Below are 57,671 nucleotides of genomic sequence, written 5' to 3'. Positions count from 1 at the left end.
ATTGAAAGCAAATCAGAAAAATAGTTAGATTATAATAATTAGCAGTTTGTTATTGTACTATTATGATCTTATTAAATATAATGTATTTTTAATACGATCTAAGGAAATTTATATTTTGAAGTAGGTGGTACTTGAAATATATTTGCTACAAGTAATTAGAATAAGGTTTTAATCTATTTTTCTAAAATATGTTGACATGTTTATTCTAATTTTACAGATACTATTTAATTAAGTATTAATTGGTGAAATATTGTTTTTAAGCTATTGCCCAAACAACTGTGTATGAAAAGAACTTTACGCATTCTATTACTTACGCCACCTTCTTTTACTTCAACATTTAATCGCTATTTTCTTTAACCGTATGTATGTTTCGAAAATATTTCGTGGTTTAATGGCTGGAGTTCTTTATGCTTCCTTCATTATTTTTACTAATACTAGTTGCACCCGCGCACCTATTGCACAAAGTGAGTTAGTACCCGCTAAAGAAGTTTTTTACCAATCGCTGGAAAGCTTACAGGGTAAAATGATGCAGGGCCAAACAATCTACCCCGAAGGCAAATATGTCCCTTTTGTAGGGCAGGAAATTGCGATGGCAGTAAGTAGTTGCACTAAAAATGAAATGCGCATTCCGATTTACATTGGAGGTAAAATATACCGTACTTTAATTCTAGAGCGTACACCCGCCGGATTTCTGCTGAAGCATGAAAATAAAAAAGAAGATGGCCGTTCTAACGAAATTAATTTGTACGGTGGGCATACGCAAGACAACGGAACAGCTTTTATGCAGTTTTTCCCAGCCGATACCTATACCAAAAATTTAATGAGTTTAACTTCACCCAGTGTCTGGACCTTAGCTTTTAGCAGCGACCGCTCTACCTTTAGTTACCTGGTAGAAAGTGACGGTAAATTGCAGATGCAAATTGATTTTAACTTAAACGACTACCTGGCTACTACAACCGGTAAAGGCGAACAGCGAAGCAGAAGGTAAGAAATCAACATTTGAGATTTATATTTTCCATTAAAGCAGCTTAGGATACATAACTTAAGCTGCTTTTTTATTTACCGGAATGTAATAACCGCGCCCCTTTATTATTTCCCATAATAATTACTTTACTGTTCGGCGAAAAGGCAATTTCTTTATTTGCTTTCTTTTACTTCTATTATTTTATTCCATCGGAGTTTGTTTATTAAAAATAAGCTTTGAATAGTTACCAGATTTATAAATGAATTTAAGGAAGCAGTAAAGAACTATCGCCGTAACTTAAAAACCGGTATTGTTTCTTTAGCGCGTGCTCGTACACGGTTCGCCATTGGTTTCCGATCAGAGCCGAAACTAATAACAAAAGAGTACTTTCCGGTTGGTGAAAATTAGTAATCAATCCGGCACAAATTTTAAAAGAATAACCCGGTGCAATTAAGAGTTGCGTAGTAGCCCGCAAATAATCGTGTTGGTTTTTTGTTAAATAATCTGCTAAAGCTTGTAAAGCTAGAGTAGGAGTGGGGAGAGCCGCGCTAGCTTCGTAGGGAAGCCATTGTGGCACGTGTAAATTACTAATTTTAGGGTTTTGCGAAACCAGCACACCTAACCAGTATAAACTTTCGAGGGTACGTAGGGAGGTAGTACCTACCGGAATAACGGGCTTGGACAGATGTGCTTGTATCTGGCGAATTGTTTCTAAGGAAACGTAAATTTCTTCGGCGTGCATTTGGTGGTCGGCCATAGAGGGAGCTTTAACCGGTTTAAATGTTCCTGCACCTACGTGTAAAGTTACTTTTGCCTGGGAAATCAAGCGTTGACTAAGTTCTGCTAAAACTTTTTCCGTGAAATGCAATCCAGCCGTAGGAGCAGCTACTGCGCCGGCAGCGGCTGCGTAAACAGTCTGATACCGGCTGATATCGGTTTCATCGGCAGCCCGGTTTAAGTAAGGAGGTAAAGGTATTCTTCCGGCTTTTTCTAAAACTTCGGCAAAAGTTAATTCTTGCGGCTGCCAACTAAATTTAATTAAATACGCATCAGCTACCCTTTCTTGTAACTCTGCCTCCAACTTAAGTTGGGGTAAAACAAGCTGCAATGTGCCTGACTTCCAGCGTTTGGCGTTACCCACCAGACATTGCCAGGTACAAGAGCCCGTTTGCTGCATGGCTTGCTGCATTTCGGTGTGCGGTGCTACCGGTTCCAGACAGAAGATTTCAATAGTGCCACCGGTTGGTTTGGTGAATAAAAGCCGGGCCTGTACTACTTTGGTATCATTAAAAACTAACAAAGAACCAGAAGGCAGCAAGTCCGGAATTACCCGGAAAGTATGATCAGATACAGTGCCTTGCTGGTAAAATAACAACTTGGATTCGTCGCGGTTAGCTAAGGGATACTGGGCAACAGCTGCGTCGGGTAGAGAATACCGGAAGTCCTGAATGGTTAAGTCTTTTGGGTTTTCCGTCATGGATATAAGCACATAGGAAATAGTAAATTCGGGCGCAAAACTAAATAAACTCTTCCAGGAATCTAGTTCTGCAAGTATTTTAGTAAATGATTGATTTAGCTAAGATTAGTTTTACTATTTAGACGCTACGTTTGTAAAAGTTTTATGCTGGATGCTAGTAATAAAGCAACAAAACTCTAAAAGGAACAAGAGTTGATTCTTATTCCCTTTAGAGTTTCTTAGTTTTCTGGTAGAAAGCACTGCTGCAAAGTTTACTTTTTAGCTGACCTGTAACCAACCTAAAGTACCATCTTCGGTTTTAATGAGCAGATATTGGCTGTAATTGGCCAAAACAGTTACATCGCTATTTGCTTTAATTTGATCAATGGGAGTGCCGTTAGCAAGAGGTTCTTCTAAAACTTCCGTGTTAGCTGAAATTTTTAAATTCCTCAATGGTTTTTGCAGTGATTCGATAAAGTTAGCTTGAATGTATCCCTCTAAGCCGGTAGGCAATTGAACCCGATACCAATTAGCCGTGCCACCTACAATTTGTAAAGCAGTATTCTGATCTAGAGTAGTAACTAATACGGCCTTTTTATCGGGCGATAACCGCATATTCACTTCTTTTTTACTGGTGCGGGCCCATTTGCCAAGCTGAGTGGTATTTACCTGTAAGGGTACCGCTTTTTGAGTAGGCGTATACACAAAAGGGTAAGGGTCTACTGCCCCGTGCCCGAACCGGTATATTCCAAAGTGTAAATGGGGCGAAGTGGTACGGGCATTTCCGGTATTGCCTACTAAACCCAAAACCTGTCCGGGTACTACCTGTTGTCCCGCCTGAACCAATTGCGTATCTAAGTGCGCGTAATATATATGTTGGTTGGCTGCATCATCAGATAACCATACTACTTTGCCCCCAATAGGAGTTTCATCTACCCGGGTAATGGTACCTTTAGTAGCCGCAATGGCGGGGGTGCCACGAGAAGCAAAAATATCAATTCCTTCGTGGCGGCGAGCTCCGTTATCGCGCACCTGGCCCCACACACTTTGAATGGCACTGTTGCCTTTGCCTTGCACCGGAAAACCTAAAGAAGGTTGGCTGCTAATAGAAATGGTGTAGCTGCCGCTGCGTAAGAGTTCGGGTTGTAAGCGCACCAGGTAAGTTAAATCTTCTTTTACCCGGAAATTTATTTGTAAAGAAGTAGTATCCGCCGATTCCAGGTGTCTTACTTTGCGCGGATAACCGTTTTCTACTTCAAATAAATCCAGAAATAATTTTACTTCTTCGCGGGATTTGGTTTGCGCCGCAATCCGGATAGATTCCCCTTGCCGGGCTTTAAAATTATAACTAAAAGCAGTAGGCTTTTCTGCCCGGAAATAACCGGTCTCTTCAAAAGGTATGGGCAGTAACAAGGAATCTTGTAAAACTCTAGTACCCGCCTCTAACCAATCCATACCTAAACCCGACTGATGCAGTTTCGCTAGCCGTAAGGATTGCACGTATTTCTCGTAAGGGGTTTGCTTGCCTAACAAGGCTTTGATGGTAGGCTTGCCGCCGCACGAAACGGCCATACCCGTCAATAAAGTAAAGCTGAGAATATAACATACTCTCGTTATAGTTATTTGATTCTTCATTGCTGTTTAAAAAATACATTTCCTATAACGGTAAAGTACACAAAAAAGTGCGGGTAAATTTGGGTTACCAGGTAGCTTCGAAACGGTAATAATGGCGGTGGAGCAAGCTAATATTCAAACCCATACTTAAAACAGCGAGTAACCAAAGGGGTACAGAAAACAAAATCATAAACAGTAAGCTAATAAACAAAAAGAAAATTTGCCGGTAGTATTTATCCTGGGTTATTGGCCGGTATAGAAATGTGTGCAGCAGCAGTAAAAAGCTACAACCAAAAATGTAAAAAGTAAATATTCCCCATATCGGAAAGTGAACTTGAAGGTAGGAAAGTAAAAATAGTAACTCGGGCAAGAGAGTAAAGCCATACGCAAGTAACAGAAGTAAAATACGTTGCTGGGTATGCAAGGGTAATTGGCGCAAAAGTAAGAGGCGTTCTTCTTCGAATACATGCGTACGGAAGACGAGTAAACAATGACCCAGCAAGCCCATTAAAAAGCCAAAAGCAGCGGGTCGAAGGCCATATTCGGCAGGCGGATATACCTTCAAAAAAGCCCAGATAGCGGTTAGCAAAAATACTTTCGAAAGCAGGAATAAACCCTTGGCTTCGTGCCAGATATATTTACTAAAAATAAAACTGTAATGGTTGTATGCTGGAAATAACCTAAAAGGGAACCCAAACTTATACGATTTGTCCGTTTTTAATTGACGGTGGAAAAAAGTAAAATAAGCGGCAAAAAAGATGGCTAGTAACAAGCTAAAACCGGGTAAACCAAAGCTGATAAAATTAATACTCAATTTTAAAGCCGACCTGGTTAATAAGCTTAAATAAAACAATGCCGGCGCATACAAACTACCAAAAACCAGCAACCAGCTTAACCCAACTTTTTGGGGAGGTAATAACGAAACAATAAACAAAAAATCGTGCTCGGGCAGAGCGAGTTTAGCCCGAACGTACTGGTAACATTTAAAAAAATATAACAACAGCGCTGCCAGAATAACGAGTAAATCCACAGGAGTTTGAATAACCGACGATAAAAATGGATCAGTAAATAAACGGTTACTCGGATTTTGAAATACAACCAGTAGCATTACCCAGAAAAAGAAAAAGCCGGTATTGACCTGAAAAAAAGGGTTGATAATTACTTTTCGCCAAATTGCCAGCAAAGGTCGCATAGCTAGCATGAACTTTAATTAAAGAAGCGACAACTTTTTATTTTCTAACAATAGGGTAGCGGTTACGGGTAAATCGTGGGTGATAAAATTTTGATGCGAAGAAAGTAAAAAGCTGATTTCTTGGTTTTGATAATATTCCAGAATAAGTTGATTAACCGTAGTAATAGCCGCGGCATCTAACGTAATCAGGGGTTCATCCAGAATGATAAGTGTTGGTTTACCCAAAAAAGCCAATAGAACCGATAATTTCTTGAGCATACCCGACGAGTACGAGCCAATGGGTTGCGATAAAAAACTGCCCAACTGCAACCGTTCTACTAATTCAGTTACTTGATTTAGAGTAGTTTTTTTGCTGCCGCTACCAAGTTTAATAATTCCTGTCCGGTTAAAAAAGTGGGGAACAAGGGTTCAGCTTCGCTCCGCAGGTAAATTTGTCCCTGGTAAGGTAGTAAGCCCGCCAAAACCTTAAAAAGAGTAGTTTTACCTGCGCCATTCGCGCCTTTAATCCAGTAAATACCCACATTCAATTGCAAATCCGGAATATCCAGAATAACGGTATCACCGTATTTTTTTAACAGATTCCGGATTTGCAGCATGCGTTCCTTTTCGTAGTAAATTAAATATTTACTACGAAAAAATTAAGCTTTTAAATTAGCGGACAGGATGATAAGTTTTTTGCTCGACTTCCAGATTTTCCAGATCGCTTAGTTCTAACCTTAACGCATTTACGGATATTTGAATTTCCCGGAAAGATAAAGCCAGTGAAGCCAGTAACAATACCAGGCTAATGCCAAATAAGTACTTACCGGCAGCCTGATTTTTAGAAAACAATACAAACATGCACAATACACATAAAAACATACTGGCAATACCTAGTGCCTGCATATTCCGGATTAAAAATAAACGCTCCCGTAAATTGCTGATCTGACCGACTAATAGAGAGTTATGCGTTCGGGTATATTGCTCCTTCAAATTCCGGATGAGCGAGGCCAGGGCAATAAACCGGTTAGTGTACGCCAAAAGCAACATAGATATAGCCGGAAACAGCAGGGCAGGGGTAGTAAGCGTAATTTCCATAAGCAGCGGAATAAAGCCTAAAGGTAGTAAGTCTAGTAATTTAGGAGCAGCTAATTTATTTAAATTTTACTAAACGTAAGCAGCTTTAAAAAGCAACTCCTTGTATCCTTTGTTTTGGGTTTGATATAAATAAGTCAGATAGTAAGAAGCAGTTGCTATAGTAGACTTTGATGTTGTTCTTTGGAGTCTTTCCAAGGCTCTAGGCTGCGGTGCTATTTAGTTTGCTACTTTCAAGATTGCCTCCTGGCCGGCGGGCCTCGTTTGGCTACTGAGGGCCTTCTAAGGTTCTGGTGTGGCGTAAAGCCACATTCCGTAGACACAGTCGAGAAAAGGAGAAAATAGGGATAGCTACATCTCCTCCCCTGTTTTTAGCTTCTCCCAGGGGGAGGGGTTTACGAGGCCTACCGGCAACGAGGCAAAACTTGAAATATCCAACAAGTTAGCAGCAGCAGCTGGAGGCTTGAAAAGGATCCAAAGAATAGAGGCAAACGGGCATGTATATATATCAAAATACTTTAAACCAACACCTTCACAGATTTTATACTAATTCACGTCTATATAATTTAGTATAGGAAACCCATTTAAATAAGAAAAGCAGAAAATAAAAAAGCCACACGTAAGTGTGGCTTTTCTTTTAAAAATATTGGTTAAGATTACTTGATATCGCCGCGTTCAGCCGCTTTCTTTAATTTTTCGTTAGCAAAAATTGCTACTTCTACCCGGCGGTTGGCTTGTTTACCAGCTGCAGTTGTATTATCGGCAACTGGTTGGCTAGAACCATAACCTTCGGCAGTTAAACGGCTCGGTTCTACTCCTAACGAAGAAATATAATCCTGAACGGCTTTAGCCCGACTTTCCGATAATGGTTGGTTAATTGCATCAGAACCTGTATTATCGGTATGGCCTTGAATAAGCACGTTGGTATCACCGTATTTCTTAAGAGTAGCCGCTAATTTCTCGATATCGGTTTTAGAAGTGGGCTGTAATTCAGCAGAGTTGGTGGCAAATAAAATTCCGGAGTTAAAAGTAATTTTAATACCCTCGCCTACCCGCTCAATTTTAGCGTTCTCCATATCGCGGCGTAATTCCTCAGCCTGTTTATCCATACGACGACCAATAACGGCTCCGGTAGAACCACCCACTGCTGCCCCAATAATGGCACCTGCTGCCGTATTTCCGGTTAATTTACCTATAACTCCGCCTAATACAGCACCGGCGCCAGCACCAATAATACCTCCTTTAGCTGTTTTATTCATTTTCTTGTTCGATCCGGCTGCCCGGCTAGGACCACCACTGTCCGGAGATCCTGAATCCCGCCCGGTTTGGGAGGTTTTACAAGAAGAAAAAAGTATTAAAACAGATAAGAAAACAGATAAAAATAACTTTGAGATTTTCATAGAATTAAATTTTTGAATTTGCACTTTTAATACGTCGGTACGCTTTTATTACTCGTTTTACGTAAAATGGTTTTAAAAATATATAAAGTTTTATATATTTTATTAGTTGCAAAAGTCAGGCCAACCTGCCATAGTTGTGTAAAAATACAAGCGTAAAAACGTAAGGCTATTAAGAATTGAAAAGCAAAGTAGCAGGTTATCAGTAAGTTTTTTCAGAACTTAATTTTACTTGATCTACTATTTCTTCTCCGTTTACTTTTGATGTTTCTCTTGTTTCTTCCGGAGCAGTATCAGTTTTTTCTGGGCGAAGCAGCAGCAGCAAATCCGCTATCCTTTGTTTCAGCTCTTTCCGGTGCACAATAAAATCGAGGAAGCCATGATCCAGTACAAACTCGGCCCGTTGAAAATCTTTTGGTAAATCTTTGCCAATTGTTTCTTTAATAACGCGTGGGCCGGCAAAACCAATAAGGGCACCGGGTTCGGCTATGTTAAAATCGCCGAGCATGGCAAAAGAAGCCGTAACGCCACCCGTGGTAGGATCGGTTAACAGCGATATATAAGGGATTTTAGCCTCGGAGAGTAAAGCTAACTTAGCCGAAGTTTTGGCCATCTGCATTAATGAATAACCTGCTTCCATCATCCGGGCCCCGCCCGATTTAGATATCATAAGAAATGGAATCCGGTTTTGGCGGGCATAATCAATAGCCCGGGCAATTTTTTCGCCTACTACCGAGCCCATCGACCCACCCACAAAACTAAAATCCATACAAGCTACTACCAGGTCCAGGCCATTCAGTTTACCATGCGCCGTCCGGACAGCATCTTTCAAATGGGTCTTTTTTTGGGAGGCGGCAATACGGTTAGGATAAGGTTGGGTATCCACAAATTCCAGCGGATCGGAAGAAGTTAAATTAGGATCGAGCTCTTCGAATTTGCCTTCATCAAATAATATTTCAAAATACTCCGCCGAGTTAATGCGGTCGTGGTAACCACAGTTGTTACACGTATATAAATTAGCCTTATGCTCGGTAGTATTTATAACTTTCTTACACTCCGGACATTTATACCAAAGACCGTCAGGAGTTTCCTTCTTTTCTTCGGTAGGAGTTACAATTCCTTTTTCTACTCTTCTAAACCAAGTCATATTTTTAGATTAACAGCACTTACGTGCTTTTTTACGTATGCAATCTCTTTTGTTTGTACCGAAGGCTGCAAAATAGTATAAGTTCTAGTTTTACGTTAGAACTTAAATTAGCAACTAAGCAGACCAGAAAATAGTGTGCAAATATAGTAGTTAATTTTTCCGGTTAAAAAACATTCCTGAATTGTTGTAACAGATAGGATGGAAGAACATACTACGTAATTAGTAGAAGTATTTTTATACTTCAATCTGAAGTTTATCTTACTAACAGATTACCCTCGATAAGAAATAAAATAGTTGCAAGTAAAATGTTACTAATTTAAGTTGGTAGTAGTTGTTTGTGTATGGCTGGAATGAATAAATTCTGGTAAAAGGCAATTTTAATTATTCCCGTTGAACGACTTTTACTTTTTTGCCGTAGCGGAAAATATTTATTGTTAGAGGGACAAATTTAATTGCTTGCCTAATTTTACTTTTAGTTGGATGTTTAAATATTTTTAGTCTGTAAAAGATCTCATTAACCATTATTAATCATAAAAACGGCAAGAGTAGCTAAGTAAGCATCTCTTGCCGTTTTAAGATTATCTTAAGATAAGTTAAGTACTTCGACGAAATTAGTTGAGACTATTGTTTATAGTAAGTTGTTGCTCAGTAAAAATTTACTAAACTTAAGAACGAACAACCAACAACTACTTAAAAAGAATTATGCTAGAGCCTGCTCTAAATCAGCAAGTAAATCTTCAATATCTTCAATACCCACGCTTAGTCGAATAAGGGAATCGCTCAGCCCACCTTTTAAACGTTCTTCGCGCGGAATACTAGCGTGCGTCATGCTGGCCGGATGCCCACACAAAGATTCTACCCCTCCTAATGATTCGGCCAAAGCAAAATAATGAAATTTCTCTAAGGTTTGGATAGCGTCCTGCATGTTATCGCCTTTTAGTACGAACGAGATCATGCCGCCAAAGTCGCGCATTTGCTGCCGGGCTACATTGTGATTATTATGATCTTCGAACCCTGGCCAATAAACTTTTTCAACTTTAGGATGATTTTTTAAATATTCTGCCACGGCCCGTCCGTTTTCGCAATGGCGTTGCATGCGTACGTGCAAGGTTTTTAATCCGCGCAATAATAAAAAGCAATCTTGCGGACCGGGTGTGCCACCAGACGCATTTTGAATAAAGGTGAGACGTTGCGCCAGATCGTCGTCGTTTACAATTAAAGCGCCCATTACTACATCTGAGTGCCCCCCCATGTACTTGGTAAGCGAGTGCATTACTAAATCAGCTCCCAAATCCAGAGGTGTTTGCAGGTAAGGAGTAGCAAAGGTATTATCCACGCCCAGTAAAATGTTGTGTTTCTTGGCAATTTGAGCCGCCGCCTTAATATCAATAATATTTAATAGCGGATTGGTTGGGGTTTCTACCCAGATTAACCTGGTTTTTTCGTTTATGTACTTTTCAATATTGCCGGCCTCACTCATGGAAATAAAATGAAACTTGATGCCGTAATTCTGAAATATCTTGGTAAATATGCGGTAGCTGCCGCCGTACAAATCGTTGGTAGCAATTACTTCGTCGCCGGGACTAAATAATTTAATCAGAGCATCAATGGCGGCCATACCAGAAGCAAAACACAAACCATGTTTACCATTTTCCAGAGCCGCTAATGCATTTTGTAACTGCGTACGGGTAGGGTTGTGGGTACGCGAATATTCATAACCTTTATGGTCGCCAGGCGATCTTTGTACGTAGGTAGAGGTTTGATAAATGGGCGTCATGATGGCGCCGGTACTTGGATCGGGGAATACCCCTGCATGTATCGTTTTTGTGCCGAATTTCATAAGTAAGTTGCAAGTTACAGGTTGCAAGTTACAGGTTTTGCTTATTAAAAGTTGCAAGAAGTTACAAGTTACCCAATTCAGGAATCAAGTTATAGTCGAAAGTGCCAATGTAAGTACCCCATTTTTGGGACAGTTTGAATGAGACCATTCTCATTATTATTACTATTACTAGGAAGTGGTAATGTGGTAAACTTGGTGGGCTGATTTTGAGTTCAGGGATAAGTTTTCCATATTTCCACTTCTTTTTTCAAGAGCCATTCCCTTGGGGTCAGATTTCCTAAAGCTTCATGCGGCCTACGGGTATTATATTCTTCTAGCCAATTTTCTGTCAGTTGCCGGACTTCCGCCAGTTCAAAAAACAGATAAGCATCTAATATTTCCCGGCGATAACTGCCGTTAAAGCGTTCGATAAAGCCATTCTGCATGGGTTTACCCGGCTGAATATAATGGATGTTAATTTCTTTTTCTTTACACCAGTTCGTAAAATCAACACTAGTAAACTCCGGGCCATTATCTACCCGGATGGCCGTTGGCTTACCGCGCCAGTCAATCAGCTGCTCCAGAGTGCGAATCACTCTTTTGGCGGCAATTGAAGTTGCTATCTCAATGACCAGTGCTTCCCGGTTACAATCATCTAGCACATTCAAGGTCCGAAACTTATTACCTGATGCTAAGCTATCACTCATAAAATCCATGCTCCAGCTACTGTTAATCTCTACCGGCTGCAGCAATGGTTGCTTTACTCGGGTTGGTAGCCTACGTTTTCCTTTTCTCTTTTTGTTGAACTTTAACAGTTTATAGATCCGGTATACCCGTTTGTGATTCCACGGCTGACCGGCTCTTTTCAGATAAGCTAACAGCTTCCGAAAACCATAAGCTGGATGAGCAGCAGCTAACTCCTGCAAGGCGGTAATCACTTCGGAATCATCTTTACAGCTCTTGTAATAAAATTGAGAACGGGTCAGACCAGTTAAGTGGCAGGCCCTGACAACGGGTAAGTCGTAGTCCGAGATGATTTCTGCAGTCAACTGCTTTTGCTGCCAGAGCCCCAACCTTTTTTTGTGATGACCTCCTTCAGGATAGAGTGATCCAAGCTTAAATCAGCATACATTTTCTTTAATCGGGCATTCTCCTCTTCTAACTCTTTGAGCCGCTTTACATCCGAAGCTTCCATGCCGCCGTATTGGCTCTTCCACCGGTAAAAGGTAGACCGGCTAACTTCTAATTCCCGGCAAATGTCTTCTGTCTTCCGACCCGACTCATTTTCCTGCAGTGCTTTGATAATCTGACTCTCGGTAATCCTTGTCTTTTTCATCTTTTCAGTTTTAAAGTATCCATTTTCTGTCTCCTTTCAAACTGTCCGATTTTTTGGGGTACTTACAGTACGTTTCTTAGCCTACTTTCTTTATCATCTTCAAGAGATAGTTATTCTAAGTTAATTTAAAAACACAAGGGCAAGTTTTGTCCCTCAATGAAACATTATTTACGCGTAACCTGTAACTTGCAACCTGCAACCTGCAACTTTTTAATGATAAAGCAACTTTTTCAAAAAAACCTGGGAACCTTGGTTGTCATGGCTTTATTAGCTGTTGGCCCTGTTTTAATTAGCTCCACCGTAGCTGTATTGCTCTACCAATACCAAGCTGTTTTGCAGCAATTAACTTTCGGTCAAATGGTGCTGTATTTTATGGTGGTATCGTTTACAATGGCTTTTGCCTTAACGCCTACTACGTTTGTAGCCTTGGTAACCGGTTTTTATTTAGGCTGGAATGGTTTTCCGGGAGTAGTTATTTCGTACGGGGTAGCTTCCTTAATTGGGTACGGCCTGGCTCAGATTATCGATCATGGTAAACTCATTCGGTTTATTAGCCATTTTGATAAAGCAGCTGCGGTAATGGAGGAATTGAAACATCAAAGCTGGAGTTTAATTATTTTAACCCGCATTTCTCCCGTACTTCCTTTTGCTTTGATGACGTTTGTGCTGGCAATGATGAAAGTAGAAAAGAAAAAGTTCTTCCTGGCTAGTATTGTGGGGATGTTGCCCCGCACTTTATTCTTTTTTTGGTTAGGTACGCAGGCGCAAGATATTATTGCCTTATTGCAAAACCCCGACACAGGTAAAGGTGGTCAGATTCTGATAATTACCTTAGTTTTGGTTTCCTTGTTTGGCCTCTACGTTCTGTTTAACCGGGCACTTAAAAAAGCGCTTAGCAAAAGAGTAGATGCAAAAATTTAATAAAAATTTGGCAGATAGCTTGCGTTTGAATAAATGGTTTATGTATCTTTGCCCACTCAAAACGAGAAAATGGTCACGTAGCTCAACTGGATAGAGCATCTGACTACGAATCAGAAGGTTTGGGGTTCGACTCCCTACGCGACCACTCGAAAGCCTCTTAGCTGATTGCTAAGAGGCTTTTTTGATTTCATCGGAAACATTTCGGACGCTAAATTAAAATATGTTAAATTCTTTTTTCATGGATTATTTAGTTCATACTGCATAGTTAATGCTTTAAAAAAATTAACATTTTCTTCAGTACACGTTATATCATCCTATAAAATAGGTAAGAGGCAGTCAATTTAACATATTACTGGTTATAGGGTTAACTAAATCATACCTGAATTACTTGGTGGCCCAACTTGTATGAATTTGCTCCCTTGTTGTTTAAGTAAGGTTATTACCCAAATTAGTATTAGTAAAACTTAATCCGGACAATACTATAATCATCGTCAGTATTTTTCTGGAAACGCAACATACCGACCTTTGGGTTTTTAATGGCAAAGCTGCTAATACTTCCGCTACTGGTGCTTTTCATCAAAATATATTTATTTTATTTCCTAGAAAGGAGTATGCTTAGAATAGCTTACGTTACCTTTAAAGGAATAAAAGAATGCTGTCACATAAGGAGAGGATAGTAGTTTTTTTTAATTAATCATGTACTCATGACATATAATATAAAAATTAACCGGGCCCACACCATGGAAGAGGTTTCGGAATATTGGAAAGACGAGGATTTTGTTCAATTACTTCTAAAGTTTAACTTCCCAGATGCCGAAAATGTGGGTAAGGAAACCTTAGGAGAGTTGCTGCTAATGGCCATCACTGATTATGAACCCAATGAAGCCGCCGCCATAATCTTAGAGTATAAACTGGCCGATAAGCTCAGCACCGGCCAAATTCAGCAAATTTCGAATGATATGCTATTAGATAAAATATCAGAGGAGTATCCTGATATAAGCCTGCATGGCACCTTATTCCACATCAATCAGCTTTTATATAAAGCGTTCAATGGTATATTCCCTAATACCAAAGCCACTCTGATTGGCTTTTCAGTAGAATCAGAGAATAAAGAAGAGATTGATTTTACTAAGGAAGCCATCCTGCGGTTATTAGATAAAGGTTTATCTAACAGTAACCTAATTAAAAGGCTTTATAGTGAACAGATGGCGGGAAGCAAACCTTTTCTCGAAGCAGAACATATCTTATGGGAGTTAAAGGATAAAGGAGATCAGAACTTTGAAATCTTGACCTCAGAATATTGGTTGAGCAAGAACGATCTGGTGGCAAGTGAATTCGACGGCCACTATGAACAACAAACAGGGGCAGCGGAAAACAAGTAAGCTTAAAATATAGAGGTTAGCAAACTTACCTGCTGACTTCTAAAATCTATTATATCTTTCTATTTCCCGATTCAGGAAAGTATAATTCCTTCCTTTGTTGGCGACCTTTTAAGTGACGCAGAGATAATAATTGATTGTTTGTCTGACTTCTTCTTCGGTTCTACAAGTGCCAGATTCTCGCATGTCTGGGGTATTATTATACATATAAATGCGCCACTCCCAAATTTCTTGAAAAGGCCAGTAACTGGCAATTAATACTTGCTCTGATTTTTCTGATTGAAAATCTGCTGATCCAAATAAATTGTGTTGCTGTGGATCATTCTTATCTACTTCCCAATATTTATTTATAGCGTTCATGTTTAGCTGCTTTTGTAAGTATCTGTCGTCCTTCAATGTGTTCAATAAGCCAAGTGATTCTTTCCAATGTTGATTTAATTCGTTTATAAATACTCCTTTGTTAATTTTAGAATGGAGTAGATGTGGTCGAAACAAGGCACTTATAACCAAGCAATGCCTATGCAATTAGCCCACCCCGAAAACCCAGCCTCCGGTATCTTTCTTTTAATTTTTATTAAACCATATAAGTACGGGGATAAAATCAAATAAATACCTATATAGGTATTTATTTGATTTTATCCCCGTATAACTACAATAGTAGATTAAGTAAAACTACTGTATAAACCTTAGAAATCATGTTATACAATTATTACTTCAGAAAATTAGCAGGAATAGGCTTCGCTATTCTTTTGTTAATAGGGTCTAGTCAAGTGAAAGCGCAAAATAGCAATCCAGGACCTAAATTTGGTGTAAAAGCAGGACTAAACTTTTCCCAACTCTACGTTGATCAGGCTAATGCCCAAGACGAAAATATAAAAGCGGGTTATCACTTCGGGGTGTTCGGGAAAGTTCCGATTAATGACTTTCTGGCAATTCAACCAGAAGTACTCTATTCCAATGTAGGTTCTAAAATAACGTACGGCGGATCCGATGTGGCGGATGTTCTGGGTATTGAGCCAGGAGAGGTTCGCTTTAATCTAAACTACGTGCAAGTACCTATTGCCTTAGCGGTTAATATTGGGCCGCTTAATGTTCACGCGGGTCCTTATTTTTCTTACCTGGTGTCCGCCAACGTGAAAGACCTAAAATCATCGGACTTTAACTCTTCGGATATTACCGACTTAAAAACCGACAACTTCAACCGATTTGATTATGGTGTGATGGGTGGTATTGGTTTTGATGTAAAAGGGGTAACCGTGGGAGCCCGCTATAACTATGGCCTACGTGAAGTAGGGAACAGTGGTCTGGCCGGTAACTTAACCGATAATTCCAAGAACTCCGTCGCGCAGATTTATCTCGGATTTGGTCTGTAGAACTTAATTTACACTTGCCATTAATTTTTCCTTATTTCACCGAAGGTCCCAGAAAATCCCTTTTAAATTTAAATAAAATGACTAGCCTAAACCGCAATATAGTTTTGCAAGCCCTCATTAAACACGAGACACTCCTTTTTAGTGATATTGCGAAAGAAGAAAATCTGGGTATGATACCCAACGAAATCCATTTGCAATTCTTGCTGGATGAGTTAGTGGAAAGTGATTATATCCATATACTTAGTGGGGTTAGCCCCAGAACTTATACCATCACGGTGAAGGGTATAAACGAAGGCAAAAGGCTTGCCCGGGAAGGTGGAAATGTAAATACCAGCAGCTACCAGTAATCTTAACGGGGAATACTGCCCGACTCCGGTTCAAGTGGGTTCTTATTTCTCTTTTCTGGTATCTGCCATAGTAAGTAAAAGTTCTTCAATCGTCTGACTGAAACTTTTCGGAAATAAAAGGATTATTTACCTCTAAACCTTGCTTCCATTCAGGGAGCAAGGTTTTTTGCCTCATAAAAAGTAATAATATCTTAAATGCAAGCTAATGAAACCTAATTTATATATCTTCCTACTTCTCCCCTTAATCCTAAGCCTGCCGGTTCTGGCCCAGTACAAAACGGTAATCTTTAATTATGAGCGCGCTTATTTCGATGATGGCCAACCACTACCCGCCGAAAATAGATTTATTATTTCAGGAGGAGTTAGTGCCAACATTGATATAGTAGAAGTAAAAATATACCATTCTTCTAACACCGAGAAAGCTCCTTTCTATCAAAATACCTGGGAGAAAAGGCCTACGAGCCCGCCTGCTACGTTTGCCTTGCCGATAAACCAACCTTTACGCGGAAACGAAGAATATACCTTCGTTCTGAATTATTATGCTAAGGTTTCCATTGAGCAGCAACAACAACTTATTAGTCAGATTAATGCTGCCTTAGGGGCCTACATCGACCAGTCGTATCAGGTAGAGCGATCCAGCATTACCGTGTTGGAGCACCCCAGAATCATACGAAGTGATTTGAACGCTATTGTTCGCCAAGGCCTTTCGCTGCACCGAAACCAAATAAACTATTCTTTTGAAGGGTTTTCTGACTTGGTGTATCAAAAGTTAAAGCAATTAGGGGAGTTGAACCTGCAGAAAGCCCGCTTTAATATTTTTGCTAAACAAGATGAAAATACTAAAACGGTTAAGTTACGCTATGCCCAAGAGCAGATTGCTGCCTTAAAATTGATGATAAACCAGGAGGTAGCGCAATATGCAGGAGTGCAATTATTTGGTCTTACGGATAGTAAAAGAATTACCGATTACATGACCGAAAAAACTAAAAATGCCCTGGCCCTTAACGTAGGTTATGGCGGCGCCTATTACTCGGGTACCTTCGATAACTTAGCTTACGATGCGGCACCGTACGCGGGAATCTCCCTTCCATTTGGTAAGGCACCCTTCGCATCTCCTTTCTGGGCAAAAACCAGTATTTCTACAGGGGTATTTTTACAAAATTTAAAATTCGGACCCGGTAATGTGGCCACCGGACCTTTAGTGCATCGTCCGGTATATGTTGCCCTTGGCTACCGGGTACTGCCTTTTATCCGCCTGAACGCGGGGGCAACGGTATTACAAAACAAACTTACCAGTAGTACCAGCACCGATTTAAACTTAGATAAGGTATACATCCGACCTTTTCTAGGTTTAAGTATGGAGATCAATTTGTGGCTGAACTTAAACCGATAATCATGAAATTGTTTTTATTTATATTATTATCCTGTTTTAGCTGCCTGGATGCTGTAGCGCAGCACAACTTGTACAAATGGCAACTAAAAGGTTATACAGGTGTTGCTAATTACTACAACCCGGATAAGAAAACCATTAATTACTTTAAACTGGAGGATAATTTATGGCATCGCCTCGAAATTGGTCGGAGTTTAGGCAAAACTTTTGGCCTTGCGGCTAGTGCTTCATTTGGTAAAGTAAGGGGTTTAGCACCGCAGAGCCGCAGCTTTCTTACAGATGTTCGTATGACTTCGGTACGGTTTTATTTTTATACCGACAATGGCTGGCTTTTTAAATCATCTTCTTTCATTTCACCTTTCTTTTTCGGTGGATATGGCTTAAGTACTTTTGACCAAGGTAATAATGGTGTTTCTACCGAAAGTAAATACAGGCAGGTACTTCCGTTTGGTTTAGGGCTCAAGTTTCGGTTAACTGACAGGTGGCAATTCGATTTGCAAACCGAAGCAGTATATAATACCAACTCTTCCTTAAATGAAATAGCAACCGAGCAGAATAAGTACAATAATGGTTTTCTGCACACGGGGCTGGCGCTTGCCTATAATTTTGGCTTTAAGCCTTCCTCTTTTAAAGCTTCCCGGTTTTATGCAAGCTTCCAAGACCCATTGGCCCAAGTTGACTCTACTCTTACGACAACTTCCCCTAACCTCTCAAAATTAACTGCACGTTCCACTTTGCTGACCCCGCCGCCGGATCGCCTGGTAAATCCACGATTAATTATGATTAGAGATACTGTGTTAATATCAGAAAAGGTCAAACCACAGAATAACGGTACTCTAGGACACCAAAAGAAAATTACGCAAGAGCGAGATACTATGTATTCGGCGAATAGAAGCCGTATTTTTACCCAGAAAAGCCTTATAAAGGAAGATACCTTGCGTAGCGCAGTAAACGAAAAAGCTCTAAGTGACAGGGAAACTGCAATGGCTGATTATGAACTCCAAAATAGAAGAGCGGCATCTTTTAGGCAGGTAGAAACAGCACGGGTACAAGAATCATTAAGAACGACTATACCCTATCGGACAGCACCTAGTACCACTACTCGTGTATACCAACCTGGGTATGGGCTCAATAATAATAGCCGCCCCTCTTTATATCCGGCTGGCCAAAGTTCATTAATGTTACTTCAAAAAGATAAAAGCGAGTTGGCAGAAGCTAACCGGAGAAACAGTGAATTACGTTACGCCTACGATTCCTTATATACTGCTTTGACTAAAGACACGGCAATAATGACGCAATTAAGACAGCATAATTCCTCTTTTAAAGCCTTGGACAATAGAGTTCTGGATTATATGCAGGATCAGGCTGCTTTAAATGAGAGCATGAAGCAAAGGCTGGGATCTTATGAAAACGAATTAGCTCGTTTGCCTCAAACCGACAATTCAACTTCCATCGTTATACCGGAGGTAATAAGCGGCTTTGATACCAATGTATTTTTCAGAATAAATAGTTATGGTATACCTTCCCAAAGTTTTAACAGTTTGCTTACCTGTGCGGCTCTGTTAAACGCAAATCCAGGAAAGAAACTTCAACTAACCGGCTATACCGATAAGACGGGTAAACCTAGCTATAACTTATTATTGAGTCGAAAAAGAGTGGAAGCTGTTTCTGATTTTTTCCAAGATCAAGGTATTGGGAAAGAGCGTATATTGATGCAGTATTTTGGTGAGGCAGAATCAGATGATCGGTCAAATTCACTTGGCAGAAAAGTAATGTTACATATTCTTGATTAGGCAAAACTTCGAAAAACACTTTTGTTTTGTCTGTCTAGTCTGAACTAGACCATTGCAATAGTTGATTCAAAAAAGGATCGTTTTCCTGAGGATATACTAAACCGTTTAACATAAACTTACTTATAGGGCAATGATAGTTATTTTGCTAAGAAAAGATTCAATTGTCATGGCTTAGTAAATATTTTATTTGGAGTAGCCCAGAAGCAAACAAGTATACAGACTTTAGAAATATTCTATCTAAAGTCTGTATACACGAGTGAATCCCACCTTCCTGCAACAACACTATTTTACTTAACTTGCTACCTGCTTCAAGAAGGTAACTCTGTTTCTCCTAACTTCTTAATTTGGTCTCCCATTCTCTCTAACAAGCAAGGTCGAACTCACATTTATTATAAATTATTAGTATAGAAATTCCTCTCGTCAGGAACTTCTGCCTTTAAACGCCTGGTGTAGTTAGTCCGAAAAAACCTGTTTAAAGTCCCAACCGGTGCCTACTACTTTGCCATTCGCGTTATTAGCCCAACTAAAACTACCATCGAATCTGCCTTCGTGTCGGTACCAGAGTAACTGGTTCTGGTCATTAATCGCATATATAACCCCATACCCCCCCGGAAAAACCTGTTTAAAGTTCCAGCCCGAGCCCACTAATCGGCCACTACCGGTAGCCCAACTAAAACTGCCGTCAAATCTGCCTACGTGGCGGAACCAGCGCAGTTGATTGGTTTGCGAAATGGTATAGATAACTCCATCTCCGCCATAGAACACCTGTTTAAAGTTCCAACCCGTACCTACTACTTTGGCAACACCGCCGTTCGTCCAATTAACACTGCCGTCATATCTACCCTCGTGCCGGTACCATAAGAGTTGATTCTGGTCATTGATGGCATAGATTACACCGTCCCCGCCAGAAAAAACCTGTTTAAAGTTCCAGCCCGAGCCCACTACTTTTGGCTCGGTGGCCCATCTAAAACTACCATCGAATCGGCCCTCATGCCGGAGCCAGAGTAATTGATTCTGGTCATTGATGGCATAAATAACATCATCTCCGCCGTAGAACACGTGTTTATAATTCCAACCGGAGCCCACTAAGCGGCTACTATCCGTTGCCCAACTGAAACTGCCGTCGTACCTTCCTACGTGTAGGTACCAACGCAACTGATTTTTTTGAGTAATGGCATAAATGATACCATCACCCCCACTAGAATTATTATAGGTAGATTTTGTTGCCCGTGGATTGGGAGTAAGCCCTTCTTCTTTTTGGCAAGAGAAAAGCAGAGTTGCTACAAAGAATAGCATACTTAAAAAAGGTATTTTTTTCATTTTAATAAAATTTAGATTTTAAACTTTCCTAAAAGAAATTAGTCAGCTTAGGGAAGCCTAGTCCCTCGCTGATCATGGCGACTAAAGCTTGACAAGAGCAAACAGCAGGCAGCTCTGGGAATAAGTATTTTTAGGTTTTCATTCTGGATAAATTTTGGGTGAGAAACAGGATAATTATGGAAAAGCGTGCTTTGTAGGCAGCAATAAGCCATAGGACACAAAGAAGCTCATCAGAGCCCTACCAGGTTCATCAAAAATCAGGGAAAGGGAAAACCAGCCGGGAAATACCCGTTAAGCAAGCGCGTGCTTACTTTTTGCGTTGCCTAAAAAAGGAAAAAGGATAAAAATAATAATTAGACCTTTCATGAAGCATTTAGGCCCAAAGACTAAGATGGAGTTTTAACTAGATAAGTAAAGCTTTATTGCTTAGCAATTGGCCAAAAGGTTCTACGAATGTTTGGTTCTCACTAATAATAAACAAGTATCAGCTTGTTCCTATAAGGAATCAAGTTGGTTAATAATAGACTAATTAATTATTCTTTGATAGGGCCAAAGTAAAAGAGGGCACTTAGCTTAAAGTTAAAATAAGACTTATTTAAAAGTAATCATTATAAAAGTTAAAACCATAGTAATTAGAGACTTTTAATCTTTTGTTATGTTTTTTACAGCAGGAATTACCAGTAAGTTTTCTCCCATAACAACTAGCTATTTTTAGTTAGTACCTCTTATATAATCGGTATATGGAAGTCAACGATACACTTATTCTCGGGATGCTTCCGAAAATCATTGTGGTAGACTTCAAATGGGAATTCTTCTGATTTTGTATAGCCATTTTCATGCATCCAAACGAAAAGACTGTTCCAGGCTTGTTCAAAATCGTTAAGGGTTATGGTAAATCGTCCCATAATACTTTTCCCTTTTTTAATGGTTAAAACTTTTATTTCCCCCACTTCTTTAAAGGGTTTATCGGTGCTGACACAAATGCTCATGCGTATTTTATCCGAAGCCGTTACTTTGTTACTATCATGCAAGATTCTAACTATTTTAGTTTCCGGGGGTTTTGTTAATCCTTTAGGTTGGGCCCATTTAAATAAGCGGTCAAAGGCATTCACCACTCCTTTTACGCCAATGTGGGTGAGGCAAGCTAACTGCAATTCTGGGAATTCTTTAATTTCAATTTTTGCGTTCATTTCAAGCCAGTTTAAATGGTCCTTAATGTTGCAAATATAGGATTCAATGATTAGAGACATTTGTCCATTCTTGCTATCTAGTCTACTTATCTTACTAAATTTAGCGGGCATTCTTTTTCTAAATTCGGAGGGACTTAATCCATAATAATTTTTGAAAGCCCTAGTGAAAGAAGAATTGCTATTAAAGCCATAATGAAGGAAAAGCTCGGAGATGCTTACGACTTTATCCTGCATTAAGATAGAAGCAATTTTTTCAATCCTCCTGCGGCTGATATAAGCATTTAAGGGCTCCCCAATGATGGCCTTAAATAGTCTATGAAAATGATAAGGAGAATAAAAGGCTGCTTGGGAAACCAAGTCTAAAGATAAATCGGCATTCAGATTTGCCTCAATGAAATTCAAAGCAAGGTTTATGCGCCGGATATAATCTTTTTGTATTTCATCTGGATGTATCATTTTTAAGTCCCTACTGCAGAGCTAGCGAATATACATTATTATACATCTATGCAACGGTAAACTCTATAATAGGCGGGCAAATTTGTCTTCAAAATTAATGTAAAAATGGGATTTAACGTGCCTAATTTTACATAGCATTACTTATAAGACTAAGGCAGTCGAGTAGGAGAGAGCTAAAACCAGCCTTACTTTACCTAAAGTTTTTTGTTAGACTCCTGGAATCCAATCGAAAGCACTTTTCTGCCGCATTACTTTCAGTTAAAATCTGGTGATATCACAAAAACGGCGCACCATTGCGCCTCAGCAAAAGTTGCCATCTAAAATATCTAATTAGTGGGTCTAGGTAAGAATAAATCATTCTTTGGAAAAAGTCTGCGCACCTATACAATTAAAGGTGTCTTTACAAGGAGGGTAGATGAAAGTTAATTTTCGGCCTTTATCTTCCAGCTTACATGTAACGATATACCCATTAAGCTGCGGTGTTGCTGCTTTTAAATCCTGCAGAGAAGAATAAGAACCCAGGGAATCGTTGTGAATGTAATTGGTAAAATCAGAAAAGGAAAGTTGATCCTTAACCAGGCTAAACCTGGCCGTTGATCGATACCTATAACCCAGAACTTGTCTAGAGTTTGCGTCTAATTCTATTCTTAGAATCTCTAAAGTATTATCCTCTTTAAAATGGTACTGTAATTTAGAGATGCGGTTATCCTCCGGCAAGCTATCTTCCTGAAACCAGATGCCCAAAATCTGTTTCCCGGAAGGAGATACGGCATCTTCTTTTGAACAGCTAAAAAAGGTAAGCAGCAGAAAGAAACAAAGGAGAAATTTCATCGGCAAGGTCTTTTGTTCAAGACCCGTTCTCCCCCGAATAGGTTGCATGTGGTTATAAGTAAACGAGATTCATTTGTCCTGCTTCCATTTTTCTTCTAATAGTACTAGAAAATCAAACCTAAAAGAAGCTGATTTCTAAAGAGTAGAGGGTGTTTCTCTGATATTGATTGTTATGTTAAATACGAGCCAGTTTCTGGGTTTTGTACTATTTAAAAGCTACAGCGTACAGGGCTTGGTAAAGGTTGGGGCCTTCATTGTTCGTTAAACTAAAGTATACACAAAAGCTAAATTATTGTTGTTGGTTTTAATATATTACTTCCGTATAACTTTTGCCAAGCTGCTGTTGTGCGTTCGCTGTTTTAGTATTAGACGAGCGAATCCAATCAAAATGTTTGTTGCCTGACCTTTAGTATAAACAAAAAAATATCACTTGCTACAACTATAGCAGTTAATAGTTCGGCAAAGTGGGGTTACTTCTTTGCTTTTAAGCCCAAGCTTCATCGAAATAATACTGATCAGCAGGATACTCCTCGAAGGAATCCAGCTTACCGTCTTTGATCCGGTAAATATGGGCCGTATCATACTTGAATTTTCGGCCATTTCGCTCCGATTCATGCGTCGCTAATACCACGCCCCGATGATCATTGGCAACAACCCCATTCACTGTTTCCCGAAACGTTCCATTAGATAATTCCATAAAACTGCTGACGAAAGGGGAAAGGAATTGCTCCTTGGTATATGTTGCGGCTACTTTATTTTTGCCAGGCACCCGAAAAGTAATATTCTCAGTACAATACTTCAGATAACCGGCTAGATCCCCTTGGGCAAATGCCGCATAAGCTGCTTGAAGCATTTCTTCATTTGGATGTGTCATAATGATTGAAGTTTTGGTTAAACTAATATTAAGATAAGATATAATTAAGTTAAATACCTGTTTTTCTTTGCATTATATTAATTATAAGAAATCTTGTCGAACTGAAAGCGGTTGAAAATGTGATGTACAACGTACTTGGCAGTAAGTCTCCGGTCTACTTGGCAACAGAAAAATAACAGGAAAATGGTCATTGCGTGAGACACCTTTCGTGAGACACACTTTTAAGACATTTTACATATTTTTACTTATAAGACCTAGTCAGTCGAGTAGGAGGGAAGAGTTAACGGATCCTTGTTTTATCCGCCCAGATAATGTTTTGTATCCGGGTTTGTAGGGTAATTTTTAATTTTTGGGAATTTGTTAAAACAAAATCACCGAAAAAACGCTCAATTAACATATGGAAAAGATAGCATTAGTAGTGGGTGCTAGTGGTATTACCGGCAGTAACCTGGCCGGGAAGCTAATCGCCCAAGGATGGACCACCTATGGTCTGGCCCGGAACCCGAATACCGAAATAAACAACTTAATACCCCTAGCAGCCGATTTGTTAAATGCTGCTAGTCTAGCTTCGGCACTGGCGGACATTTCTCCCACGCACGTTTTTATTACCACTTGGATGCGCCAGCAGACCGAAGCAGAAAACATCCGCGTCAACAGCTTAATGGTGCGTAATCTGCTGGATGCACTCTCCCCCAAGAAATTTGTGCAGCACGTAGCTCTGGTAACGGGGCTTAAACATTATTTAGGACCATTCGAAGCTTACGCGAAAGCCGGCACCTTACCCTTAACGCCCGTACGAGAGGAACATCCGCGGTTGGGAATTGAAAACTTTTACTACGCCCAGGAAGACGAAGTGTATGCTGCCGCTGAGCGCGATGGTTTTACCTGGAGCATCCATCGCCCGCATACGGTGATTGGCAAAGCAGTAGGAAATATGATGAATATGGGCACTACCTTAGCCGTTTATGCCAGTATCTGTAAAGAAACTGGCCGGCCGTTCCGTTTTCCCGGATCTGGGGCCCAATGGAACGGGCTGTCGGATGTAACCGATGCCCGTATCCTGGCCGAACAGTTAATCTGGGCCGCTACTAGTGAAGCCGCCCGTAATCAGGCCTTCAATATCACCAACGGCGAGGTATTCCGCTGGAACTGGCTTTGGTACAAACTGGCCAATTGGTTTGGGGTAGAAGCAGTTGGCTTTGATGGTACTATTCACCCGCTGGAGGCCGAACTAGCGAACGATGGTCCGCTTTGGAAAGAGATGGCGGCCAAATATCACTTGAAAGAACCAGACCTGGACCGATTAGCTTCCGCCTGGCATACCGATCTAGACCTGGGCCGTCCCATAGAGGTAATGACCGATATGTCCAAAAGCCGGAAATTTGGCTTCACAGCTTACCAAGATACCCGAGAGTCTTTTTTTGACTTATTTGAGCAACTCCGGCAAGAGCAACTAATTCCCTAATATTCTATTTTTTTTAACAGAGCTCTATGTAGGGGCAAGTACCGGCCTTGTTCCTACATAGAGTGAATAGGGAAAGTATAGGATGATTTTTACTTATCCTGTAAAAATGCTAGAAAACTACCCCGAAAAGATGCCCAATTCCAGGAAGTAGAGGTGGTTTATCTCGAGGTGTTTTCTGGCTTTTGTTATATTTCCGACAAAGTGATTGCCTTAATTACTATAAAGTCTTTGTGTTGTAATCATATTCTAACAGTTCGCTTTTACCTTTTACTGTTTCACTATAATTAAAGTATACATCTTCCACTAACTTATTATTTTTAAAAACTCTAAAATGTAAGGTAACTCTGGCGGGGCCAGTTTCAAGGGCGGAAAATTCGGTCATGATCATTATTTTCAATTTCCCTAAATCTTTTCCCTCCATGGAAATAGAAGCAGGCTTTAAATCATCTTCCATTAATACGGCGGGCACTGAATTATTAGTACCTGTGTACTTAAATCCGGAACCATCCCCGCTAATCGTTATTATGCGATTAAACTTTAGATAATCGCCCTCCTGGGTTAATTCTACCCTGAAAGTAGCCTTGTTTACTGGTTTTGGGGCATCGTCATTCCCGCCGCATCCAGTTAGGAAAAGCACTAGAATTAAGATGCTTGAAAAGGTAAAATTTTTCATGATATAAAATATTGGTAGTAAAGATAATTTCACTTATAAAAATTGTTTTTAATTTAATCTATTTCATAAACCTTGTTTACTTTCCTGCTATGTTAAATAAGGTTCATTTTCTATGTTTTGTATAATTAAAGAATTAACGTCTTTGGCTAAAAAGCGCGTAGTGATTTTTAGTTTTTGTTAGCAGCAGTGCTTTATTCAAGGTTTTTCCGCTTTGTTCGCACAAAGTTTAACTTGTAAGTAGAGATGCCATTATTAACGCCAAGAACCAAAGCACTAATCGTCATCAACACACCAATCGGTAAAAATATAGCAGAACCGGTGACACAATTAGACTGGTTAACAGATTGATTTTGCAGTAAGCCCTTGGCGGATACAAGACAGGCATATATTGGAGTAGCAAATCCTATAAGTACTGCTATAATTGTAGTTATTGCAGTAAGTACAAATGACTCTTTAATATTTTTTATTCTACTTAATGTCAGGATCGAAATTAGAGGAAGGCCTGAAATTATTAACGGAACTAATAAAGTGTTAATTAAGGTCATAGGTCATCTGTTTCTGAGTAATTTTTCAATATGCATTACTGCTAACGGACTTGGCTAAGGCACGCCTTGGTGTGTTTTAGGTGTGGTTAGGTGTTTATATTTTTTTTGTTTTAGTCTTTCTCATTTCTTTGAAAGATTAGGTTTCTTAAATGTATCGGTTTATCAGGGTACGGTATATTTTCTATAATTTCTTCCAACCCGTAATCTGGAAAATCCGCTATAACCTCACCAGCAGCGATCGAAAGTAGCTCATAATCTTCTTCTGTCGCATTATTATCCAAAGCACATTTCCAAATTACTTTCCCATTGATTAATTCTATTGAAACAGACCTTAATGAAATAGGTACATTTCCCAATAAAGCTCTTACTCCACTAAGTACTAATTTTATATCTACTTCGGATTTCATTCAAATAGTATTGCACCTAACTACCGGATAAGCGGAGTTGTTCCGGTTATCTGCACTATGTACGGAGTAAGTATAATGGCTTTTATGGAGTTTGTAATGGCGTTTTTACTAAATAAGGCTCCTTGTTTCATGTTATTAGTAATATATATAAAATTTACCAATTATCTTGCCAGCTGCTTCTTTTCTTTCCAAATACACTCCTCCTGGAATACCTTTTCTTTTTCGGGTTTATCGCTGCTTGTTGAGGAGCTTTTCTCAGCAGATAAATAGTAATTCCTACAAATTAAAGGCGCTAAATGGGTTGCAATTGTCCTTCTCTTAAGCTTAGCCGCGTTTATAAGCGGATATATCCGGATATATCCGGATATATCCGCTTATAAACGCGGCTAAGTAGTCTTTGCTAGGAGAGATTCGGTGAGTACCAGGCCTTATTTAAGTCGGAAATACGTTGGCCAATCATCTCGTGAAACAACCGTGGCTGTTGCACAACTAACTTTTTAAGTGCGCTGATTTTCTTGTTTGAATTTATTCTCGCCCTTATAGAGCTTTCTAAGTTGAAAAACAGCTTGGTAAAATCAAAAGAATAGCGGATAAAAGCAGATTCTTGCTCTTTTGGGAGCGCAATGGCTTGGCTTATTACTTTTACCGGCTTAAACTTCAGATACTTTTTCAAGTTAAAAGCACAAGCAGCCAGCAGCATCACCTTGTGAGCGCCAGCTTTGCCCCGCACGGCTATTTTCTGGAGCCCATATTGCTGAATCAAACTGCCAAAAACCGGCTCTACCGTGCTGTGTCGGAGCCGCTTCATGCACTTGCCTTTTCTACTTTGTTGCCTGGCCAGTGCCCGCTGATACTCCGAATCGTAAGCAGTACGCGTGATTTGCCGGCATTGGCTTTTGGGAACACACGTTGGCTTCAAAGGACACTGTTTACAGTCTTGGTAGGTAGCCCGGTAGATTTTTAGTAAACCTCCCTCGGCATTGGTGTCATAGGTCTTAAAGGCGAGTATCTTCCCGGCCGGACAGGTGAAATGGTCCGCTTCCTGGTCATAGGGAAAACCGGCTATCTCGGGTTTGTACTGACCAAATACCGGTATCCAGCCCGTTATCTTTCTTTGCTCTAAAAAAGCATAGTTGCTGCCATTAGAATAACCACCATCCGCTAGCAGCTCCCTTAGACGTAGTTCATTATCTAGTAGCCGTCGCTGCAATCGCAGTGTGATAGCGGGCAGATATTGGCTATCCCGGCCATCGGCATAGTCCGCTTGTACATGGCTGATGACGCCTTTGGCCGTATCCACGGCCAAACTGCAATGGTAATTAAGCTTTCTAGCTTTACCCGGTTTGACCGATATACGGGCATCTGGATCCGTGGGATTATAGTGCGTTTTATTACTGACTAGACGTGCTTTCTCATGCTTGCCCCCTAAGCCTTTAGGAGACTCTCTCAAATGATCTTGGTGCTTTTCCAACTTTCTTAACTGATGCTCTGGAACCGAAAGAAACGGCTCGGGCTTGCTGCTGGTATTTGGGCTTGCCCTATGGGTAGTCGAACTATTTTCTACATCCGTCTTAACGAGGTGCATTTTCAGTGATTCTGCTGGCTGTTTAAGCAGCAGGCTATCCATCGATGCATTCGCTTTGATGGGTGCCGAGTCAATGGCCTGAATGTCGCCGGCCACCATCCCTTTTTCCACACATAAGCGGAAGACTTTATCAAACAGTGACTCAAACAAGGCTTCTGGGTAAAGCTGGCGGGTACGACTCACGGTGGAATGCCAGGGCAAAGGCTCGTCTATTTGGTAATTTAGAAAATAAAGCAAGTCCAGCCGCATGGAACAATGTTCTATCAGCTTTCTATCACTAGTGATATTTTCCAAGTAACCTACCAGGCAGAGCTTAAAGAAAACTACCGGATCGATCGACTGCTGACCACACCGACCATAGTAAGCCTGGGTAAGCTGGTAGAGAAAATCCAGGTTCAACTGCTTCTTCAATCGGCGATAATAGTTGTGTTCCGGTACGTATGCCGAAAGGGAGAAGAGCAGCACCTTCTCCTCTTCCAAAATCTTCTTGCCCTGCATGATTTTAAAGATTAGTCTTAATCTTCTTCAACGATCAATCTCAAACAAAAGGTTGTGCAACAGCCACGACCGTTTTACGAGACAAAATCACTCCTCCAAAAACATCTCTTTTTCGGCTAAAAACCGTCTCAAATTTCCATCTCACAAATCAAAAGTATTTTTATATATTTGAGATGGCATTCGTGAGACAAATATGAAAATAGGCTACGCCCGGGTCAGCACCCAGGACCAAAAATTAGAACTACAGTTAGACGCTTTGACTAAACAAGGTTGTGAGCTCGTCTTTCAGGAAAAAAAGTCGGGGAAAAACAAAGAACGGCCGGAGTTGGAGAAATTGCTGGGACAAATCCGCTCTGGTGATACAGTGGTGGTATGGAAGCTGGACCGGCTGGGTAGATCCTTGCGGGATTTAATTGACCTGGTAGCGGAGTTTCAAAAAAGGGGAATTGACTTCGTGAGTTTACAAGATGGCATCAACACGGCTACTTCCACCGGTCGCTTTACCTTTAACATCTTTGCTTCCCTAGCTGAGTTTGAGCGGGAGATAATTAAAGAACGAACCAAAGCTGGCTTAGTAGCGGCTAGAGCTCGGGGTAGGGCAGGAGGGAGGCCTGCTGGTTTAACTCCCGAAGCTCAAGAAAAAGCAAAGTCCGCGAAAGTGCTATTGGAATCGGGTAAAAGGCCGGAGGAAATAGCCAAAATTTTGGGCTTCTCCCGCGCGACTTGTTATCGGTACTTAGAATATGCATCTACCTTTTAAAAGGCAACGTACTGCCAACCGAATAGAATACCAACTATAAGGAAGTATAGGCATTTTTTTCTATTTTACTTATGTCTAACAATCGCCATACTGACTGGTCCACCCCATAAATGTATAATTGTTGATTATCTCAAGTATTGCTTGAACCATTTATCTACTTCCTCCATATTAGGTTTAGGCCAATGGCGTTCTTTGTGGGTTAGTACCATTTTAGTCGGTACTCCCTTTTCTTTTAAAACTTGATACATCCTAGGAGCTTGCCGGCGAGGAATGATAAAGTCATCATCGGAGTAGTAGATCAGGGTAGCGGCATCTTCTTTGGTTACGTATGTGATAGGCGAAGCCTGCGCATACCTTCCCGATGAGACAAACTCATTTTTGCTCTCTTCTGGAAGTTCCCCAACATAATTAAGAAACATTCTCAAGGCCATGTTTCGGGTCAGCATTGTGTCCTCCTTCCGGTTTATATCAGATAAGATAAAAGGAGCGGCCATCGTTACTACTGCCTGTACTTTGGAGCTAATGCTGTCGATGGGATTTTCAGCTTTATCAATGAAGACATCCGTAACGCCTAGCATGGAAGATAGATTGGCACCTGAAGAATGTCCCATCGCCCCGATATGATGCGCATCAATGCCAAATTTCTTGGCGTTATATCGAATATACCGGACGGCCCTTTGGCAATCAGCTAAGATATCTGGAGCGTGAAACTGCGGTGCAAAACGATGGTTAATTATAAAAACCGTATACCCTTTTTGTACCAGTGATTTCACCCACTTGCCGTAATAAGCCGTATCTTGGACGGCCTCCTTTAAAGCTCCTTTATTATAGATTCTTTGATCAAAAAATCCCCAGCCATTTCCTGGAATAAAAACTACCCCCAAGTGATTACTCTTGCCTGGCTGATAAACATCCATTAGCAAACTCATCCCGGATATCACACCATACACTACATTTTCCTGTTTGGTGGCTTTCTGACCAAAAGCAAGGAATGTCTGCGCCCATAAGGCAATAGCTAAAAACATAAAAATTAATGGTTTCATAGGACAGCTTTTTAAGTGTAAGAAAATAGAATAAGGAAAGTTGTAGAAAGCATGAATCGATTGCTTTGGCTGTTGATTGGGCTAGGCCTATATTCCAGCTTCTATATTAATTTAATTGACTAGGATCTTTCTTTCGACTATCCTTGGTTCATGCTTTCTAACTGACCAATATGCCTTATTCAATCAAAGTGCCAAGGAGGAATAGAAGAGCAGATTTTAAAAAATGCCATCTGGTACATAAAAAAAGAACTTTTGATTAATTAATAGGGTGGTTCTAATAAGGCACACTACTGGTAATAATTTAAAAAAATTGGAGATATTAAGAATTCTCCAATTTTTTGGAGTATTTTTAATAGACCGATAAATAGCTACCTATGCTGAACAATCAGGTCTTACAAGTTACTAATGCAGTGCACAAAGCAGTGGAAGCAGCTGAACGAAAAAACGAATTGGCTGGCCGAGTATTGGCTGCACTGCAACCGGCTTTGGAGGTAGCAGCCATTGTCATCACTTTAATAGAAGGCAATTATTTTCAACTTTTCCAGGCTATCCTCCCATCGGACGGAAAAGCCAGGCCGATTGAAAAGCAGGGAGACATCTTCCCCATTTCACTATCCCCTTACGCACTCCTCAGCTGCGCCGCTGAATACTCCACCCAGATTCGGAAAGTGAATAGCTCCGACCTAGGTTATCGTGATTTTGCGGGCACCCACTTCGTGCAGGCGGCAGGCTTGGAGGAAAGTATGCTGACGCTTCTTCGCTACCGTGGCCAGATAGTAGGTCATTTGGAGGTGTTTAGCAAAAAATCAGGAACCTTTTCAGCGGGACAGTTCCCATTGTTGGAGATGTTGGCCCAGCCAATAGCGGCCGCGCTGGCCTATACCCAAATTCGGGAGGGGTTGGCTGAAAAGGCTACCTTACTTTCTCTCAGCGGCGATATGGCCACCATCCGTGACAAGGACGATCTTTACCGGGTAATGATGGAAAAAATACGGCCTCTCATCGACTTCAACGATGCCGTGGTAGTTATCTTTGAGAAGGATACCTACAATTACTTCTTCAATCTAGCACCGGCCGAAAGGCGGGCAAATCCGTTCTACGATTTACTGGCCCGCAAAACCTTTCCCTTTAAAAACTCTCCGTTCGAGTTTTTTATCCAACAGGATAATCCCTTTTTTCTGACTACCGAGCAGATGCTGCAGCGGTTTCCCGGCTATCCTGGTTTCATATTCATGCAACAGACCGGCCTGCATTACTCCGTTAAACTGAACTTGTTGCATGGAGGGGAAATATTTGGGTTGATTCTGCTACATTTTAACCAAGCGTCCCAGATCCAGCCAGCAAAAATTCCCCTTTACCAGGCCTTTACGGACCAATTGGCCGTGGCAGTTTATAATATCCTGGCCAATAGGGATATTTTGGAACGGGAACAAGAACGAACCATCCTGCTTTCCCTCAGTGAGGCGATGACTACCATCCGCGACAAGGATGACCTTTACCGAGTGATGATGGAAAAAATACGACCTCTCATCGACTTCGATGACGCTGTGGTGGTCATCCTGAGAGAAAAAGCGTATTCCTATTTCTTCAACCTAGCTTCGACGGAACGGCAGGCCCATCCGCTATTCAAGAAACTTACCCGTCAGTCGTTTCCCATCCAAGGCTCCCCGTTTGAGGTGCTGCTTGAGCAGGAGGGGCCCTTCCCTTGGTCAGCGCAAGAATTATTGAAGTCCTATCAGGGCAATGATGATCTGACTTTGATGCAGCAAACCGGCTTACAAAACTCAGTGAATGTTCCCTTGGTGTATGGAGGCCAACGGATCGGGCTGGTTCTTTTTCATTTTCATGGCAAGGCCTCCCTGCACCCAGCCTTGCTTAACCTGTACAAAGCGCTTACCGGCCAATTGGCCGTGGCTGTTAGTAATATCTTGGCTAACGAAGAAATTGCCTCCCGGGAAGGGGAGAAAAGCCTGCAAATCACTTTGACTAACGTGCTGACCAGGGAAGAGGCGTGGGAGAAGAAGTGGTGGAAGGTGATTCAACTACTTGAGCCCTACCTCCCCTTAGATTACGTCGTCTTCCGCCTGAAAGAGGGAGAACAACTCAAAGGAGACTATACTTTCTATCGAACTGGTTTCGAGGAATATCAGTTGCTGGATCCCGCGCACCAACAGCACCTATGCGGACTATCGGCTGAAAAATATGATAAGCTTCCTCGGGAACAAACCCTACGAGAGGCAATGATCCTCAACGGGGAAGATTTGGTGCGCTGGGGTCATCAATATACCGTAGAACGCTTGACAGCCCAACACTTTCAACTCCAGTCACATTTTCGGTTTCCGTTGCTACTAAGCCGGGATAATGCCCTCGTTTTCTCCTTTTACAGCAAACAAGTGGACGCCTACCAGGCCGAGCACCTAGCCTTTATGAGTCGTATTGCCTATTCACTGTCCCTAACTCTGGACAAGTTGCTGGCTTATGAGGAAGTCAAAAAGCTTAGCGAGCAGTTGAAGCAAGAGAAAAGCTACCTGATGGAAGAGGTCAAAACTACATACAACTTCGAGCAGCTTATCGGTACCAGTACCCTGTTACAGCGGGTTTTCCATTCCGTGGCTAACGTAGCTCCCACTGATACAACGGTGTTGATTCAAGGAGAAACTGGCACGGGCAAAGAACTAATAGCCCGGGCAATTCACCACCAGTCGCCTCGCCGGGAGCGGCCGTTAATCAAGGTAAATTGTGCGGCTTTGCCGGCCCAACTAATTGAGTCGGAATTTTTTGGTCACGAAAAAGGAGCCTTCACCGGTGCCGTTGAACGGCGAATCGGGAAATTTGAAATGGCCAACCAGGGTACTATTTTTCTGGATGAAATTGGAGAATTAGCCCTGGAACTGCAGGCCAAGTTGCTGCGCGTGCTGCAGGAAAAGGAAATCGAGCGAATCGGCGGAAAATCCACCATTCCTGTGGATTTTCGGGTGATAGCCGCCACCAACCGGGATCTGGCAAAAGCTGTGCTGGAGGGAAAGTTTCGCTCCGATCTATTTTATCGACTGCATATTTTTCCTATTCAACTACCTTCCTTGCGGGAGCGTAATGAAGACATTCCCCTGCTAGCCACTTACTTTGCCCAGAGGTTTTCCAAAAAAATGGGCCGTCCTTTTCTGGGCATCACGGCAAATACCTTATCCGAGCTGCTGGCCTACGATTGGCCGGGAAACATCCGGGAACTGGAGAATGTAATGGAACAGTCCGTTATCCTCTCGGAACAGCACCCTCTAGAATGGAGCCGTCCCCCCGCGAAACGCTCCTCCAACATTCAGTTAGTTACTTCTCTGCCTAACGAGCAGCTGTTAGGCCAGCCAGACAATGGCATCAAAGCGCAACGGGAAAGCTGGGAGAAAGCCCAGATTATGCAGGCGCTCCAACTAGCCCAAGGTCGTATCCGAGGAACCGAAGGCGCGGCCGAGCGGCTAGGCATCAAGGCGACCACCCTGGAAGCTAAAATGAAAAAGCTGGGCATTTACAAGGAGCATGTGCTGAAAAGTTAAGCTGCCAGCAGGAACAAGCTCATAGAACGGTTTTGGATGCTTGTAGGCGTAAGGCAAGTTAGCGCTCTTGTTTAAGAACCCAATAATAGGTCGGATTTCCGCTTCATTAGGCGTAGTTTGCTCGGGCATGGAAAAAAGACATTGGGAATTTTAGGCGGACGTAATGATAGTAGTTGATTTACTTACTTGAACCACCGTTCAAGATTTGTAAAATAACTAACTTCTACAAAAAAAGTAGGACAAATAAAAAGGCAAATGCTTTTTACAGTTTTGGAATGAGCCTTTAACTAATGTAAAAGGAACCAACAATATTTAATTAAAATTTTGAGCTTTTAGTTAAGTGGTAAACTTTTTAGCTTATCAAACGTTTTTCTTATATATTGCAGTCAATTGAATGTGCTATAGCAATCAATTGACTTAAGTTAAAAGAAATATGTCGTTAGATTCAATCATGAACATAATGGGTGGGCCTAAAAATATTGGCCGTGACATCCATACTCGATTAGACTTTATAAAAGCCTCTAGAGAAGGTGCAGTGTCAATTGCTGTTGTAAAATCTATTCAAAACAAGATACATCTGACCAATAAAATGATGAGCAGTATCTTAGAAATATCTGAAAGCACTCTACAACGGCATATCAAGGAAGATCGGAAATTAAAAAAAGCAGAATCCGAAACAGCTTACGAGGTCTCCAAAGTAATAGCGAAAGGTATTGAGGTCTTTGAAGATGAAAATGATTTTAATGAATGGTTGTATACAAAAAATACCGCTTTAGGAGAGGAAAGGCCAATTGACTGGTTAGATTCATCTATTGGGAGAGAGCAATTGCTAGATTTACTAGTTAGTATTGAACATGGCATGTACTCTTAATTCATGGTTGTCTATCGATTAGCAAAAAAGGAGTACGTTCGAGACCTTACGGGAACTGGTGGATTGTTTGGCTCAGCAAGATGGCATGAAAAAGGAACTCGCATTTTGTACACGGCAGGAAGTTTTTCTTTAGCTAAGTTAGAAGTGCTAGCTAATACTAAATCAATCCCTAAGAACTACCATTTAATTCTCATTGAAATTCCAGATGATATTAGTCATAAAGAGCTCTCTATTGCTGATTTACCTAGTAACTGGAATTCATTTCCGCATCCTAAGGAATTAGTTGCCTTTACCGAGCAGTGGATCAAAGAAAATAAGTTTTTGGTAATGAGAGTTCCATCTGTTCATTCCCCTTTCGAATGGAACTACTTGATAAATCCTTTGCATGCAGAGGCAGGAAGATTACAAGTGATTGAAGAACTCGCACATGAATTTGATCCCCGCTTAAAGTAATAAGTACGGCTATATATTATTTATAATGTAAGTATCTTAAATGTTATTTTTAGCAAATATCTAGTCAAGATAATCTGCTTCAAGGGCTTTAACATTGATTTTTAAGGCTGAGTACAAAGCTTTGTGAACATAGATTCTTACTTCTGGAGCAAAATCAGCGGATGCTACTGGAATATCATTATTATAAAAGAATCTAATAGGCTCGGTAGCACTCTTCTTTATGCCAATTACACCAACTCGGAACATAATGTACAAAAATTCTTTTATAAAATTCTTGAATTTAATTTTATTAATTTTCCAAGAAACAAGAATATTCAAAAGATCGCCTTTAAATATATTACTATAATCTTCTTCACAATAAACATCATAAAAATCATCCTCTTTCAAATTCTGAATTCTAAACCCGTTATATTTACCAATCAAAAAACTAGACGCTTTAGAAATAAACCCATAATTTTCGCTCCATTCATCATCGATCGCGTGAAGTCTTTCAATTGAATATTCAGGTTCAGCATGCTTAATAACGTTTTTAGAAAAAGATGATTTAGTATGTGCATTATTTATAATTTTATTCACAAAAGATATTACATCTCTAGGTCTTAAGTAAGTTCTATCCAAAACATAATTAAAACCAGACTCACCTCCTTTACCTTCTTTTTCAAAGGCAGATTTATATTCTAAAGAATTTTGAGTTAGAAATTTTAGCCTTTTATTTATTAACTCTGTTAATGAAGCTTTATCCCATTCTAAGGGCAAGTAAAGTGCGGCAAATTTTTCTCGTTGTCCCCCTCTGTGTTGATGCCCTGAAAAAACTAGCTGGTTTAGATTTTCCCTAAGGGCAATAATAATTTTAGCTCCTTTAAAAACTTGAAACTCTTTTATTACCTCAATCATTGCAGCAATAAGATCATAAACTATTTGAGGAGCTGCCCATTCTTTATCTAAATCATCAATAAGAATGTAATGTGCTTTCTGGTCATTGTCTAGGAGATTATCTCGCATTATGTTTATGATCTCATAAAGTTCATCTGCTTGAATCTCACTAATTACTTTTTCCGCTTTATCTTTATATTCACCCTTTACATTTTGCGAACTCGTAGATTCATTAGAAATACCAAACTTAAAAATATCAGCATTTAAGCCTGTTTCTTCTAAGTACTTTGAACTTAATTGAGTTTCTAAACTCTTGGCCTTATATTCTGTGCTTAACCAAAATTCATTAGTCCACTACTCTAAATATTTGACGGCTTTATCTTTTGCTGGGTTTATCTTACCCCAACGATTAACAAGTTGGTCTCTTAGCTGCTGAAGGTAGTTCCTTCTTTTTTGCTCGTCTTCAGAAAAAAACAATTTTAATATCTCTACTATAAAAACATGTTTCCAAAGTACTTTATAGAAGAAATGTAAATTAATTCCAGCATCACGGAAATAATTTAATATGGTAGAGTTAGTCAAATATTTGATTGACATTGCCTCAGGGTGTATCCTGTGAACTTTTGTTAGGTTTTCCTCCAAGTGCTTAATAAGAGCTGATTTACCAGCTCCTGTCCTACCAATTATTATACATTTTGGGTTTAAAACATCAGTTAATACTTCTACTTCTCCATTTTCTACAAATACTTTCTCCAAATTAAAATCCGATTCAGCATCAGGAGAACCTATAGTGTGATGCTTTATAAATCTGAATTTTTTTTGTTGTTGCTTAGCACAGGCTTTGCTGTTCATCAAGACACTTTTTTAAATAGATAAACACTTATATTATTGTAATATAAGGATGTTTAGTCATAGTAGCTAATGATCGAGATTAAGAAGTTTTCTGTAAAAGATATGGATTTTTAAAGTACAAATATTTAAATCTATAGTTCTCTACTAGATTAAAAAGTGAAATGGTATGATTTAAACTCCCGTTCAACATAAAAGCAATTATAGGAATACGTCATGAGTTACTTTATCTGAAATGTTCAGTTATGATACAAGGTCTATGTCTTTAGCGTGATAGGAATTTCTAGAATAAGGTTGTAAATAGGCTATGTAACCACTTTACAATCATGAAAGTCACCCGTTTAATAAGCTTACTTCTTTTCTTATTAATCTTGAATCAGGTAGGCAGTTATGGTCAAAAGGCAATACCTTCTAACGATGCTCTGTCGCGTTATGTCGAAAAGCCAGACACTTCCTTTCACTGGCAAGCAGATCTGCCAAGCTCCGATAACTCGGGTACTTTCTATGAAGTGAACTTCCAATCGCAAAACTGGCAAAACATTCCCTGGAAACACCAACTCATCGTTTACTTTCCTGCGAAAGCTAAATACCCAGCTACTATGCTCTTGGTGTTGCGGCATCTATACGACCGAGAAGCTGGTCTGGCTAGTTTGAAAGTAATTAGCGATTCCACCGGTACTCCCGCTGCGATGCTCTACGATATTCCCAATCAACCTTTATTTGAAAGCAAGGAAGAAGATGATCTGCAGGCTTATACCTTTTCTCAATATTTAAAAACAGGAGATGAAAGCTGGCCTTTACTATTTCCCATGGTTAAAAGCGTAGTACGAGCCCTTGATGTGGTCCAGCTATTAGCCAAGCGGCAAAAACAACTGGCAGTCACTGATTTTATCCTAGCAGGCCATTCTAAGCGGGGACATACTACCTGGTTAACGGCGGCGGCCGATAAACGGGTAAAAGGAATTATTCCCATTGCCATTGACATCTTAAATTCAAAGGCTCAGCTGCCTCACCATCTCGAAGCTTTTGGCGAGTACAGCACGCCTTCGCAAGCCACTACGAATTTACTTAAAGAACTTCAGCAACCCCGCGGACAACGACTGATTCAAATGGTAGACGCTTATTCTTACCGGGAGCAGCTCCTAATACCTAAGTTAATAGTTTCAGCCACGAATGATAACTTCTTCACCACGGATGCTTTAAACTTATATTGGCCGGGCTTAAAAAGATCTAAAGCGGTGCTTTATCTTTCGAATGCTAACCATGTACAGGCCGATGCGGATCCGCGAATCAATCCTACGGCTTTTGCCTTTGCCCGCGCCGTAGCGGCACATACAAGTTTACCTCCCCTAAGTTGGCAGTACCGGCCAGAGAAAGATCGTATTCGGTTAGAGATCCGAACCGATAAGCGAGCCACGAAAGCCCGACTATGGACTAGTCGAGCCAAGACAAAGGATTTTCGGCAAGCTGTGTGGAGCTCCCAACCTATTACTCAAATAAGTAAAACGAAGGGAGATCAAGAATTTATTTACACCGTGGAAGTATCCCGACCAGCTAGTGGTTATAAGGCCATTTTCGGGGAAGTGGAATTTGTGGAGGATGGTCACTCCTTTTTACTTTCTACCCAAACTTATATCAGTTCATCTGATAGATAAATGATTAGATTATAATAGTATAAAATTGAAACTTACTTATTCTGTTTAACATAAGATTAATTATTGAGACATTTGCTACCGTTTGCTGATCCTGCTCACAAGGGTTATACCCCATTCCAGTGGGTTGTTCTTTAGAACTAGCCAATTAGTTAATCATATAAGGTCTATTTAGAACCACTTGAGAGAGTGGCTTTTTGTTTTGTATTATACCCTTACGAATTTTCTGGTAGTTTGACCTAGACGCCACCCACTCCGATAAAGTAGACTAAGAATAGTACTGCAGCTACCGAGAATGGCTACCCTTTTCTACTAAATATTCTGGATGCACAAGCTATTTCCTTCTACTAACCAGCTGGGACATAGCTTGTTTTTGTGGTCAAATATTTGATATTATTAGATGCCGTTTGTGCTTCCGCTTCTTTTTGATTCTCGATAACCCTAAAGGTGTTCCGTTCGCTCAGTTCTACTTCAATATCTAGCAGGTTAACATAAATACGATGTCAATGACTTTATATAACTTCAATAAAGGGTCTCATCAGGAACGAACAATTCTGATTGGGCAACATGGAACATTCCTGGCAGACCGGCCAGGAAATCAATACCGGGTATGCCTGTATCACATGGGCGAGTTTTACGCTGAGGCTTACTACCAGGTAAAAAATAACCGATTGGAGTTAGTGCGAGGTTTTAAGAACCAGGAGTTCTTGGAGCCTTATCTGGACAAGATTATTTTACCAGATATTTGCTAGGAAGCTTTCTAGAGCGTAGCGTCATGATCGGCGTCCTAATGAGCATAATAAATGGGGAACGAGAAAAGGAAGAGGCGTATCGTCATTCTAAGCACGGCTTTACGGTGCCACTTACCTTTTTCTAAGACCCTGGAGTGGCTATAAGCAATCGGCTCCTACGGGAGAAGTACTTCTTATAGAAAATTAAGGAATGCATTAAATTCGTTTGACATTCACGGCATTCATGCCCTTTTTACCTTTCTCTTGGTCAAACTCGACTTGGTCATTTTCCGATATGGTATCAATAAGTCCCGTCTGGTGAACGAATAAATCTTCGCTCGAACCATCTACTTTGATGAAGCCGAAGCCTTTTTCTCGATTGTAAAATTTTACAGTTCCTGTATAAGTGCTCATTACTAGATAAATTATAAAATAAGTATCTAACGTAGCTAAAATAAATCACTTAAGTTAAATAAATACGTTCGGTGCATTTGAACATCTTAACTACCAGTACACTTATTGAATAATATTGCTCAAATACTCGTCCCAAAAATCAGGAGTAACTTCTAATTTAGGAGATAGCAGAAAGCGACGTTTATTTAATAAAAAATAATAGTTTTTACAAAATTTCTCAATCTCTTTTTTTTGTTGTTTTTGGAGACACTTGGTCAACGTATTTCCGAATTAAATACCTGATTACTAGCCCGCCGCATTGATAAAATAACAGTCCACTAGGACGCGGGAATTTTCACTGGTCATGAACTCGGAATCGGCGGCGAAATTAGGCAAGGTGATTTTCATAGTCGTGAATTCGGTACATATCAAATGATCTGGAAAAACATTATCCTTTAATTTATCGAGTTGTTTCTTTCTCAAGTAAGGAAAAGAAAACACTACACTCTGATTATCAATCTGACTAATAAAGCGACCTAAAGGCATCAGCCGCAAAGGTATTTTCAGCCATAATTCTTCTGCTATATCCATTCTTTCTCCTCTGATCGCACCCATTCGGGGTACTTTGGTTATTTTCTTATTTCTGGCACCTTTTTTCCGTATTAACCCCATCTACCCAAACTACTCTTGTGCGTATACCCTCTTTATTATTCGACAAGATTATGGCGAGATTGTTAGATTACATCTTCTCTAATCTGGAGGAAAAGAATCTAAACCGCAGCCAGGTAGAAGCTTATATTCGGTATTTAGATGAAATCATTCTCCAGGGCTTACCCTTGGAAAAAGATCTCGCCTTCCAGAAAATTAAACTCCAGCTGCTTAATAGACTACACCAATTAAATCAACAGCAAATCCAGTTTTACTGGGCCAGTACGATGCAAAACTAACTTAGGCAATGCGGAAATATAATATTCATTTTGCAAGTTACATTTACAAACTGATGGGTATGGTTTAATTACGAGATTCCTCATATTTCATTTTGCGATTTCGCAATCTAGATTTATAATGTCAAATTTACGGTTATTTAACCTTATAAGAATTTACCGCCCAAATACGTGCCCCGACGGAGTAAGATTACCCCTTGTAGCTTCTAAATAGTGCGAATCCCAGAAAATGGGCTCTATTTAACATGATTGTGATTATAAGACCAGGGTGGAAATTAGATTTGATTGCTTTTTCTTGGTACCCTAATTTAAAGGGGTTCGCTCTTTCCAAACTAGAAGAAGGTTGATGGACTTTCCTTTATTTTAACCTACTTTTGAGGTTCGGCATTTAGTTAGAAAGCACGGGGAAATATGGGATTGTTTAACTTTTTAACCCAAGATATTGCCATCGATTTAGGCACGGCCAATATCTTGATTATGCACAATAATGCGCTGGTACTGGATGAGCCAGCTATTATTGCTTTTAATCGCACTACTCAGGAAGTATTAGCCGTGGGCCACAAAGCCCAGCAGATGGAAGGCAAAACACACGAAAACATTCGTACGATTCGACCTTTAATGGACGGTGTAATTGCGGATTTTAATGCCGCCGAGCACTTGATCCGTGGTTTAATTAAGATGATCCAGCTCGACCAGGGCTGGTTTACCCCTTCTTTACGCATGGTCATTTGCATTCCAGCTGGGATTACCGAAGTAGAGAAAAGAGCCATCCGGGACTCGGCCCAAACAGCTGGGGCCAAAGAAGTGTATTTGATTCAGGAACCCATGGCGGCCGCGTTGGGCATTGGAATTGACGTGGAAGAACCGGTAGGTAACATGATTATTGATATTGGCGGTGGCACTACCGAAATAGCGGTGATTGCTATGAGCGGCATTGTTTGTGATCAATCCATTAAGGTGGCCGGACAAACATTTGATGCCGAAATCCTGCAGTACATGCGGCAACAACACAATTTAATGATAGGCCTTCGAACGGCCGAAAAGATAAAAATAGAAGTAGGCGCGGCTGCAGTTGACTTAGAGTTTCCCCCGAAAGATTATGCGGTTCTAGGCCGCGATTTGATGAGCGGTATCCCGAAAAAGATTAAAGTGAGCTACGTTGAAATAGCGCACTGTTTGGATAAAACGGTAGCCAAAATGGAAGAGGCGGTGATGAAAGCTTTGGAAATTACCCCTCCGGAACTAGCCAGTGATATTTACCAAAACGGCATTTACCTGACGGGTGGGGGTGCCTTGTTACGCGGTTTAGATCGCCGCATTGCCGCTATCACTAAGCTGCCGGTGCACGTGCCCGAAGATGCTTTACGAGCCGTAAGCCGCGGGACGGGCATTGCTCTGCAAAACCTTGACCGCTTTACTTTTTTGATGCGGTAAAATATCCCAAGAACATTCTCAGCGAACCATCTTAAAAAAGCAGAAAAGCTTTTGATTAGCGAGATGGCTAAATGCAATGCTTTTTTACTTATAAGATCGGGTAATACCAGGTTCTTTTCTATCGCACTTTTAGGTCGTTTTACGAGACAAATCGGTCAACGTATTTCCGGACTAGGTAAGGTTTGGTCCCTACCAAATCCTCTTTGCAAAGACCCGTTATCCTCCATTAGTTCCTCTAATTGGGCCTAAATTCCTTTTAGCCAACTGAACAAAGCTTTACAGCTAGTGGTGGGAAACCCCAAAATGGAAATATGGTCCAAGCAACAGTGTATTTTAAAAGAAAAAAGGAGACTGGTAAGAAGATTGGTAAATTTTCTTTATATTACTTATACCATGAAAAGAGTAGTCTCAATCACCCGAAAAGCCCTGACAAGTCTTATTAAAGCAGGTATATCTACTCCATCCATAGTGCAGATAATCGGAACGACTCCGTTTAGCTGGTAGTTAGCGGCAAGGCTCTGGCATGTTCAACGGTGCATCATTTCAAAAAAAACAATAACCAATGAATTTAACAATAAGACCAAAATGCCATGATTAAAGTTTCAGAAATTGCCCCAGATGTATACCGAATTTCGGTATTTGTTCCAGATTTTAATTTGCAGTTCAATCATTTTTTGATTAAAGATGAGGAGCCTATGCTCTATCACGCTGGAATGAGACAAATGTTTCCTGCGCTATTGGAAGCGGTAAGTAAAATCATTTCTCCTTCTCAGATAAGGTGGATAGGGTTTAGTCATTTTGAGGTAGACGAGTGCGGCGCACTTAATGAATGGTTGCAGGCAGCACCCGATGCTAAAGCTGTTTGCAGTGAAGCGGGTGCTATTGTTAATATGTCGGATTTTGCGATAAGACCCGCCTTTGCCATGGCAGGTAATGCTGTTTTAAATACAGGAAAGTATAATTATCGTTTTATTAGAACTCCTCATTTACCCCACGGATGGGATGCAGGGGTAATGTTCGAGGAAACAAATAGGACTTTGCTATGCTCCGATTTATTTCATCAAAATGGAAATGTAGCGGATATAACAGACAAGGACATTTTATCTTCACACAGGAATTCAATGCTTGAATTTGAACAAGGACCTCTAATGGAATACACACCTTATACTCATCATACTGCAAAGCTACTTTATTCATTGTCAGACCTTAAACCAAAAACACTCGCAACCATGCACGGTTCTTCATTTTATGGTGATTGTAGTCAAGCACTAATAGACCTTAATTCTGTAATGAAAGAAATCTGGGGAGGTGAGGCCAAATAAAAATAAACAATTGAAAGCCGGTTTGACAAAAGCCCAGCCGCTAACAGTGCATTGCAAAAAATGGGGGTACGAACAAAGGCTGAACCAAATTATCCTGGATGGACATTTTAAATAATTTAGGCAGCGGAAGGTAATCGCCCCACCTTCTGCAATGCTTGTACGTTAGGGGCAAGCTCCAGCATCATGAAATAAGTTACCATGCAATACTTCAAATTCGAATTAGACGGAAATCATTTTGTGGAGAGTTATTTGGTTTACGTGATTGAGGTTACCCATGCTCAACATGGCCGATTCTTTTATGTTGGTTAGACCGGGGATAGAAATCATTTCACTGCCCGGCCCGCTTTTAGAAGATTAAGTGCCCATCTGAGTGATCAAGGACGGTCGACAGAAAATCAACTTTACCGGCACATTGCTAGCAAAATTTTAAAGCTTCACCTGGAGAGAAATAAGGTTTTCGATTCGGCGACAAAAACAGAAGTTAGTGAGTTTTTAAAGAAAGCAAAGATTTGCATGCATGTCTTTCCTATTCGAACATTTGATATTGAGGCACCTTCAGAACACAAAAAGAATCGCGAATATGTGGAGTTAATTGAAAACGAACTCATCGCTCAGATTTCATCTCGTTACGGTATCGACGCTGTATTAAATTCACGGTTACCAAAGGCAAATCAAAATTTACCTTTGGACGTTGTTGAGTATGTTAGTCAAATCATAACCACCGCCTGCCTATAACAAAGAATTGGTAAAACAGTTACAGTTACTTAAATTGTACAAAAACCAGAAAAGCGCGCTTATTTAACATAAGACTCGTTATCGGAGAAAAGCCATTTCTAGAGTTTCGAGCTGTTTTTCTGAGAGCCTTTTCTGGTATTTTTACTGGATACCTTGTGGAAACTGTTTGCCCTTTGCAGTTTATTTGTTCTTCCCGATTTACTTATATTATAGATGCAGTTTCGCTCTCCTCTCCTACTCGGCCAACTAGGTGCCTGATAAGTTCAACTATATTCAATAACTTAATATAATCTCAGGAAAACGGTCGCTTCCTCAGATAAATATTACCAGCTTGTTTCAGTATAAGACAGTATTTTTATCATTACCTTACCGGCGTAAGTTCCTGTTTATGAATTTGGTACAATAAAGATTTTGTTATTGGTATAAAATATAAAGAGTAAACCTATGCCTACTTCTTTTAAGCTCACCATAGTTCTGCTGTTGTTTACTTGGCAAGAAATGTTCGCGCAAACTTCCTCCCAAGCAGTGGAACTAAAGCAATTAGGGGAACAAGGTATTTTACTGGACAAAGGTTGGAAATATCATCCTGGTGATAATCCGGATTGGGCAAAGCTGGAATATGATGATAGTAAATGGAAATCTATTAATCCTACTTTAGACATTCATGATTTGTTTCCTCAAATTCCCCGATCAGGGATAGGTTGGTTTCGGCTCCATCTCCTAGTAGATAGTACCTTAAACAATCAGCTAGCAATGATGATTTACCAATCAGGAGCTTCTGAAATATATTTAAATGGAAAATTAATTCATCGTTTTGGCGTGATAAGCTCTAACCCAGAACAGGTAAAGGCTTATAAACCTACTGGCAAATCGGTTTCCTTTCCGGTTACAAAGGCACGCAGGCAAATACTGGCCATCCGATACGCTTTACAGCCCCATATTTCATATAGTGCTCATTGGGGCTGGGAAAACCTAGCCTTATTTGTCGTAGTGAATACAGTAGAAAACGCTTTTGACCAATATGAAAAGATAAGTGCTTTTGATATCAATATTAATGTTGTCTTTATAACTTTATATGCCATTTTAGGCATCCTCTACCTGGCTTTTTATGTATCTAATCCCCCGCAAAAAGTTAACCTCTATTTTTCTTTATATGCCCTGATGCAAGCAGTATACTGGTCTTTCATTCTATATCTGAAAAAACAACCTTTCCTCGAACAAATCTTTATTATTAATAACTTCTTATTAGTTCTCATGATGGTTGGCTATTCTTTTTTGCTTACTGCCATCTATGATTTACTAGAGCAAAAAAGAGGATGGATTTATTATTTCATCCTGGCTGTAGGGGTGATTAGCATTTCTTGTGGTGCTCTAATTTATGGCTGGGGATGGATGGTTTTTGGTTTTGGCTTTACCAATTTAATCAATATTGATATTACCCGGGTTGCCCTAAAAGCCATTCGAAATAATAAAAAAGGTGCGTGGATTATTGCCACAGGCGGAATTAGTTTTCTTACCTTTTGGCTTTTAGTTACCTCTCAGATCTTTGATTCATCATTATCTACCATCTTTTTCCCTTTAGCTATTTTCAGTATTCCCATTACTGTTTCCATTTATTTGGGGTATGATTTTGCCTTAACCCATCGCTCTTTAAAGCAAAATTTAGCAGAAGTAGAAACCCTTTCCGCAGAAAAGCAACAAATACTAACCTCGCAAAACGAAACTTTGGAAAGACAGGTGGCACAACGAACTTCCGAACTGCAAAACTTCCTTAAAGAACTGAGAGAAGCCCAAAGCCAATTGATCCAAAGAGAAAAAATGGCCTCCCTGGGTGAACTGACTGCGGGTATTGCTCATGAAATTCAAAACCCACTCAATTTTGTCACTAACTTCTCGGGCGTATCAGTAGAGTTGATCGAAGAACTGCAGCAGGGATTAGCCGCCGGGGAAGTAGCCGAAGCGACGGGCCTTCTAATAGACATCAAGCAGAATTTGGAAAAGATTATTCTTCACGGCCAACGGGCCGACTCCATTGTCAAAGGCATGCTGCAGCACTCGCGCGCTAGCACCGGCCAGAAAGAACTTACCGATATTAATGCTTTAGCTGAGGAATACCTGCGACTAGCTTACCACGGTTTGCGAGCAAAAGACAAAGATTTTCATGTTAATATAATAACCGAACTTGATTCCACCGTTGGTAAATTAGAAGTAGTGCCTCAGGAACTGGGTAGAGTGCTGCTCAACCTATTAAATAATGCCTTTTACGCCACCCAACAGAAGAAAGCCCAGCTTAACGGCCAATACCAACCAGAGGTAAGAGTAAGTACCAGATACCAAGATAAAAAAGTAGAAATTAAAGTGCGGGATAATGGTACCGGCATGCCGGAAATTGTGAAGAAGAAAATTTTTCAGCCCTTCTTTACCACCAAACCTACCGGCCAAGGTACCGGTTTGGGCTTGTCGCTGAGCTATGACATTATTACCAAAGGCCACCAGGGAGAACTAAGAGTAGAATCGCAAGAAGAACAGTTTGCCGAATTTACCATTCTTTTACCCGTTTAGGAGCTTACCCGAAACGAGAGGGATCATGGTAGATTCCTGAAATAGCTTTACAGGTTAAACAGTAAAAATTCTATTTAATTTCTCAATTAACCACTCCTGGTTGACAGGATTTTTTCTTTTGTATTTTCGCCAGCGCTTATTCAGTAGGCCTTCTCGGAGGTGGGCCTGAGCAGGAGTCAAGTAATCACAGGAAGCATGAGGGCGCAGTTGGTTATAAGACAGGATGGCCTGGGTAATAGCTGCTTTAGCCAAGTCAAAAGAGAGAAAAGCCGGGCAATTAAATTCTTCTTTGATGGTTCTATTTATTCTTTCTGCTAAAGCATTTTCCCCGGGATCACCCTGGCTGGTCCTACTAATGCGGATGTCCTTGGCTTGGAGGAGTTGGATGTATTCTTTCGAGCAATATTGAATGCCTCTGTCAGAATGATGAATCAGCCTTTCTTTTCCCTTAGGTAAACTCTTAATTGCCATTTGCAATGCGGCCAATGATCCTTTGGTCTGTAAGGTGGTATCTAGTGCCCATCCAACAATCTTGTGCGAATAAGCATCGGTGATCAAGATGGTCTTGGTCGATAATATCTTAACAGCCTGGTTTTATAGTACCAGCGATTCCATTCTTGTAAGTTGGATACCGAAAGCTGGTATTGCTGAGTAAATTGTTGGATGGTAAGCATGCCAGATCGAATTTCTTCGACCATGATCCATTTCTCTTTAGACGAATATGCTGCCTTGGTGTTTCCTTTTAATTTCCTTTTATTCATAACTTTACATTTTTGGTGTAAAGCTATTTCAGGAGTTTACCGTTGGGGATGTTGGATATATTCTTTGGCAAGCGAAAACTCCGGTGCTTGACCTGACTTACGCCTCCGACACCTTCATTATAAAAGACGGAAAAATTATTAGCCAGACGTATGCCGGAGTTGCTAGTGCGCTCAAAAAATAACACACTACTTTTAATTAAAGTATAGATAGTAGTTTGTATATTAAGCACATACAGCATTATGGAGTATGGCTGTATGTGCTTATAACTCATTTCAGAATTGTAACTAGGCTTTAATTGCAGAGAGGGCAATAGAAGATAGGTATTTAGCAAAAACAGCTAGTTATACCAGAAATTTTATGCAACGTTAATTTGTCGAATTCCAAAACAGTTTCTGCTAGTCTAATTTGAGGATTAGTTATGTAATTTATAATGAATGTGGGTTGATATAAACTGCTTAAGTATTTACTAAGACTAACTAACAATCTTAAAAAAAATACTCTGGCACCAGTTCGATGCCTGAATTATTCTTTAAAAGTAAAGTTTGGAATTACTCTTGAATTTACCCGTTTTATTGCAAAAGAGAACTTTTTAATTTAAGCCCCTTCTCTTAGAAGAGAAGGGGTAAGGTTGCTCGGAAAACATTTATCAGGTAATAATACCTGCTGGCTTTTACCTTAAAATCAGCCCGAATTGGCGGCTAGCCTCCGTTCTGATTCTTTCCTGAAATTCGTTCACTTCTTCGTTGAGTAGGGTTCGGTCGTTGGACTGGTACACAATCCGGTAAGCCAATGATACTGCATCCGCCTTGGTGTATTTATCCAGTACGATTATACTTTCAATCAAATCCTGACCAATCTCCCGGCATAACTCGCTAAAATCATTGTGCCGGCTCCAGAGACCTTCGATATTTTCAGCGTAATCTTTTATCCAGAAAGAAATATCCCGGATAACCGCCGGGTATTTCGAATAAGGCTGGAAAGTGGTTAATCCGGCCTTAAATTGCTGCATAAACCGTTCGTCGGTAGACCATAGTAGCCGTATATCCGGAATACTGCAGTAATTAAGTAATAATCGGTCTATACCTAAACCGAAAGCCCATCCTGTACCTGCTACGTTGCTGTTCGCAAGAATCTGGGGGTGAATAACGCCTGCTCCTAATATTTCGACCCATTGGCCGTTATCCTGCACTTCGGCTTGTATAGACGGGGTAGTAAAAGGAAAATAATCATCTAAAAAGCGGTATTCTTTACCCGGAAACAAATGATGTATCAATCCTTCTAACGTTTTTGTTAAATCTGATAAAGCATCCGTGCCCGTTGGCAAAAGTTTTACCCCTTCCATCTGGTGGAACACCGGATAATGCGTTCGGTCAATGGTGTCTTTGCGGTAAACATCTCCAGTAACTAAAAATTTAGTTTCGCCTCTTTGCAGCAAGGTGGTTTGGTGCGCCGAGGTGTGGGTACGCAAAACATGGTTAGCATCTACGTAATATGTATCGGTAACTGCTCGCGCCGGATGGTTGGCCGAAATCAACAAACTGTCGAAGTTTTCGGCAAGCGTAACTACCTCGGATAACGTATCGAAACAAGTAAAGCCAGGAAAATACTCTTGAATTTTAGATTTTAACTGGCAAACCGGGTGCTTGGGATTAATATGCAGCTTTAATTTTCTTTTTTCTTCTATAGATGGTGAAATATTGTACATAGCAAAATGATTTATAGTTGAAGAACTATAAGATTTTAGAATTTGATAAGATTTTGCGAATCTCCTTACAAGAGAACTACTCCCGGAAGGAGCATAGATTATTTACTAGCCCCGAGCGGGCCAAAAAAGAAAAAGAAGGAAGTTAAAGCAATATGTTTCTTCTGTTCTAACATAACTTGCGTATGCGCCAGCAAAAATAAGAATAAATAAATAATTATTACATATTTATTCAAAATCAGGTTGATTGTAAAACAATTGAACTCCTAAGCGGAAGGCGCTTAAGTAATGAGATAATAGTATCCAGATATTTTTAAAATAGAGCCATAACTTTATTTGCTGCGCTCCACCAATTGCCGCTAGGTTAGGTTTTAATAATGCATTTACCAGCCTATCCAAAAATCTTATTTGCACTTTTTGCTGAGCGGGAGCTTCAAAAGTAACCGTGAGTTGGTCTTTAACTGGAATAGGAAAAGATTTTGAACCAAATATATTTTGGAACAAGGTAATTTTAGTAAATCCTGATAAAGTACTGGGGCGTTTAAAGTAACAAAAAGGTTTATTTTTACTTATTTCAATTTTTGAGCGAGATAGTAATAAGGCTGCAACATGTGATGCGTAAATACTTTGGTCTTACTTTCGGGAAATTGCTGGTAGTAAGCTTCATCGGCCAGTAACACAATAAAAGCGCCCGTACGCACATAATGATTGGAATTATAATAAGTTGGAATCTGAATTTCTTTTAATTGCGACTTTACGAATTTAGAAGCTTTAGTACCCAAATATTGCTGATAGCGTTTCTGGGCTTTTAAAGTATGTTTGGTTAGTTGTTTATACACGTAATGTAAGGCTGCTCTCCGGGGAAATTTTTGCTTTTTTATCCCAGCTTTCGCGTTTATGAATGGGTTGGTGAGGTTAAAATCATTTACGGTTTGAATAGAAATAGGAAATTCTGGTACCCAATCGGCGGAGTTTACCACGTTAAAAGCCCAGCCGCCTTGGGTGCGACTTTCGTACTCATAAGCATAATACAAGTTGCCTGGTTTGGGCCCGGCGCTGCAATACGTTTTAAACCTAATATCAGCGGGCAGTTTTCCGGTATCTTGCAAATTATACAAATGCGACGTAAGCAAGTACGCAATAGCACCACCTTGGCTATGACCTAAAATAATATATTCTTTTATGCCCGCCCGGTAGCAGGAATCCAGGCGCGGCAATATATCATTTGCCAAAAAACCAAGACTTATAAGCCAACCGGCGTGCACGGCCGCCCGCGGATTAGTAGCCAGTTGGTAATTAAAATTTAAATTATGGGTGAGTTGAATAGAACCTTTGGCCGGAACCATAGCCGCATAGAAGTTGGCCAACCAGCTTACCGGATCGGCAGTTGTACCCCGAATACTAATAACGGCTACCGAATGCGCCTTATTTACGTGCAGCTCCCAGCGATTCTCTAAGCCCACCGTTGGCGATCCGTAAGCGCGCGTGTACGTTTCGGATTGAGCAATACCAGCGTAAAAAGTGGAGTCGCCCCACCGGGAATAAATTTTTAGTAATTCTATGTATTCTTCTTTATCAAAGCCCGGTTTCAGGTTTTGGCTGTAACCAGCTCGCCCGATGAAGCATGCCGTAAGAAATAAACTCAACAAGTAAAATTGGCGCATAAGTGAAAAGTTTAGTAAAAAATAAACTATAGGAATTAGGTTTTCTCTTATTTCAGGCTCTAATCAGGTATTATACTTTGCTGTGGTATTTAAAGTAAATATTTACCACAGGTGTAGCTATTTATAATATCGGCGACAAAAACGTATTTAACGGCTATTTGCTTCAGAATGTCGCGCATTTCAGCAAGCAATAATTCTTTTTTGGTAGGGGTGGGGTACAAAAGAAATCGCAATTCTTTATGAATTAAGCTATTCAGGCCTTTAACCAGCAGCAAAGTAATATATGTCAGCATTACAAAATTGATTGAGATAGTAACGCATTTACCTCACGCAAATACTGGTTGTAGCTTTTTAGCATCGGCTAAGGCCATACCGGGAATAATTTTACCGGAATTAGCGATGTATAATTTACTAAATTCTACATTGCTAATAGTTTTACCTGCTAGTGGCATTACCAAATCGTTTACCACCGAATCAACCATGCGCCCGAAAGCAGCTCTAATAATTACGCCTACTGCCGGGTCAATTACGTTGCCCCGCATAGTAAATTCCTTAAATCCCTTCAACATAGTAAATTATGGTTTACAGGTTTTTAATAAAATAGTGAATTTTTAACGGCGAAACCTTAAAGTAAAGCCGAATACTTCTATTAAAACTGCTTAAGTTTAGTCAGGTGTTTTTAGAACTTTTTTAAGTAACCAGTGGGGCTAAATTATGTTTTGGAGAGAGCAGGAGTGAACTTAGTTTAGTAAATTTTACTTTTTCATAGTCGCTATTTAAATAAATAGTAACTACAGCGAAGAATCGTATATGTAGCCACGCTCGTGCCAGTAATCCCGGGGTTGGGTAAGAGAAAAAAAGAGGGTTCCAATTCGTTTTAAGCTTTTTACGCCGTATTTAGTCGGAATAATTAACCGGAGGGGTGCGCCGTGTTTTAAAGATAAATCTTCTCTGTTCATTTCGTAGCAGAGTAAGGTTTGCGGGTGCAAAACGCTGGGCATATCCAGACCCACGTAATAACCACGGTCAGGCGTTTCTAACCCCACATACGGATACCAATCCTTGGGTTGGGCAGCCAATAATGGTTTACCCGATTGAGTTCCTAATTGATAGGCTTGCAGAAAATCCGAAAATTTAACCCCGCCGTAATGTACAATTTGGTTCCAGCCTTCAATGCATTTAAAATCAAAAATTAGTTCTGTTTTAGGTAAACGTTTAATATCATCCAAGGGAATGGAAAGCGACTGCGATTTTCCCGGTTCGTTTACCTGAAGCTGCCAGTTAACAGAATCAAAATTTTTAGAAAGTCCAACTCGGCCATTTACGCGGGGTTTTCGGGCGGCTGCTTCAATTGGGTAAGTGGGAGCTAAATGCTGGTCACTGAAAAGGATAGTATTTACTTTTTCGTTAAAGGCTAGTACCTGACGGGAAGGAGCAGCTAAACCATTTTTTGATTTAGGTAAAGTCCTAAAAGCTTTCCAGATTCCGATACTACCTAAGCCAGCCACTGTAAATACCGTAAAAGCCAGGAAAGTACGTCGTTTAATTTTTTGTTCGGTAACTTCTTTTTCAGTGGGAAATGGATTATTTTCTGCCATGGCTTAGATGATTAAGTATTAGGGTTGGTTTTATTAGGTTGTTTTATTTCGAAGCCCGTAATCATTGCCTGAAAATTATTCCAACCTGCCCGAATAACCTGCAAGATGTGAATGAGAAAAAATAAGACGTATCCAATTGTTAAAATAAAATGCAACATACGGGCAAAAGCGTAACCACCTAATAAAGAACATAAACAGGCCAACTGAATGGGTTTATAAATAGCCAAACCCGTGAGCACGGAGCCAAGTCCCATAACTATTACGCTGGTATAGGCAATTTGCTGGGCGCCATTAAATTTACGAACTGGCGGTTGAATCTTAGAAATTCCTAAATCAAATAACAAAACTTGCCAGGCTTCCCGGAAAGAGTAGCGGTTAGGTAGTAAATAACGCCATTCGCCCGAAAATAGGGTATAAAGTACATACAATAAACCGTTTAGCAGAAAGAGCCACATAAACATAAAATGCAGTGACATGCCTTCCGCGAGCCGAAACGGGATTTTTAAAGCTTTATAAAAAGAATCGGGAAAAAATGCCAGGAGAGTAATGTCTCCCCAGCCCAACTTATAAACATCATTCGCCCAGTAAATTAATAAGCCACTCCAAATCATAATAATTAAAACCGGAAAGTTTACCCAATGAAACCAGCGAATAGCTAATGGATGTTTTTCTATAATTTGTTTCATGGAGCATTTTAAGATTTTACCTAAAATTAGTTAGACGGTACTATTAATGTACATAATTGAGTAGTGAAAATCTAGAGTTTAATAAAAGATACCTGAGTTGATGAAAGTAATGTAATAAATTAATAAGAAAATGAAAGTTAGTTTTACTTTTAAAATAGCTAGTTATTATAACTTGGAAATAAACAATTATTATGTTGTGTTGTTTTTTATGTATAAGTAAATAAAAAGGTTATTTAAGGTTGGTATAGGAGGGTTATTGTTAATACATTTGTTTAAGTAAAAAGGATTTATTCTTATTTAAGTATAATTTTTTAATTGGTAAATGTAAAATTATACTTTAGTATCGATTTTTGCATAATTATATAATATTTTATATATAAAGTAGCTGAACAAAATAAGTTTACTATACCGAAAGCCGGGATTATTGGAGTAACATTAGTATTAAGCTTTTCAACCGCACAAAAGTCGAACGTTTACTATCTTGAAACTTGTACTTCTTAACTTAATTCCAAATAAACTTTGGTATCCTGTAAAGGGTATTACGCATAAATAGCACTAAAATATAAATTGGATTATGCTAAAAATAAAATTGTATTTAGCTTAGAAATAATAATTATTATGAAATTAATTTAATTGAGATCATTATTAAGTTTAATTCATTGATTCTTTTGTATGTGCATTTTAAATACGGTATCAAGTATAGTTGTATATTGTATTTTAACTATAATTTTCCTTTGTGCAGAGGGGTGGTTTTATACTTAAGTTTCCTGGAAGAATAAAATAGAATAAGATTTTACAAAGAGCTTGATTTAGTATGCATTGTTTTTTAACTCGGTTGTTGTTGTTTTGTGTATTTTTTTTTGCTGCTAATTTATACACAAAGGCCCAAATTTGTATCTCTCCTGGTAAGGATGGTTCTCCTAGCACTAATACAGCTACAATTAATACGTATTATCCGGGTGCCGGAACAGTGGCGGTCGGCTCTACTACTTTAAGTTTAGGTACTTCTACTGGTAGTGCTACCCCCATTAACAAAGGCGATTTAGTCTTAATTATTCAAATGCAGGGCGCGGATATAAATACCAGTAATAATTCTGCGTATGGGGCTGGTTCTAATACTGCTTCGGGAAATATATCTAACCCTAACTTTATTGCCGGTAAATATGAGTATGCACTAGCTGCTAATAACGTGGCTACATCTGGCGGAACGCTTAATTTAACCAGTGGTACAGTTAATAACTATAGTACATCAGATTTTGGAGCGGCTAACACCACAGGTCAGTTTCGTTACCAAGTAGTTCGGGTACCGCAATACAGCGCTATTACTTTATCAGCCGCAATAACGGCTATTCCCTGGAATGGAAGTACTGGTGGGGTAATAGCAATGGATGTGGCCGGACGATTAAATTTTAACAGTCAAACTATTAATGTTGCCGGTGCTGGTTTTCGGGGTGGTGCCGGTCGGGTATTAGCTGGTACAACTGGTTTAACAAATGCCGATTATCGTTCTTTATCTACGCAAGCAGCGCACGCACAGAAAGGGGAAGGTACAGCTGGTACGCCCGCCAACGTGTTTAATAACGGAGCTTTACTAAATACGGCTGTGGAAGGCTACGCGAATGGTAGTATGGGCCGAGGGGCGCCGGGAAATGCTGGTGGCGGCGGAAATGACGGCAACCCAACAGCTAACGACCAAAATTCAGGTGGTGGCGGTGGTGCTAACGGCGGTACTGGTGGTAAAGGGGGTAATGCATGGAGTAGCGGTGCAACAGTAGGTGGATTCGGTGGAACCGCTTTTGGGGCGCTAGCGCCGGGTAGATTAGTAATGGGTGGCGGCGGCGGTGCCGGTACAACGAACAATGGTTCGGGTAACTTACTGAATGGTTTAGCCAGTAGTGGTGCCGCTGGTGGTGGTATTGTAATGGTGCGGGCTGGTACTGTTACCGGAAATGGTACTATTAATGCGAATGGTAGTAGTGGTAACACTTCTGTTACCAACGATGGCAGCGGTGGAGGAGGAGCTGGAGGAAGTGTTCTACTTACAGCCGCTAGTGGAGCTGTTAACACAATTACGGTAACCGCAACAGGTGGAACCGGAGGATCAAATACAGGGGGCGGCTCATCGCACGGACCTGGTGGTGGTGGCGGCGGTGGGGTAATTTATTCCTCTTCTGCTTTAGCAGCTGGTAGTAGCGTTGCCGGAGGAGCTAACGGTTTAACTTTAACCGGTACTACTACTCCAGTTGCTTATGGGGCAACAGCTGGAGCAACCGGAACTTTAAGTAATACAGTAACTGCCGTTCAATTAACAAATAGTGCTTCTGGGGCTGGTTGTTTACCTGTTTTAGCCGTTACAAAATCAACTTCTACCCCGACAGTATACCGTTTAACAAGTGGTACCCAGGCTACTTATACTATTACTGTAACCAATACAGGGGGCAGTGCGCAAGGAGTTCGGGTTACAGATGCTTTACCAGCCAATGTTACTTTTAATGCTACTACTTCCATTACATTAGGCGCCGGCAGCTACGACGATGCCGGGCAAACGGCTGCTAAAGCGGCTGTGTTAACTACTGCTAATGCTACCATTACGCCAACTGCTGGCGCGACCACTCCTACTTGGGGCACATTCTATATTCCTTCGGGCGGCACGGTGCAAATTACGTTTACGGTAAATATTAGTAATAGCGCTGCTTTAAATACCGCTATCCAAAATTCGGCCTCGGCCAGTTACTTAGATCCCACCCGAACTACCTTTTCCCGGTTAGTAACCATGGATGCTGTGTCTGGAGATATTAAAACTTACGAAACGGGCGCGAATGCTACTGCTGACGTACCTGGCACCAATTACAATGGTACTAACTCTAGCGGTGAGGAAGTTACTATAAGGCTTCCGGTCGATGTGTCGGTTACAAATACAGTTAGTTCCGCCCCATATTATGTGGGCAAGGAAGTTACGTATACTATAACGGCCACAAATAACAGTTCGGCCGGTGCTAATGGTCTGGTAATTACCGATTTACTTCCAGCAGGTTTAACATTTATGAGTGCTACTCCTGCTAGTGGTTCTTACAATGCTACAAATGGCACTTGGACTATAGGGAATTTAGCAAACGGAACCAGCACTACATTAACTTTAAAAGCTCTTCCTAATGCCGCTGGTAATATTACTACTACAGCCACAATAACCAACCAAACGGAACCTGATGAGGTAACATCTAATAATTCAGCTTCCAATACTATTACTGTAGCTGCTCCAGCGGATGTGGCCGTAACTAATACGGTAACTGCCGCTCCGTATTATAACGGGGTAAATACTACTTTTACCGTTACCGCCAGAAACAATGGTCCAAATACGGCTACCGGTATTAATATCCTGGATCAACTACCGGCTAGTTTAGAATTAGTAAGTGCATCCCCAAGTATTGGTACTTATAACAGCACCACCGGTAACTGGGCTATAACCAGTTTGGCGAATAACGGTACGGCTACCTTAACTTTACTGGTAAAGCCTAAAACCATTGGTGAAATTGTAACCACAGCTACAAAAACTGCTCAAAGTGAATATGATAGTAATACCGCCAACGATGCGGCAAGTGCCAGTATTAACGTAAATGCAAATGCTGATTTAGTTGTTACGAATGCGGTAGCAGCCGGTCCTTATTACCGGGGAGAGCCAACCACGTATACGGTTACTGTTAATAATGCGGGTCCGGATGCTGCCTCCGGGGTAATCATTAAAGATTTACTGCCAAATGGCTTAACCTTTGTTAGCGCTACTCCTTCGGTGGGTACTTACAATAATACTACTGGTAATTGGTCTATTGGTTCCCTCGCAAAAGATGCTACAGTTACCCTTACAATTAGAGCTACCCCTAATACTACCCAGTCCATTACCACTACTGCAGCCGTTTTTGCTCAAACAGAGTACGATGCTGTTTCGGCAAACAATTCCTCGTCCAACACAATCTACCCGAATGCAGCGGCTGATATTGCCATCTCCAATACGGTAGCAGCCGGACCTTATTATAACGGGGTAAATA

At 40.4% G+C, this 57,671-nt stretch carries 50 protein-coding genes, 1 tRNA gene and 2 pseudogenes (1 of these 53 running past the window's edge); 20 read left to right on the top strand and 33 right to left on the bottom strand.

Annotated features, from left to right (window positions below; translation table 11 throughout):
• The first annotated feature begins 361 nt into the window (after positions 1-361).
• Positions 362-988 (top strand): hypothetical protein, encoded by a 627-nt coding sequence (locus HUW48_RS17965; protein WP_182412250.1) that lies wholly within the window; start codon positions 362-364, stop codon positions 986-988.
• A gap of 241 nt (positions 989-1,229) precedes the next feature.
• Here HUW48_RS17965 and HUW48_RS17960 read toward each other — a convergent pair whose 3' ends face one another.
• The 10 genes from HUW48_RS17960 to HUW48_RS17920 form a co-directional block, all read right to left on the bottom strand.
• Positions 1,230-2,441 (bottom strand): S-adenosylmethionine:tRNA ribosyltransferase-isomerase, encoded by a 1,212-nt coding sequence (locus HUW48_RS17960; protein ID WP_182412249.1) that lies wholly within the window; start codon positions 2,439-2,441, stop codon positions 1,230-1,232.
• A gap of 258 nt (positions 2,442-2,699) precedes the next feature.
• A complete protein-coding gene (locus tag HUW48_RS17955) occupies positions 2,700-4,055 on the bottom strand; it encodes a M23 family metallopeptidase (RefSeq protein WP_182412248.1) in 1,356 nt (451 codons plus the stop codon).
• Between the two features lie 64 nt (positions 4,056-4,119).
• A complete protein-coding gene (locus HUW48_RS17950) occupies positions 4,120-5,235 on the bottom strand; it encodes a hypothetical protein (protein WP_182412247.1) in 1,116 nt (371 codons plus the stop codon).
• 9 nt (positions 5,236-5,244) lie between these two features.
• A complete protein-coding gene (locus HUW48_RS26865) occupies positions 5,245-5,535 on the bottom strand; it encodes an ATP-binding cassette domain-containing protein (protein WP_220463950.1) in 291 nt (96 codons plus the stop codon).
• Positions 5,536-5,561: 26 nt separating this feature from the next.
• Positions 5,562-5,822 carry an ABC transporter ATP-binding protein gene (locus HUW48_RS26860; RefSeq protein ID WP_220463949.1) on the bottom strand — a complete coding sequence of 87 codons (261 nt, stop codon included), beginning with the start codon at positions 5,820-5,822 and terminating at the stop codon, positions 5,562-5,564.
• 55 nt (positions 5,823-5,877) lie between these two features.
• A complete protein-coding gene (locus HUW48_RS17940) occupies positions 5,878-6,303 on the bottom strand; it encodes a DUF2721 domain-containing protein (protein ID WP_182412246.1) in 426 nt (141 codons plus the stop codon).
• A 653-nt stretch (positions 6,304-6,956) separates the two neighbouring features.
• A complete protein-coding gene (locus tag HUW48_RS17935; protein WP_182412245.1) occupies positions 6,957-7,700 on the bottom strand; it encodes an OmpA family protein in 744 nt (247 codons plus the stop codon).
• Positions 7,701-7,899: 199 nt separating this feature from the next.
• On the bottom strand, positions 7,900-8,844 hold the full coding sequence (gene accD, locus HUW48_RS17930; RefSeq protein ID WP_182412244.1) for an acetyl-CoA carboxylase, carboxyltransferase subunit beta: 945 nt from the start codon (positions 8,842-8,844) through the stop codon (positions 7,900-7,902).
• Between the two features lie 700 nt (positions 8,845-9,544).
• The gene (locus HUW48_RS17925; protein WP_182412243.1) at positions 9,545-10,684 is read right to left on the bottom strand and encodes a cystathionine gamma-synthase; all 1,140 of its coding nucleotides are present in this window, start codon (positions 10,682-10,684) and stop codon (positions 9,545-9,547) included.
• Positions 10,685-10,896: 212 nt separating this feature from the next.
• Positions 10,897-11,999, bottom strand: a protein-coding gene (locus HUW48_RS17920) for an IS3 family transposase (protein WP_220463948.1) whose coding sequence is annotated in 2 segments (ribosomal slippage) — positions 10,897-11,738 and positions 11,738-11,999 — 1,104 coding nt in all. Because the reading frame shifts where the segments join, the coding sequence is not laid out codon by codon here.
• A gap of 213 nt (positions 12,000-12,212) precedes the next feature.
• Here HUW48_RS17920 and HUW48_RS17915 point away from each other — a divergent pair.
• On the top strand, positions 12,213-12,920 hold the full coding sequence (locus tag HUW48_RS17915) for a TVP38/TMEM64 family protein (protein ID WP_182412241.1): 708 nt from the start codon (positions 12,213-12,215) through the stop codon (positions 12,918-12,920).
• A 71-nt stretch (positions 12,921-12,991) separates the two neighbouring features.
• Positions 12,992-13,065, top strand: a tRNA-Arg gene (locus HUW48_RS17910).
• A 309-nt stretch (positions 13,066-13,374) separates the two neighbouring features.
• On the opposite strand, the gene HUW48_RS27345 is transcribed toward HUW48_RS17910, so the two are convergent.
• Positions 13,375-13,497 (bottom strand): hypothetical protein, encoded by a 123-nt coding sequence (locus HUW48_RS27345; protein WP_262891453.1) that lies wholly within the window; start codon positions 13,495-13,497, stop codon positions 13,375-13,377.
• Between the two features lie 127 nt (positions 13,498-13,624).
• Here HUW48_RS27345 and HUW48_RS17905 point away from each other — a divergent pair, with 127 nt between their 5' ends.
• The gene (locus tag HUW48_RS17905) at positions 13,625-14,302 is read left to right on the top strand and encodes a hypothetical protein (protein WP_182412240.1); all 678 of its coding nucleotides are present in this window, start codon (positions 13,625-13,627) and stop codon (positions 14,300-14,302) included.
• Between the two features lie 108 nt (positions 14,303-14,410).
• On the opposite strand, the gene HUW48_RS17900 is transcribed toward HUW48_RS17905, so the two are convergent.
• Positions 14,411-14,659 carry a hypothetical protein gene (locus tag HUW48_RS17900; RefSeq protein WP_182412239.1) on the bottom strand — a complete coding sequence of 83 codons (249 nt, stop codon included), beginning with the start codon at positions 14,657-14,659 and terminating at the stop codon, positions 14,411-14,413.
• Between the two features lie 335 nt (positions 14,660-14,994).
• Here HUW48_RS17900 and HUW48_RS17895 point away from each other — a divergent pair, with 335 nt between their 5' ends.
• The 4 genes from HUW48_RS17895 (at position 14,995) to HUW48_RS17880 (ending at position 19,202) form a co-directional block, all read left to right on the top strand.
• On the top strand, positions 14,995-15,672 hold the full coding sequence (locus HUW48_RS17895) for a porin family protein (RefSeq protein WP_182412238.1): 678 nt from the start codon (positions 14,995-14,997) through the stop codon (positions 15,670-15,672).
• Between the two features lie 77 nt (positions 15,673-15,749).
• A complete protein-coding gene (locus tag HUW48_RS17890; RefSeq protein WP_182412237.1) occupies positions 15,750-16,019 on the top strand; it encodes a hypothetical protein in 270 nt (89 codons plus the stop codon).
• A gap of 205 nt (positions 16,020-16,224) precedes the next feature.
• Positions 16,225-17,412, top strand: a complete 1,188-nt coding sequence (locus tag HUW48_RS17885) for a hypothetical protein (protein WP_182412236.1) — start codon at positions 16,225-16,227, stop codon at positions 17,410-17,412.
• Between the two features lie 68 nt (positions 17,413-17,480).
• The gene (locus HUW48_RS17880) at positions 17,481-19,202 is read left to right on the top strand and encodes an OmpA family protein (protein WP_182412235.1); all 1,722 of its coding nucleotides are present in this window, start codon (positions 17,481-17,483) and stop codon (positions 19,200-19,202) included.
• A gap of 453 nt (positions 19,203-19,655) precedes the next feature.
• On the opposite strand, the gene HUW48_RS17875 is transcribed toward HUW48_RS17880, so the two are convergent.
• The 4 genes from HUW48_RS17875 to HUW48_RS17860 all read right to left on the bottom strand — a co-directional run bounded on the left by HUW48_RS17875 (position 19,656) and on the right by HUW48_RS17860 (position 23,873).
• A complete protein-coding gene (locus tag HUW48_RS17875) occupies positions 19,656-20,522 on the bottom strand; it encodes a tachylectin-related carbohydrate-binding protein (protein ID WP_182412234.1) in 867 nt (288 codons plus the stop codon).
• Between the two features lie 725 nt (positions 20,523-21,247).
• Complete coding sequence (locus tag HUW48_RS17870) at positions 21,248-22,168, bottom strand: AraC family transcriptional regulator (protein WP_182412233.1); 921 nt, start codon at positions 22,166-22,168, stop codon at positions 21,248-21,250.
• A 354-nt stretch (positions 22,169-22,522) separates the two neighbouring features.
• The gene (locus HUW48_RS17865; RefSeq protein ID WP_182412232.1) at positions 22,523-22,999 is read right to left on the bottom strand and encodes a hypothetical protein; all 477 of its coding nucleotides are present in this window, start codon (positions 22,997-22,999) and stop codon (positions 22,523-22,525) included.
• A 484-nt stretch (positions 23,000-23,483) separates the two neighbouring features.
• Positions 23,484-23,873, bottom strand: a complete 390-nt coding sequence (locus HUW48_RS17860; protein ID WP_182412231.1) for a nuclear transport factor 2 family protein — start codon at positions 23,871-23,873, stop codon at positions 23,484-23,486.
• Between the two features lie 397 nt (positions 23,874-24,270).
• Between HUW48_RS17860 and HUW48_RS17855 the strand changes: the two genes are divergently transcribed.
• Positions 24,271-25,338, top strand: a complete 1,068-nt coding sequence (locus tag HUW48_RS17855; RefSeq protein WP_182412230.1) for an SDR family oxidoreductase — start codon at positions 24,271-24,273, stop codon at positions 25,336-25,338.
• A 217-nt stretch (positions 25,339-25,555) separates the two neighbouring features.
• Here HUW48_RS17855 and HUW48_RS17850 read toward each other — a convergent pair whose 3' ends face one another.
• From HUW48_RS17850 to HUW48_RS17835, 4 genes and pseudogenes are all read right to left on the bottom strand, one after another.
• On the bottom strand, positions 25,556-26,011 hold the full coding sequence (locus HUW48_RS17850; RefSeq protein ID WP_182412229.1) for a beta-barrel fold lipoprotein: 456 nt from the start codon (positions 26,009-26,011) through the stop codon (positions 25,556-25,558).
• A 191-nt stretch (positions 26,012-26,202) separates the two neighbouring features.
• Positions 26,203-26,556, bottom strand: a complete 354-nt coding sequence (locus tag HUW48_RS17845; protein ID WP_182412228.1) for a hypothetical protein — start codon at positions 26,554-26,556, stop codon at positions 26,203-26,205.
• A 110-nt stretch (positions 26,557-26,666) separates the two neighbouring features.
• Positions 26,667-26,963, bottom strand: a complete 297-nt coding sequence (locus HUW48_RS17840) for a hypothetical protein (protein ID WP_182412227.1) — start codon at positions 26,961-26,963, stop codon at positions 26,667-26,669.
• A gap of 553 nt (positions 26,964-27,516) precedes the next feature.
• Positions 27,517-29,046, bottom strand: a pseudogene (locus HUW48_RS17835) (IS1182 family transposase); the annotation flags it as partial.
• A gap of 193 nt (positions 29,047-29,239) precedes the next feature.
• Here HUW48_RS17835 and HUW48_RS17830 point away from each other — a divergent pair.
• Positions 29,240-29,806 carry a recombinase family protein gene (locus HUW48_RS17830; RefSeq protein WP_182412226.1) on the top strand — a complete coding sequence of 189 codons (567 nt, stop codon included), beginning with the start codon at positions 29,240-29,242 and terminating at the stop codon, positions 29,804-29,806.
• Between the two features lie 125 nt (positions 29,807-29,931).
• Here HUW48_RS17830 and HUW48_RS17825 read toward each other — a convergent pair whose 3' ends face one another.
• The gene (locus tag HUW48_RS17825) at positions 29,932-30,849 is read right to left on the bottom strand and encodes an alpha/beta hydrolase (RefSeq protein ID WP_182412225.1); all 918 of its coding nucleotides are present in this window, start codon (positions 30,847-30,849) and stop codon (positions 29,932-29,934) included.
• Between the two features lie 374 nt (positions 30,850-31,223).
• Between HUW48_RS17825 and HUW48_RS17820 the strand changes: the two genes are divergently transcribed.
• From HUW48_RS17820 to HUW48_RS17810, 3 genes are all read left to right on the top strand, one after another.
• On the top strand, positions 31,224-34,397 hold the full coding sequence (locus HUW48_RS17820) for a sigma 54-interacting transcriptional regulator (protein WP_182412224.1): 3,174 nt from the start codon (positions 31,224-31,226) through the stop codon (positions 34,395-34,397).
• A gap of 433 nt (positions 34,398-34,830) precedes the next feature.
• Complete coding sequence (gene parS / locus HUW48_RS17815; protein WP_246343535.1) at positions 34,831-35,268, top strand: type II RES/Xre toxin-antitoxin system antitoxin; 438 nt, start codon at positions 34,831-34,833, stop codon at positions 35,266-35,268.
• 3 nt (positions 35,269-35,271) lie between these two features.
• Positions 35,272-35,721 (top strand): RES family NAD+ phosphorylase, encoded by a 450-nt coding sequence (locus tag HUW48_RS17810; RefSeq protein WP_182412223.1) that lies wholly within the window; start codon positions 35,272-35,274, stop codon positions 35,719-35,721.
• 60 nt (positions 35,722-35,781) lie between these two features.
• On the opposite strand, the pseudogene HUW48_RS17805 reads toward HUW48_RS17810, so the two are convergent.
• Positions 35,782-36,900: pseudogene (locus tag HUW48_RS17805) on the bottom strand (P-loop ATPase, Sll1717 family); the annotation flags it as partial.
• A 48-nt stretch (positions 36,901-36,948) separates the two neighbouring features.
• The gene (locus tag HUW48_RS17800) at positions 36,949-37,446 is read right to left on the bottom strand and encodes a hypothetical protein (protein WP_182412221.1); all 498 of its coding nucleotides are present in this window, start codon (positions 37,444-37,446) and stop codon (positions 36,949-36,951) included.
• A 323-nt stretch (positions 37,447-37,769) separates the two neighbouring features.
• On the opposite strand from HUW48_RS17800, the gene HUW48_RS17795 reads away from it, so the two are divergent.
• Together HUW48_RS17795 and HUW48_RS17790 are read left to right on the top strand one after the other, a co-directional pair.
• The gene (locus HUW48_RS17795) at positions 37,770-39,098 is read left to right on the top strand and encodes a PhoPQ-activated protein PqaA family protein (protein WP_182412220.1); all 1,329 of its coding nucleotides are present in this window, start codon (positions 37,770-37,772) and stop codon (positions 39,096-39,098) included.
• Between the two features lie 503 nt (positions 39,099-39,601).
• On the top strand, positions 39,602-39,847 hold the full coding sequence (locus HUW48_RS17790) for a hypothetical protein (protein ID WP_182412219.1): 246 nt from the start codon (positions 39,602-39,604) through the stop codon (positions 39,845-39,847).
• 195 nt (positions 39,848-40,042) lie between these two features.
• Here the strand turns inward: HUW48_RS17790 and HUW48_RS17785 are convergent, their stop codons facing one another.
• Together HUW48_RS17785 and HUW48_RS17780 are read right to left on the bottom strand one after the other, a co-directional pair.
• Positions 40,043-40,240 (bottom strand): cold-shock protein, encoded by a 198-nt coding sequence (locus HUW48_RS17785; RefSeq protein ID WP_182412218.1) that lies wholly within the window; start codon positions 40,238-40,240, stop codon positions 40,043-40,045.
• Between the two features lie 285 nt (positions 40,241-40,525).
• Positions 40,526-40,891, bottom strand: coding sequence for a hypothetical protein (locus tag HUW48_RS17780; protein WP_182412217.1), 366 nt, complete (start codon positions 40,889-40,891; stop codon positions 40,526-40,528).
• Between the two features lie 50 nt (positions 40,892-40,941).
• Between HUW48_RS17780 and HUW48_RS17775 the strand changes: the two genes are divergently transcribed.
• The 4 genes from HUW48_RS17775 (at position 40,942) to HUW48_RS27075 (ending at position 47,216) form a co-directional block, all read left to right on the top strand.
• Positions 40,942-41,166, top strand: a complete 225-nt coding sequence (locus HUW48_RS17775; RefSeq protein ID WP_182412216.1) for a hypothetical protein — start codon at positions 40,942-40,944, stop codon at positions 41,164-41,166.
• 408 nt (positions 41,167-41,574) lie between these two features.
• Positions 41,575-42,597 carry a rod shape-determining protein gene (locus HUW48_RS17770; RefSeq protein ID WP_182412215.1) on the top strand — a complete coding sequence of 341 codons (1,023 nt, stop codon included), beginning with the start codon at positions 41,575-41,577 and terminating at the stop codon, positions 42,595-42,597.
• Positions 42,598-43,187: 590 nt separating this feature from the next.
• The gene (locus HUW48_RS17765) at positions 43,188-43,919 is read left to right on the top strand and encodes an oxygen-binding di-iron domain-containing protein (protein ID WP_182412214.1); all 732 of its coding nucleotides are present in this window, start codon (positions 43,188-43,190) and stop codon (positions 43,917-43,919) included.
• Between the two features lie 1,179 nt (positions 43,920-45,098).
• A complete protein-coding gene (locus HUW48_RS27075) occupies positions 45,099-47,216 on the top strand; it encodes an ATP-binding protein (RefSeq protein WP_246343534.1) in 2,118 nt (705 codons plus the stop codon).
• Between the two features lie 54 nt (positions 47,217-47,270).
• On the opposite strand, the gene HUW48_RS17755 is transcribed toward HUW48_RS27075, so the two are convergent.
• From HUW48_RS17755 to HUW48_RS17725, 8 genes are all read right to left on the bottom strand, one after another.
• On the bottom strand, positions 47,271-47,774 hold the full coding sequence (locus HUW48_RS17755) for an integrase core domain-containing protein (RefSeq protein WP_182412213.1): 504 nt from the start codon (positions 47,772-47,774) through the stop codon (positions 47,271-47,273).
• An 874-nt stretch (positions 47,775-48,648) separates the two neighbouring features.
• The gene (gene srmL / locus HUW48_RS17750; protein ID WP_182412212.1) at positions 48,649-49,683 is read right to left on the bottom strand and encodes a PheS-related mystery ligase SrmL; all 1,035 of its coding nucleotides are present in this window, start codon (positions 49,681-49,683) and stop codon (positions 48,649-48,651) included.
• A 225-nt stretch (positions 49,684-49,908) separates the two neighbouring features.
• Positions 49,909-50,184: a hypothetical protein gene (locus tag HUW48_RS17745; RefSeq protein WP_182412211.1), complete on the bottom strand. Its 276-nt coding sequence runs from the start codon at positions 50,182-50,184 to the stop codon at positions 49,909-49,911.
• A gap of 65 nt (positions 50,185-50,249) precedes the next feature.
• Entirely contained in the window at positions 50,250-51,344 is a 1,095-nt protein-coding gene (locus HUW48_RS17740; protein WP_182412210.1) for a lipase family protein, read from the bottom strand.
• Between the two features lie 89 nt (positions 51,345-51,433).
• Positions 51,434-51,637, bottom strand: a complete 204-nt coding sequence (locus HUW48_RS27070; protein ID WP_246343533.1) for a large conductance mechanosensitive channel protein MscL — start codon at positions 51,635-51,637, stop codon at positions 51,434-51,436.
• A 33-nt stretch (positions 51,638-51,670) separates the two neighbouring features.
• Positions 51,671-51,913, bottom strand: coding sequence for an MscL family protein (locus HUW48_RS27065; protein WP_246343532.1), 243 nt, complete (start codon positions 51,911-51,913; stop codon positions 51,671-51,673).
• A 222-nt stretch (positions 51,914-52,135) separates the two neighbouring features.
• Entirely contained in the window at positions 52,136-52,942 is an 807-nt protein-coding gene (locus tag HUW48_RS17730; protein WP_182412209.1) for a molybdopterin-dependent oxidoreductase, read from the bottom strand.
• Positions 52,943-52,953: 11 nt separating this feature from the next.
• The gene (locus tag HUW48_RS17725) at positions 52,954-53,628 is read right to left on the bottom strand and encodes a cytochrome b/b6 domain-containing protein (RefSeq protein ID WP_182412208.1); all 675 of its coding nucleotides are present in this window, start codon (positions 53,626-53,628) and stop codon (positions 52,954-52,956) included.
• Positions 53,629-54,442: 814 nt separating this feature from the next.
• Here HUW48_RS17725 and HUW48_RS17720 point away from each other — a divergent pair.
• Positions 54,443-57,671 carry the 5' end (the start) of an isopeptide-forming domain-containing fimbrial protein gene (locus HUW48_RS17720; protein WP_182412207.1) on the top strand. It continues 4,622 nt past the right edge of the window, so 3,229 of the gene's 7,851 nt are visible here — the first part of the coding sequence; it begins with the start codon at positions 54,443-54,445; its stop codon lies off the right edge, out of view.

The sequence above is a fragment of the Adhaeribacter radiodurans genome, assembly GCF_014075995.1.
GTDB classification, from domain to species: Bacteria; Bacteroidota; Bacteroidia; order Cytophagales; family Hymenobacteraceae; genus Adhaeribacter; species Adhaeribacter radiodurans.
Note: the sequence above shows the minus strand (reverse complement) of the source record. Positions and strands in the feature narration are given on the sequence as shown.

Bases quoted from the DNA above. Each gene is read 5' to 3' on its own strand.
- HUW48_RS17965 (WP_182412250.1), top strand. From the start codon at position 362: ATGTATGTTTCGAAAATATTTCGTGGTTTAATGGCTGGAGTTCTTTAT.
- HUW48_RS17960 (WP_182412249.1), bottom strand. From the start codon at position 2,441: ATGACGGAAAACCCAAAAGACTTAACCATTCAGGACTTCCGGTATTCT.
- HUW48_RS17955 (WP_182412248.1), bottom strand. From the start codon at position 4,055: ATGAAGAATCAAATAACTATAACGAGAGTATGTTATATTCTCAGCTTT.
- HUW48_RS17950 (WP_182412247.1), bottom strand. From the start codon at position 5,235: ATGCTAGCTATGCGACCTTTGCTGGCAATTTGGCGAAAAGTAATTATC.
- HUW48_RS26860 (WP_220463949.1), bottom strand. From the start codon at position 5,822: ATGCTGCAAATCCGGAATCTGTTAAAAAAATACGGTGATACCGTTATT.
- HUW48_RS17940 (WP_182412246.1), bottom strand. From the start codon at position 6,303: ATGGAAATTACGCTTACTACCCCTGCCCTGCTGTTTCCGGCTATATCT.
- HUW48_RS17935 (WP_182412245.1), bottom strand. From the start codon at position 7,700: ATGAAAATCTCAAAGTTATTTTTATCTGTTTTCTTATCTGTTTTAATA.
- accD (WP_182412244.1), bottom strand. From the start codon at position 8,844: ATGACTTGGTTTAGAAGAGTAGAAAAAGGAATTGTAACTCCTACCGAA.
- HUW48_RS17925 (WP_182412243.1), bottom strand. From the start codon at position 10,684: ATGAAATTCGGCACAAAAACGATACATGCAGGGGTATTCCCCGATCCA.
- HUW48_RS17915 (WP_182412241.1), top strand. From the start codon at position 12,213: ATGATAAAGCAACTTTTTCAAAAAAACCTGGGAACCTTGGTTGTCATG.
- HUW48_RS27345 (WP_262891453.1), bottom strand. From the start codon at position 13,497: ATGAAAAGCACCAGTAGCGGAAGTATTAGCAGCTTTGCCATTAAAAAC.
- HUW48_RS17905 (WP_182412240.1), top strand. From the start codon at position 13,625: ATGACATATAATATAAAAATTAACCGGGCCCACACCATGGAAGAGGTT.
- HUW48_RS17900 (WP_182412239.1), bottom strand. From the start codon at position 14,659: ATGAACGCTATAAATAAATATTGGGAAGTAGATAAGAATGATCCACAG.
- HUW48_RS17895 (WP_182412238.1), top strand. From the start codon at position 14,995: ATGTTATACAATTATTACTTCAGAAAATTAGCAGGAATAGGCTTCGCT.
- HUW48_RS17890 (WP_182412237.1), top strand. From the start codon at position 15,750: ATGACTAGCCTAAACCGCAATATAGTTTTGCAAGCCCTCATTAAACAC.
- HUW48_RS17885 (WP_182412236.1), top strand. From the start codon at position 16,225: ATGAAACCTAATTTATATATCTTCCTACTTCTCCCCTTAATCCTAAGC.
- HUW48_RS17875 (WP_182412234.1), bottom strand. From the start codon at position 20,522: ATGAAAAAAATACCTTTTTTAAGTATGCTATTCTTTGTAGCAACTCTG.
- HUW48_RS17870 (WP_182412233.1), bottom strand. From the start codon at position 22,168: ATGATACATCCAGATGAAATACAAAAAGATTATATCCGGCGCATAAAC.
- HUW48_RS17865 (WP_182412232.1), bottom strand. From the start codon at position 22,999: ATGAAATTTCTCCTTTGTTTCTTTCTGCTGCTTACCTTTTTTAGCTGT.
- HUW48_RS17860 (WP_182412231.1), bottom strand. From the start codon at position 23,873: ATGACACATCCAAATGAAGAAATGCTTCAAGCAGCTTATGCGGCATTT.
- HUW48_RS17855 (WP_182412230.1), top strand. From the start codon at position 24,271: ATGGAAAAGATAGCATTAGTAGTGGGTGCTAGTGGTATTACCGGCAGT.
- HUW48_RS17850 (WP_182412229.1), bottom strand. From the start codon at position 26,011: ATGAAAAATTTTACCTTTTCAAGCATCTTAATTCTAGTGCTTTTCCTA.
- HUW48_RS17845 (WP_182412228.1), bottom strand. From the start codon at position 26,556: ATGACCTTAATTAACACTTTATTAGTTCCGTTAATAATTTCAGGCCTT.
- HUW48_RS17840 (WP_182412227.1), bottom strand. From the start codon at position 26,963: ATGAAATCCGAAGTAGATATAAAATTAGTACTTAGTGGAGTAAGAGCT.
- HUW48_RS17830 (WP_182412226.1), top strand. From the start codon at position 29,240: ATGAAAATAGGCTACGCCCGGGTCAGCACCCAGGACCAAAAATTAGAA.
- HUW48_RS17825 (WP_182412225.1), bottom strand. From the start codon at position 30,849: ATGAAACCATTAATTTTTATGTTTTTAGCTATTGCCTTATGGGCGCAG.
- HUW48_RS17820 (WP_182412224.1), top strand. From the start codon at position 31,224: ATGCTGAACAATCAGGTCTTACAAGTTACTAATGCAGTGCACAAAGCA.
- parS (WP_246343535.1), top strand. From the start codon at position 34,831: ATGTCGTTAGATTCAATCATGAACATAATGGGTGGGCCTAAAAATATT.
- HUW48_RS17810 (WP_182412223.1), top strand. From the start codon at position 35,272: ATGGTTGTCTATCGATTAGCAAAAAAGGAGTACGTTCGAGACCTTACG.
- HUW48_RS17800 (WP_182412221.1), bottom strand. From the start codon at position 37,446: ATGAACAGCAAAGCCTGTGCTAAGCAACAACAAAAAAAATTCAGATTT.
- HUW48_RS17795 (WP_182412220.1), top strand. From the start codon at position 37,770: ATGAAAGTCACCCGTTTAATAAGCTTACTTCTTTTCTTATTAATCTTG.
- HUW48_RS17790 (WP_182412219.1), top strand. From the start codon at position 39,602: ATGACTTTATATAACTTCAATAAAGGGTCTCATCAGGAACGAACAATT.
- HUW48_RS17785 (WP_182412218.1), bottom strand. From the start codon at position 40,240: ATGAGCACTTATACAGGAACTGTAAAATTTTACAATCGAGAAAAAGGC.
- HUW48_RS17780 (WP_182412217.1), bottom strand. From the start codon at position 40,891: ATGGGGTTAATACGGAAAAAAGGTGCCAGAAATAAGAAAATAACCAAA.
- HUW48_RS17775 (WP_182412216.1), top strand. From the start codon at position 40,942: ATGGCGAGATTGTTAGATTACATCTTCTCTAATCTGGAGGAAAAGAAT.
- HUW48_RS17770 (WP_182412215.1), top strand. From the start codon at position 41,575: ATGGGATTGTTTAACTTTTTAACCCAAGATATTGCCATCGATTTAGGC.
- HUW48_RS17765 (WP_182412214.1), top strand. From the start codon at position 43,188: ATGATTAAAGTTTCAGAAATTGCCCCAGATGTATACCGAATTTCGGTA.
- HUW48_RS27075 (WP_246343534.1), top strand. From the start codon at position 45,099: ATGCCTACTTCTTTTAAGCTCACCATAGTTCTGCTGTTGTTTACTTGG.
- srmL (WP_182412212.1), bottom strand. From the start codon at position 49,683: ATGTACAATATTTCACCATCTATAGAAGAAAAAAGAAAATTAAAGCTG.
- HUW48_RS17740 (WP_182412210.1), bottom strand. From the start codon at position 51,344: ATGCGCCAATTTTACTTGTTGAGTTTATTTCTTACGGCATGCTTCATC.
- HUW48_RS27070 (WP_246343533.1), bottom strand. From the start codon at position 51,637: ATGCTGACATATATTACTTTGCTGCTGGTTAAAGGCCTGAATAGCTTA.
- HUW48_RS27065 (WP_246343532.1), bottom strand. From the start codon at position 51,913: ATGTTGAAGGGATTTAAGGAATTTACTATGCGGGGCAACGTAATTGAC.
- HUW48_RS17730 (WP_182412209.1), bottom strand. From the start codon at position 52,942: ATGGCAGAAAATAATCCATTTCCCACTGAAAAAGAAGTTACCGAACAA.
- HUW48_RS17725 (WP_182412208.1), bottom strand. From the start codon at position 53,628: ATGAAACAAATTATAGAAAAACATCCATTAGCTATTCGCTGGTTTCAT.